Below are 57,671 nucleotides of genomic sequence, written 5' to 3'. Positions count from 1 at the left end.
GGTTGCTGATGCTGTTCTGGCTGTCGAGCGTCAGGCTGTTTTTCGCCAGCAGCGAGCTGCCGCTGTTGGTGATGTCGCCGCCCTTCAGGGTGACGTTGTTGCCCGCGATTACGCTGCCGTTATTGACGGTGACGTCCTTCGGCGACAGGTAGAGTTTCGGCACCATCACGGTTTCGCCGTTGACGGTGGCTTTCTCCCACCACAGCAGGCTGTGGTCGAGCGCGGCAATCTGATCGGCGGTCAGCGAGACGCCAAACTGCAGGCCGAGCGACTGCTGCGCCGCCGCGGCGTTGTCCATCAGATAGCGCATCTGATCCAGATCGGAACCGATGCCGTTCAGGTAGCGGTTACCGGTCTGGTTGAGCATCACATTGGAGACATAACGGGTATCGAACGCCGCATCACCGAGGAAGCGGTAATCGTAATCCGGGTTCAGGTTGAGACGGCCGAGCATGTAAGACGAGCCGAGGAACTGCTTCTCGTCGGTAAACGCCAGCCGCGTCTCCTGCGGCGCCGTGGACGACGGTTTGACCCCGAGCATTGCGTTCAGATCGGCAAACAGGGCGGGATCAAGCTGTCCGAGACCGTTCAGTTTCGGGTTGATGCTGATCAGGTACGGGCTTTTCGGGTTATCGGAGAAGACGAAATAGCCGTTGTTGCCCGACGGCAGCGGGTAAGCGCTGGTATCGACGCGCTGGCCCTGATAATGCCCGACGGCGCCGCCCTGAGCGGTTCGGAGATCGGCCGTGGTGACCCCGGCGTTCGCCAGCGCGCCCAGCTGGCCGAGGTTCGCGTTGCCTTTCTGCCTGGTGCCAATGTTGCTGAGAGGCGTGCCGGACGCGCCGCCGTTTTCCAGCGCGCCGCCGCCGTTAAGCTGCTGCAGCGCACCCTGCAGCTGATCGTTCCACTGCGGCGAGTTCACCGCCACGGTGCCGGTCGTGTTCAGCCCCTGTTTTTGCACGCCGCTACCGACGCTCTGGTTGCTGAGGGTGTTCAGCGACGGCGTGGAGATAACGTTGCTGACGCCACCTGCATTGGCGGTGGTATTAGTGTTGCTGATGTTGCTGGTGAAGTTTGCGGTAACGTTGCCGCCCGCCTGGATCACTGCGCGGAATGGTGTTCCCTGTGATACGTCTTCGCGAACCCCCGTTGCCTTATAATGCAGTTCAACAGAGTTATAGCTGTCGTCGTATTCGTAGGTCTGGTAGCGGGTGGTCGACTGTGGAAACCATGAACGGTTGTTCAGCGTCGATCCGCTCATCACCAGTTGTCCGGAAGCCAGAAGCAGACTGGCATCGTTATCCAGCCCGTCTGCTGTGATATAACCTGAGCCCCCGGCACTGATGCGCGCTGCAGGACCGTTCGCGGTAACCGACAGCGAGGTGCGTGAAATCGCAAACTCCAGGGTCCTGAATGCATCTTTTGGGTACGGCACCATGATTGCACCATCCAGGACCTTATAATTTGGGTTACACCAGACCCCCAGACTGTTTGACGGGCAGGGAGAAAACTTGATACGCGCTTTATTTCCCATCCACTCAAGCGGAATATCAGCATCACGCGGTGTCAGCCAGGCGTACTGGGCGGGAAGATCTTCCTGAGCCCCCTGAGTCACCGCCAGCCCGTCCCGTGTGTTAAGCAGATGCTCGGTTTTAATGAATATATCCCCATTCTGCGTCTCAATATTCCCCGACGTGTTCACCACCTGGCTGTTCGCATTTCCCGCCGCATCCCGCTGCATCCACAGGTTGTTCCCCGCCATGATGTCGCCGCGCTGGTTGGTGATGCTGTCGGCAAATAGCGCCAGGTTATTCGCCGCGTACAACAGCGCGGTGTTGACGATGGCGCCCGGCGCGCTCAGGGTCAGCGAGCCGCGTGTGCCGGTGAAGCCGTCCACGGTAATATTGCTCCGGCTGGCCACGGTGATGTCACCTCCGCCCTGCACCGAGCCCGCGCCGTTCAGCGCCACGCTGCTGCCGGAGAGCGTGCTCGAGCCGCCGCCAGTGGTGATTTGTCCGTTGTTGCTGAGCTGCCCGCCCGCATTCAGGTTGACCGCCTGCCCCTGCAGCACGCTGCGGTTATCGATGTCGCCGCCGCTGTTGATGGTGAGGGTTCTGCCTGCCGCCACAGCGGTTCTGCTGGTAAACGCGTTCGTCAGCTGCAGCGTTAAGTCCCCCAGGGACACCAGCTGGCCGGTAAGGTCCAGCCCACGGCTTTGCAGCCACAGGTTGCCGCCGCTCAGCAGCTTGCCGCCCGCGCTCTGGGTTACCTGGTCCGCGCCAATATTCAGCTGCGTGTTGCCGAGCAGCGTGCCGCTGTTGTTCAGCTGGCTGTAGTTAACCGTCAGCTGTCCCGCCTGGGTGGTGCCCTGGCTGGAGAAATTGGTGCCGGTCAGGGTGGCGCGATCGGCCACCCACGTGCCGCCGTTGGTGGCGTTTGCCGCATTCAGGATCAGGTCGGTGGCCTGCAGCCAGCCGGTGCCGGTGAACTGCGGCGTGCCGAGCGTCAGGCGCGCGCCGGAGAGGAGTTTGCCGTCGTTACGCGCCTGCGAGGAGGCGGTCACGCGCGTCTCGCCGCCGCCCTGGATCAGGCCGTAGTTAAACAGCGCGGGCGTGGTCAGCGTCAGCGCATCGCGGCTGACGATTTCGCCTCCGCTGTTGTTGGTCAGCGTCCCGCTGAGGGCCAGCGTCGCGCCGTTATCGCCCTGCAGACGTCCGTTGTTGGTGAGCGCCCCGGTGGTGATGCCGAGCGTGCCCCCCTGCATTTTGCCGTCGCTGGTGACGGAGGCCGCCGTGATGTTCAGCGCCCCGCCGGACAGCAGGGTGCCGCCAGACTGCTGGCTGACAGTGCCGGTCTGGCTGAGTGTCAGGCCATTCACGCCGCTGATGGCGCCGCTGTTGCTGAGCGTGCCGCCTGTCAGCGTCAGGTTTTTCGCCGCCCACTGGCCCTGGTTCGCCAGCGTCGCGGCCTGCAGCGTCGCCGCACCCAGCGCGGTGATCCTGCTGCCTGCGGTTCCGGTGAGCGTATCGGCCAGCGTCATCTGCAGCGCGTCGGCGCTCTGCACCGCGCCGCTGTTATTGAGCGACCGGGCGTTAAGCAGAATATTCTGTGCCTGCCAGCTGCCGGCGTTGGTCACCGCGCCGGACGCAATCGTCAGAGTACCCTGGGTGAGAAGCTTACCGCCTGCGCCGTTGATCAGCTCCTGCTGAGGCGCGGCCATCGCCATGCGCGCCATCAGCCGCTGCTGTCCCTGAACGGTCAGGCTCTGCAGACCGGTTAAGGTGCCCTGGTTGTTAATGCTGTTCTGATGCAGCGCGAGGGTGTTCCCCTGCACGGTGCCGCTGTTTTTAAGCGTGCTGCCGCCGAGCGTCACATCGCCCTCGCTGAGGAGCTGCCCGCGGTTATCCAGCGTCTGTGCGGTGATATCCGTCCTACCCTGGCTCATCAGCGAGCCGGTTGAGGTCAGCGTGCCGCCGGTCGTGGCCGTCAGCGTTCCCTGGCTGAGCAGAGACCCGCCGTGCGCCCAGTCGCTGGCGCGGATGTCCGCGCCGTTCCCCTGCAGCGTGCCCTGCGTGGTCAGCTGGCCTGCATCCAGCGTCAACATGCCGCCGGAGAGGGTGCGCGAGGTCGCGCCCGTGGTCAACGTGGTCCCGGTGAGCGCCAGGCCATTCGTTCCCTGCATCAGCCCGCCGTTGTTCATATCGCGGGCAGTGAGGGACAGCGTACCGCCGGTGATGCGCCCCGGGTTCGCCAGGGTATCCGCGGTGAAGGCGGTCGTGCCGCCACTCTGCAGCAGCCCGGTATTCGTTAACGCCCCGCTGAGCGTGCCGCTGAGTCCCGTCTGCCCGTTCACCGTGCCGCTGTTGGTGAGGGTGGTGCCGGTCATGCCCAGTGTGGCGCCCTGCAGCGAACCGGCGTTGGTCAGCTGTCCGCCCGTCAGCGTGAAGCCGCCGCCGGAGAGCCATTTACCGTTCAGCTCGTTGATAAAGCGGTCGGCGGTGGCGTTAACCGCGTTGCTGCCCTGCATCAGGCCGCTGTTGCGCAGCTCAGTACCGCCTGCTGTCAGCGTTTTGCCCGCCACCGTGCCGCTGCTGGTCAGCGTCGTCGCGTTAAGCACGGCATCGTCGGTGGCAACGATGTTCCCCGTGTTGGTCAGGGCATTGCTCAGGCCCAAATCCAGGCTCTGCGCCTGAATATCGCCCCGGTTCGTCAGGTCGCTGCCCCGCAGGGTGAACCCGCCCTTCACCAGCAACAGGCCAGCGTTATCGAGCGTGTCGAGGGATAAGTTCAGAGGACTGCCGCTCACCAGCTGCCCGGTGGCGCCGTTGCTCAGCGCGCGGGTGGTCAGCGTCAGCGTGTCGTTGCCCTGAAGAATCCCGGTGTTGTTCAGCTGCGCAGCCTTCACCGCGAGGGCTTTCCCGGCCAGCTGGCCGTCGTTGAACAGCTGCGCCGCCGTCAGCGTGAACAGATTCTGGCTGAGCAGGGCACCCGTGTTATCCAGCCTGCCGGTTGCGGAAAGCGTCAGGGCGTCCAGCGTCTGAACGCTGCCCTGGTTATTCAGGCTCCCGGCGTCAAGCGTCGCACTGCGCCCCTGAAGGCTGCCCGCGTTGCTGAGGGTTTGTCCGCTCAGCGTCAGGGTCTCGCCGCCCGTCACCTGGCCCTGAGGCTGGTTCGTGAAGGTGTTCCCGGACCAGGCCAGCGTGCTGCTGCCCTGAAGCAGGCCGCTGTTCTGCAGGTCGCCCCGCAGGGTCAGCACTTTCGCCAGCAACTGGCCACGGTTATCGGTCCTGTCGGCCTGGACATCCAGCACCTGCTGGCTGAGCACCTTACCGCTGTTGGTCAGCGTGCCGGTTACCGCCGCCGTCACGCCCGTTTCCCCCAGCGCGTTACCGGTGTTCATCCACTCACCGGTGGCGAGATTCAGGGTGTTGCCCTGCAGCAGCCCGGCGTTGTTCAGGGTGGTGTGGTGCAGGGCGAGCGCGCCGCCGGAGAGCAGCATGCCCGCCTGCTGGTTGCTGAGCTGTGCCCCGGTCGCCGTGAGGGAGTGTGTCCCCTGCAGCGTGCCGCCGTTGGTCACCGACGCGCTGTTAAACTGCGCGTCGGTACCGGCCATCAGCCCGCTGTTCGTCAGGCTGGCGGTGGTCAGCGTCAGGCCGTTCCGGGCAATCACCCGCCCACCGGCATCGTTGCTGGCCTGTCGGGTCAGGTTCAGCAGCAGCGCGGTAGCGCTGAGCTCGCCGCTGTTGGCCAGCGTGTCGCCGCCGAGCGTCAGCGTTCCGCTGCTGCGCAGCGCGCCACGGTTAGTGAGGTCTGCCACGCCGAGCGTCAGCGCCGAGTCCCCCTCGACGGTGCCCTGGTTTTGCAGGCTGTCCGCCGTGACGTGCAGGTCGCTGGCCGCAATATTGCCCGCGTTAGCAAACGCAGTGCCGTTCAGGGTGAGCCGGTCGTCCGCCAGCAGGCGTCCGGTATCGGTGTTGGTCAGGCTGAGGTAGTCGCTGCTCAGGCTGACGCCGTTGATTTCCCCCTGGTTTGTCAGCGTGTCGCCCCGGAGGCGCAGCGTGCCGTCGGTGGTGATAAGCCCGCTGTTAGACAGCACCGGAACGTTCAGCGTTAAATCCTGCGTGCTGTAGACCGATCCGCCCGCAAGGTTTGTGAGTGACCCGGTCTTCAGGCCGAGCAGGGTGGTCCCCTGCAGCAGTCCGCTGTTCTCCACCGAGGCAGCGTCCAGCGCCAGCGTACCGGCAACCAGCGTACCGCTGTTGGTGATGCGATCAGGAGCCGTCAGGGTCATGCGATCCGCTTTTGCGACGCCGGACTGGAGGATGTTCTGTCCGCTGAGCGCGATGGCGCTGGCGGTAAGCTCTCCGCCGCTGGTCAGGTCGCCGGTCGCGTTAAAACTCAGCACGTTACCGGTGGATTTCCCGGCGTGCGTAATTGTGCCCGCCGTCACCGACAGCGCACCCTTCGCCGCCTGCGTGCCATTCAGCGCGGCATTCTGCGCCTGCAGGGTAAGCCCCTGCCCGCTCTGCAGATGCGCATCCTGGCCGGTGGTCAGGTCGCCGGTACTGACGGTTAATGCCCCCGCCGCGTCCGTCTGCCCGTTCAGGCTGGCGCTGCGGGTCGCGGTAATCTGAACATTGCCCTGACTGGTGGTACGGGACGCCTGACCGCTGGTCAGGGTGCCGGTCTGCGCCGTCAGCGCCGTCGCGCCGGACAGGGTGCCATTCTGTTCAAGCGCGTCTGCCTTCACGCTCATCGCCCCGTCAGCCAGCAGGCTGCCGCTGTTACGCAGGGTCTGCTGCGCCGTGACGTTTGCATTGCCTTTCGCGCTCAGCGTGCCCCGCTGCTCCAGGGTACCGGCGCTTAGCGCCAGGTTGCCGGCGCTCTGCAGGGTACCGCTGTTAGTGACCGTCTGCCCCTTCAGGGTGACGTCGTTACCCTGCACCGTGCCGCCGTTTGTCAGCTCTCCTGCGTTCACGTCAAGGTGGCCTTTCGCTGCCAGCTGGCCGCTGTTGGACACCCTGTTGCCGGAGAGGGCAATGTCGCGCCCCGCATTCACCTGCCCCTGATTACTGACGGCGCTGCCCGTCAGGCGGACATCGCCCGTGGCATCGGCCCGGCTCTGGCCGTCCATTACCAGCTGTCCGCCGCTCAGGGCCAGATTCTCTCCTGCCGAGACCGCACTGGCCGTGGATGACAGCGTGCCGCCGCTGCTGAGGGTCGCGCGGGTATCGCTACCGCTGCGGGTATTCGTCAGCGTGATATCTTTCCCGGCCGCCACGCTGAGCGCGCCTTTGCTGGTGACGCTGCCGCCGCGCTGCGTCAGGCTGCCGTCGGTGGACAGCGTGGTGTCGGCCTGACCCGTCAGCGTCGCATCCGCAAGCGCTGTACCCTGTTTGCTCGTGACGGTTAGCGCCCCGCCCTGTGCCGACACGCCGCCGCCGTTTACGGTCAGGGTATCTTTACTGTCCAGCGTCGCCGCGCCGCGGGAGACCAGGGAGGTATTGCTGAGCGTCATCCCCTGCCCGCTGCTCACCGACAGCGCGCCCGCGCTGTTTGTCCCGCCGCCCATCGTCTGCACTTTCCCCGCAGCGGAAAGGCGCATATCGCCCTGGCTGGCGAGCGTGCTGTTATTGAGTTCCACATCCTGCGAGCTGGTCACATTCAGCGCGCCCCCGGCCTGATGGCTGCCGTTGAGGACTACTCCCGCGCCATTCGCGGTAATCGAGCCGCTGGCCAGGCTGTTCGTGACCGTCAGTTTCCCGCCCGCATCCAGCTGAATATCGCCCTGGCGCGCGGTGAGGTTGCCGAGGTTCACCCCCACGCCCGTCTCGCTGGAGACCAGGCGGATACGGTTGGCATACATCCCGCCGAGCGCGCCGGTATCCACGGCCACCACGGGCGCGGCGCCCTCACCGGCAATCGGTTTGACGCTGCCGTCTGCGCCCACGCGGTTCGCCCCTGCCGTTACCGTCAGGTCGTTCGCATGTATCGCGGCGTTCACTTCCGTCGCGCGCGCAATGATCGACAGCGCGTCGCTCTTGCTGGCATCCAGCCCCTGGCCTTCAACCGTGATGGCGCCTTTCGTCACCTCCAGCGCCTGCAGGTTACCGCTGGCGTCGAACTGCGGTTTCCCCGTGGTCAGGGTGACGTTCGGGGTGTTGATAAATCCGCACCCGTTACAAGTAATGCCGTACGGGTTGGCCACCATAACGTTTGCTGCTTTACCGGCGACTTCCGTGTAGCCCTGTAACTGCGAGCGGCTGGCGCCCGTGACTTCGTTGATAATGCCTTTCGCTTCCCGCCCGGCCTGCAGGTTGGGGTTGTTCTGGATAAGCCCGCCCAGCTGGGTCTGGGTTAAACGGTCCGTGCCGTTATTGAGGATAAGCCCCTCTTTGCCGACGTTATACTCACCGAACTGGTTATGCGAGATACCCGCCCCATTGGGCGTGGCGATGTTGACGACCGGCACCCCGTTCCCCGCCCGATCGACCGTGGTCTGCCCGGTCGGCGTAAGCGCCGCCGCGACGGCAGGAGCCATCGGCTGCCAGACCATTAAGCCGCAGACAATCCAGCTGATCAGACGCTGCGAGAAACGAACGGGTGGGTGACGGGTATCCATAGTCGTAGAGTCTCTTAAAGCATGAAGGCAATGCGCCAGTTAACGCTCACATGATCCGGGCCGAGCCAGTCGGGATAGTGCAGGGGCGTGCCGACCGAAATCTGGCTGCTGTACCAGCGCCCTGCGCTGCTCAGCCCCACCGAGCCTCCCCATAACGTGCCGGAGGCAAAGCGGTCCTGACGGTCTTTTTCCAGCCAGCCGCCGTCAACGGCGACCGTTGCGCTCACCGCGCCAATCACCGGAAGGGTGAAGAGGGAATACCCCAGCTCGTTACGCCAGTAGCCGCCGTTATCCCCGGACAGGTACTGCTCTTTAAAACCGCGCACGGAGCTTTCGCCGCCGAGCGTCAGGCGCTCGGAACCGTACAGCCGATCGGGCGACCACTGGCCGTAGGCGCTGGTCAGCCACCAGGCATTACGGGTAATCGGCCGCTGGAAGCTGGCGTTCAGACTCCATTTGCGGAATTCCGCGCGCGGCACATCCCCGGACTTATCTTCGTCGGTTTCGGCATTGAACCACGGCATGCCGTGGCTCCAGGTCGGGTTGAAGGTCGCCACGCCGCCCAGCATTTTTTGCGTGTGCGTGATCCCAAGAATCAGGCTGGAGAGGTTGCGCGTGCTGCTCTGAAGCGGCGCGTCGTTGAGCCAGTTGCGGCTGGAGCGCTGAACCACGCCAGCCGCAATGCCGGTTTTCACCTCCCCGTTGCGGAAAACCACCCATGACGCGTTAACGCGATGGGTTTTGGTATCGCCCGTGGAGAGCCAGTTGAATCCCTGGTTATTGATGGTGGTCCGGTAGTTACTCCAGGCGTAGCTGTAGTCCAGTAATCCGTAGCCAAACGGCACGCTGACGCCCGCCTGGAAATTCTGCGCATCGTACGCGCTGGCAAAATCGCTGCTGCGCCCGCCGCTGACAAACCATTTATCCGCCAGCCCCAGCATATTATTGGCGGTGAGCACGCCACTCAGCTGATCTTCGCCGGTACTCTTCTGCCCGCTATTATCCAGGCTTACGGATACACTTAAGGGAAATTCCGGTTTTGCCGTGAGATTAACGATGGAATATCCGGCCTGTGTTCCCGGAAGAATTTCAATCTGAACCGGGTCAGTACGCAAACGGTTAATTTGCTCCATGCCCTGTTCGATGTCGCGTAAATTAAGGATGCCGCCCACCCGTCCCGGAAACGCCATTTTCAGCATACGCGGCGTTTCGCCTTCCAGACGGATCGCTTCCAGTCTGCCTTCCAGCACAACAATATTCAGCTGGCCGCCGGAGAGATCCTGCTCGGTAAGAAAAGCGCGGCTGGTGATATATCCCCGGCTGATATACCAGTCAGAAATATGGGCGAGAAGCTCCGTTATTTTCGCCATATCCAGACAGCGGCCCTGCCACGGCGCGACAAGGGCCTGCCGATTTTTCGGGGAGATTAAGGTCGCACCGGAAAGGGTAATGGTATGAATAGTAAAACAGGGCCCGGAGCCGGTAACCGGCAGCGGTCTGGCGGGCGCAGGGCGAGGAATACTGCGCTCCAGTTCCTCACGCTGTTGCTGGTTCTGTAATAAAAGCTGCTGCTGTTGCTGTTGAATGGAATCGCGATCGGCCGGCGATAGCGGCGCAGCATTGGCGCGCGCTAAAAAAAAGACGGCCAATAAGATAGCAGCAGCATAATTTACTAATGAAATTATTCTATTTTTTATTTTGGAGCTATTCATCCATGCCACAAAAATGTCCGCAATGATTATTTGCGTAATATAAGAGCATTCTTAAAGCGAGTATATCTAATTTGCGTTAGGGCATCTGAAATAAATTTTTCTTTCAGAAAAATGAGAAGGGTATTAAGAAAAAATACGAACTAATTTAACTAAACCTTAAATCTTGAGTTAGCCCGAATACACTAGCTGTGAAGACGGAAAGTTTTTCGCCACTCTGCGGGACTCACCCCAAAACGCGCTTTAAACTGCTGTCGCCAGGTGACGGCGGAATTAAATCCCACCAGCTCAGCCACGCGTTCAATCGGCATATTTCCGGCTTCCAGTAAGATCTGGCTGCGCCGCAGGCGTTCGGCGGTCAGCCAGTCGGTGACGCTCATCCCCGTAGCGTTAACAAAATGACGGGTCAGGGTGCGGCGGCTCATCGAGACCACGTCCGCCAGCGAGTCCAGACTATGCGGTTCGGTGATGTGCTGCTGCAGGTAGTCGATCAGACAGTTAATGCGTCCGTCGCGGGTATCTTTAGGCACCGGCTGGGCGATGAACTGCGCCTGCCCGCCCTCGCGGTGGGGCGGAACAATCATCCGGCGGGCAATCTGGTTAGCAACCAGGCTGCCAAAGCGCTGGCGAATGATATACAGGCAGCAGTCGAGGGCTGCGGCAGTACCGGCGGAGGTGATGATATTGCCGTCATCCACGTAAAGGGCATTAATATCCAGCTGAACGTTAGGGAAGAGCGACTGAAATTGACGTTCGAACTCCCAGTGGGTGGCCGCACGTTTGCCGTCGAGGATCCCCGCCCAGGCCAGCACAAACGCCCCCAGACACAGCCCGACGATTTCCGCACCGTGGTCTCTCGCCTGTACCAGGCTGTCGAGCAGCGACTGCGGCGGGCGTTCAAGAACGTGCTGCCAGTAAGGAACGACAACAATATCGGCCTGCCCAATGGCGGTAAAATCCTGCGTGGCGTTGAGAGCAAATCCGTCTTTTGAGGTGAGAAACCCTGGCGTTTCGGCGCAGATCGTCACGTTAAAGCGCTTTTCTCCGGAGACCGAGTCGCCAAACAGAATGCAGGGAACGGAGTAGTGGAACGGGCTGAACCCGTCTACCGCGACAATCGCGACGTTGATTAGCGACATCTGTCTCTCCTTTCCCTTTCTTACACTCAGAATATAACGGTTTCGCCATCCTGGGGAATGCTCACTGCGTCACTCACCTGGTTGGCTTCAACGTACTCCCGCAGCGCGCTGCGGGTTAACAGACAGTGGTTAATGGCTTCCATATGGATCGCCACAATTTTAGCCTGCGGCAGCAGGAAATGGACGTTGAGCACATCCTCCTGCCCCATAATAATGGGCCCAAAACCAATGACGTGGGCATAGCCGGCGTTCAGTATCACCACGTCCGGCTGGTGCTTTTGCAGATCGGCCGCCACCTCGTCACGCCAGACGGTATCCCCGGCAATATAGAGCGTCTTCTCATCAGGATGACGCAGCACCACGCCACAGGCCTCGCCCAGCCGCTCCGCCAGTTCGGGCACGGCGTATGCGCGATCGGTACCGTGCTGGCCGCCGTGGGTCTTCGCAATTCGAATCTCGCCAAAGGTGGTCTCGTCGGTCATGACCGTCAGGTTGCTAAACCCCTGGCTGCGCAGCAGCGCGGCGTCGCGGTCATTTTGTACGTAAATGGGTTTGTCTTTGGCGATCAGTTCCGCCGCGGCGCGATCCCAGTGATCGTCATGGGTATGGGTGACGATCACCGCGTCGGCGTCCAGCAGCGCGTTGACGTCAACGGGGAGTTCGACCGTCGGGTTGCGGCGTTCGGCATGAGCCGTGCCAGGGAAGCCCGGATAAGCGCCCTGTGGGGCCAGCATCGGGTCGACTAAAAGACGTTTTCCGGCATAGGTAATCAGCTGGGTGGCGTTGCGAATGTGGGTGATGTTCATGGGCTATCCTCCGGTTGGTGTGATAAGGAGGATAGCCAGCCGTCGCGCGTCACGCTGTGGGTTAAAGAGCGATTACCGATGAAATCGGGCCAATTTACGTCACCGTGCTTTATGCAGGTGCTTTTACCAGCCCGGCACCGCCCCGCCGTTAAAGATCGTCTCCGCTGCTTTCGCTACTTCAGGGGACTGATACGACTGGATAAATTCCTTCACGTTCTCCGCGTCTTTGTTGTCTTCGCGCGTCACCACGATGTTCACGTACGGCGAATTTTTGTCTTCGATAAAGACGCTGTCATGCACCGGCGAAAGCCCGGTTTGCTGAATATAGGTGGTGCTGATGATGGCGACATCCACTTTCGGGTCGTCCAGCACGCGCGGCAGCTGCGCCCCTTCCAGCTCCATGATTTTCAGCTGCTTAGGGTTGGCGGTAATATCCAGCGCCGTCGGCAGCAACCCGGTATCTGGCTTCAGGGTGATGAGCTTCTCTTTTTGCAGCAGCAACAGCGCGCGTCCCAGGTTGGTCGGGTCGTTTGGAATGGCAATGGTTGCGCCGTCCTTCAGGTCAGACACGGATTTGATTTTGCGGGAATAGCCAGCCATCGGGAAAACAAAGGTGTTCGCCACGGCCACCAGCTTGTAGCCATGCGCCTTGTTATCCTCTGCAAGGAACGGGCGATGCTGGAAGACGTTGGCATCCAGTTCCCCCTGGTTGGTGGCATCGTTAGGCAACAGCGAGCCGCTGAAGCCCACCAGCTCCACGTTCAGGCCATATTTCTCTTTTGCCACCTTTTTGGCGACTTCCGCCACGTCCTGTTCGGCGCCGTTGATGACGCCGACTTTAATGTGTTTGGCATCGCTGCCACTTTGATCGCACCCTGCCAGCAGCAGGCCAGCCAGTACCAGAGCACCCAATCGACGTTTCACAAGACAGTTCCTTTTGCTGAATGTTGTAGTGACTATATCGACAACGAGGCGGGGAAATAAAAACCGAAAAAGAATCAATAAGAAGGATCGGTTATATGCGGGTATGGCCGGGTGACGCTTCACCACCGGGCATCAGGGATCACAACGTTGTCGTCCAGTCCTCGACGGCAAGCTCCTGCACCATTCTGAATGCACGATCGTTAGTAACAATCGTTGTTCCCCGACTGATAGCATGTGCAGCGATCAGTTGATCGAGATCCCCCATCACTTTCCCTTTCTTTTCCAGGGTTGCACGGAGTTCACCGTACGTTGCTGCGGCGTCGCTGTCCCAGTCGCAAATCGTGATGGTATTGAGAAACTCCCGGATTGTTTCTTTCAATCTACTGCTTTTCTTCTTGTCAGCACCATACAGCAATTCCGCTTCGGTAATGCTTGAGATACAAACGTCACCCGGCGCCAGACATGTCATTCTGCTTACAACCTCCGGGTGTCGTTTAAACAAGTGACTCACAATATTCGTATCCAGCATATGTCTCATGAGCATGCTCCATCCAGAGGGTCTCTTGTCGTAACACTCTGATTGCGTTCCTCCTTGCTCAAAAACGTATCTGGTACGTCCGTTTCTGCCAGCATGCGGAGAAAATTATCCCAGCTCTTTATTAGAACTGGTTTTGCCGCCAAAACGACATTCCCCTCCTCATCCCGTCGGATGTAGACGCTCTCCGCATCAAACGCGAATTCAGCAGGCAGCATAACGGCCTGATTCTGACCCTTTCTGAATAGTTTTGCTGTGCGTTCCATTGCTATCTCCATGGATGACTTGACCAGGCCAAAGCATGCGCCAGGGCCCGAAAAGAAGACAAGCAACACGTTTTAAATTAGGAAAGCGGCTCGCAATAAATAGCAGAATGCATAATGACAGAAACGGGCTTAAAGGGCTTTCGCCAGGTAATGTCGCTGCATGCCCGAGTACGGATAATCCTGCAAAGACATCTGCAGCTGGTACCCCTGCTTTTCATAGAACGGACGCGCCTGGAAGCTGGCGGTATCGACCAGCGCGTGCTTGCAGCCTTTGCGCCTGGCTTCTTCTTCGGCCGTTCTGATGAGCTGACTGCCCACGCCGGTTCCGCGTACGGTATCGCTCACCCAGAGATAATCAATATTCAGCCAGTCGCCTTTGCGCACGCCGATTAACCCGCCTAGCATCACGCCATTTTCGTCCCGCACGTAAACGCCAACATCGCCGCTAAAATTTGTCAGATCGAGAAACTTTCCGTTAAAAGCCCTCAGCCCCGTCAGTAACTCCTCTTTCTCTTGCGTCGTAACATTATCAGTAATGCTCAGGTGCATATTTTTTCTCCTTGTTATCTGTGCCGTTTCACTATCTCACACACGCATCGTGGAGAAAATTCATACTTTCGGCTGGCGTCGCTACACTGAATGTAACGATATATTTCATGGGAAGCCTGTGACTTCTAATGGGGGTTGTTGATGAAAGCTGCGCATCTGGTCTGCCTGCTGGTTTGTCTGCTCTTCGCCGCGTTTGTCCATGCTCAGGAAAAGGAGGATCCGGCGAAAGAGGCGCAGATTAAGCAGCAGGTCATGAAAGATATAAAGAAAACCTGTACGCCACAGAAAAAGCAGAGCGATAAGGCCTGGCAGGCGATGATTTTGTCGTCAGAGGCCAATCAGCTGCTGATCAAAAATGCCGTTACCGCCGTGAAGCGCGACAACCTGGACGCCTACTGGGCGGCGATTGGCCAGGTGGATTGTATGGAAGATTATTGAATGCTGCTTGCCGGGTGGCGGCTGCGCCTTACCCGGCCTACACAATATTTTTAACGCTTACGCACGTCTGGAATAATTAAATCCCCGCGCAGCACATACGAGCCGAGCATCTGCGTTTTCTCCGTCAGCCAGCTCACGATACGCGCCGCCATGGCATCCATTGAATATTCAATCGCCGGGATCACCGGAATACCCGGCAGGTGCAGCGATCCGGCCAGGCTGAAGACCATAATGTCGTCTGGCACGGATTTATTAAACGCCTGCAGCTGCGGGATCACCCGCTGGGCTTCCTGCTCGTCCGCCACCAGCAGTGCGTTGAAGTTCAGCGTGCTGGCGTTATTCAGCAGCTCCTGTAGCGCAACGGACGAGGAGGTCGCGTCCATGAACACAAGGTTGCGATTAAAGGGCAGGAAATTTTTCTCCAGCGCGTGCTTGTAGCCAAGCAGAACCTGGTCGGCAAACCCGCTGCCGTGCGGGTGGATCAGGGCAATCTGGCGTCGACCCTGGCTGGTCAGGTAGTTACAGGCGGTTTCGGCGGCAAAGGCGTGATCGAACTGAATGCTGTTGGAATTATCAGACTCCATGCAGTCGACCAGGATGACGTTGTCCATATCGACGTCCAGTGGGAAACGCGCGCCAATCACCAGGATGTCATCGCAAAGCCCGCGAGAGAGTTCTTCAAGGGCGTGCATTACTTCCGCTTTACTGTGCGCGAAGCGCAGCAGCAGGTGTTTTTGATGCTGGCTGAGCTGTTTTTCCAGCGCGTAGAGATAACCGGTGGTCTGGTTAATATTTTCCTGCGCGCAAATGACCCCGATACAGCCCGTCGACTGGCTCAGCAGCGACTGGGCAATCACGTTAGGCCGGTAGTTCAGCTCATCCACCGCTTTCAGTACGGCCTGACGGCTGGCTTCCTTTACGCCACGCGACCCACTCAACACTCGCGATACCGTGGCTTTAGACACCCCGGCAAGACGTGATACATCATTGATTGTCGACATCTCTTTCCCCTGGCAGGCTTACCTCGCGCCTGCAAATTCCATGACCGCTTCGGCTCACATTATAGCCAGAACGGAGTATATCCGTTTCCGTTTTCCATGGAAAACGATTTTCCGTTTCCACTCAAAATGATGTCAAAACAGCCAAATTATGTGACCTGCATCCGGTTAGTTAGCCTCATAAGTATTGGATCTTGATGGTTGTCACAGTTCTGTCTTTTATGAATGGAAACCGGTTTCCGTATCATGTCCAATCATCCTCGCAATAACTTTTTACATTTAGAGGAGGGTTGTCGATGTTCAAGATTATGCTGTGCTGCTCTGCCGGGATGTCCACCAGCCTGTTGGTCAGCAAAATGGTCGATGTCGCGAAAGAACGTGGTTTGCCGGTGAAGATTGATGCGTACGGTGTTTCCGAATTTGATACGCAGTTTCCGCAATACCAGGTGGTACTTCTCGGACCGCAAGTGAAATACATGTTACAGACACTCTCAGACAAGGCGGCGACGCATGGCATTCCGGTGCAGCCCATCGACATGATGGACTACGGCATGCAGCGTGGCGATAAAGTACTGGACTTTGCTCTGTCGCTCATCGAAGCGGCACACTAAAAGGTGTTCACATGAGTTCGTTATATCAATCCATGGTCGCGGTGATTGAGCAGTCAATTACCCCGCTGGCCGCGAAGCTCGGTCAGCAAAAGTATGTGATTGCCATCCGCGACGGCTTTACCGCCGCGCTGCCGTTTATGATCATCGGCTCGTTTATGCTGGTGTTCATCTTCCCGCCGTTTTCGGCGGATACCACCAACAGCTTCGCCCGCGGCTGGCTGGATTTCTCCCAAACCTACCGCGAACAGCTGATGCTGCCGTTTAACCTCAGCATGGGCGTGATGACCTTCTTCATCTCGGTAGGGATTGGGGCGAGCCTGGGGCGTCAGTTTAACCTCGACCCGGTGATGTCCGGCCTGCTGGCCTTTATGGCCTTCCTGCTGGTCGCCGCGCCGTATGCCGACGGCAAAATCTCGACCCAGTATCTCTCCGGCCAGGGCATCTTCACCGCGCTGATTACCGCGATCTACGCCACCCGCGTCTACGCCTGGCTGAAGCAGAACAACGTCACCATCCGCCTGCCGAAGGAAGTGCCCACCGGCGTGGCGCGTTCGTTTGAGATCCTGATCCCGGTGATGGTGGTGATCGGCACGCTGCATCCGCTGAACCTGTTCATTGAAGCGCAGACCGGGATGATTATCCCGCAGGCGATCATGCACCTGCTGGAGCCGCTGGTGTCCGCGTCTGACTCCCTGCCCGCCATTCTGCTCTCCGTGCTGCTGTGCCAGATCTTCTGGTTTGCCGGTATCCACGGCTCGCTGATTGTTACCGGCATCATGAACCCGTTCTGGATGGCCAACCTCTCGGCAAACCAGGCGGCACTGGCCGCAGGCGCGGCGCTGCCGCACGTTTACCTGCAGGGCTTCTGGGATCACTATCTGCTGATTGGCGGCGTCGGTTCCACCCTGCCGCTGGCGTTCCTGCTGCTGCGCAGCCGCGTTACGCACCTGCGCACCATCGGCAAAATGGGCGTGGTGCCGAGCTTCTTTAACATCAACGAACCGATTCTGTTCGGTGCGCCGATCATCATGAACCCGATGCTGTTTATCCCGTTCGTGTGCGTTCCGCTGGTCAACGCCTGCCTGGCGTACGGTGCAACCAAGCTCGGCTGGCTGGCGCAGGTCGTCTCGTTAACCCCGTGGACTACCCCTGCACCGATTGGCGCCTCGTGGGCGGCGAACTGGGCGCTGAGCCCGGTGGTAATGTGCCTGGTCTGCATGGTGATGTCGGCGCTGATGTACCTGCCGTTCCTGCGCGCCTACGAGCGTACGCTGATTAAAAACGAAGAGCAGAAAGCCCAGGCTGCAACCGTGGGTGCCGCTGAAGCTACAAGCAATTAAGTCAAAGAGGAAGGGTCATGAAATACGCATTTCCCGATAACTTCTGGTGGGGCAGCGCAAGCTCCGCTCTCCAGACGGAAGGGGCAAGAGAGGGTGACACCACGTGGGATTACTGGTTTGCCCGCGAGCCGAACCGTTTTCACAACGGCGTGGGGCCGCAGCAGACCTCCACGTTTTATCAGCACTGGAAAACGGACATTCAGCTGTTGAAACAGCTGAACCACAACAGCTTTCGCACCTCGATTAGCTGGGCGCGCCTGATCCCCGACGGTATCGGTGAAGTGAACCCGGACGCGGTCGATTTTTATCATCAGGTCATTGATGAGCTGAATGAACAGGGCATCACGCCGTTCATCACCCTGTTCCATTTCGACATGCCGATGGCGATGCAGGAAATCGGCGGCTGGGAAAACCGTGACGTGGTGGACGCGTACGCCCGCTATGCGCAGATTTGCTTCGAGCTGTTCGGCGACCGCGTGCTGCACTGGTTTACCTTCAACGAGCCGATCGTGCCGGTGGAAGGCGGTTATCTGTACGACTTCCACTATCCGAACGTGGTGGATTTCCGCCGGGCGGCCACCGTGGCGTATCACACGGTGCTGGCGCATGCGAAGGCAGTTCAGGCCTACCGCGCCGGGCATTACGCGGGAGAGATCGGCATCGTGCTGAACCTGACGCCGTCGTATCCGCGCTCGCAAAACCCGGCGGACGTGAAGGCGGCGCACGTTGCGGATCTGATGTTTAACCGCAGCTTCCTCGACCCGGTCCTGCGCGGCGAATACCCAGCGGATCTGGTGGCGCTGCTGAAATCTTACGACCAACTGCCCGCCTGCAAGCCGGAAGACGGTTTCCTGATTGCGGAAGGGAAAATCGACCTGCTCGGCATTAACTACTATCAGCCGCGTCGCGTGAAGTGCCGCGACAGCGCGGTGAACCCGCAGGCGCCGTTTATGCCGGAATGGTTCTTTGATAGCTACGAGATGCCGGGCCGCAAGATGAACCCCTACCGCGGCTGGGAAATCTACGCGCCAGGTATCTACGATATTCTGATTAACCTGCGCGACAATTACGGTAACCCCCGCTGCTTTATTTCTGAAAACGGGATGGGCGTCGAAAACGAGCAGCGCTTTATTGAAAATGGCCAGATTAACGATCAATACCGCATTGAGTTTATCTCTGAGCATTTAACCTGGCTGCATAAAGGCATTAGCGAAGGGTGTAATTGTCTTGGCTACCATATGTGGACATTTATCGATAACTGGTCGTGGTGCAATGCCTATAAAAATCGCTACGGATTTATCCAGCTCGATCTGGAGACGCAGCAGCGCACCATTAAGAAAAGCGGAGAGTGGTTTGCCGCCACCGCCTTAAATAATAGTTTTGAAAAAGAGTAATGATAATGATTGTATTAGAAGAAGCCGTTATGGAAATTATCGTCAATGCTGGCCAGTCACGCAGCCTGTGCTTTGAGGCGCTGCACGCGGCGCGCCAGGGCAACATTGACGAAGCCAAAAGCCTGCTGCGCGAAGCCGACGGCTATGCGCGCCAGGCGCACAAGATGCAGACCAAACTGATCGAGCAGGACGCGGGTGAAGCCCGCCAGCCGATGACCTTAATTATGGTGCACGCGCAGGATCATTTAATGAATTCGTTATTAGCGCGTGAATTGTCTGAAGAAATTATTCATTTATATCAGAGATAGTCTATGGCGAAATAAATTAATGTAATACCTCTGTACCTAAAACTAGAAATCCACTTGTTCTGATGATAGCGACATATTCTGTCAGATCGGAGCGGGATGGTTATTTTCTGAATAAAATTAAACTATATTGAGATAACCATGAATACGATTAAAAAACTTCCATTAACCATGGCGGTTATCGCCGCGCTTTGCCCAATTTCCGTGCTCGCACAAGAATTCACCCAGGAGCAAATCGACGCCATTGTGGCGAAAGCGGTGGATAAAGCCCTGGCCGAGCGCCAGGCCAAAATGGATGCGGCGGTCGCGAAAAAAGCGGACGTGGTGACCGAGCCGCAAAGCGCGGCGCAATCCCCGGACATGGCGATTCCGTTCGGGATTAAATTTACCGGCTACGCCCGCTACGGCGCGCACTTCCAGGCCGCCGATCAGAAATACGTGGCTGTCGATGGCTCCTACAATGGCGCGTCCGCGATTGGTCGTCTGGGTAACGAAGGCAACGGCGGCGAGTTCCAGCTCTCTAAAGCCTTCAAGAGCGAAAACGGCGCCATCTGGGACATCAACGTGATGATCGACCACTGGGGCGACGAAGTTAACCTGAAAAAGGCCTACGCCGGGGTGACCAATATTATGGCCTCCAACCCGAACGCCTACTTCTGGGCCGGTCGTGACTTCCACCAGCGTCCGCAGCAGGGCATCAACGATTACTTCTGGATGAACCACGACGGCCAGGGCGCCGGGGTGAAGAACTTCGACATCGGCGGCGTGCAGTTTGACGTCGCCGCCGTGGCGGCGGTGGAATCCTGTAGCCCGGAAGTGATGGAAGACGAAGCGAACCCGTCGCGCATCACCTGTACCGGCGGTTCCGGTACGGGCGACAAAGGCAACTACGCCGCGACGTCTAAAATCCACGGCATGAAGCTCGGTCCGCTGGATCTGGAGCTGTACGCCAACTACGGCTTTGACTCGAAAGCGGTGGAGAGCGACGAGCGTCTGAACGCCTAGCAGGGCGGCGTGGTGCTGAGCCACACCAACGACAGCGGCGTGAACAAGGTGATCGCCCGTTACTCCGATAACGCGGACAACAGCGTGTTCAACAAAACCGAGGATCTGACCACGGTCTACGCCAGCTTCGAAGGGCTGTATAAATTCACCCAGGCCACGCAGGTGGAGTACATCCTCGCCTTCCACGACTATGACAACAGCCGCGATAAGACCGACAACCGTAAGAACTACAATGCCATCGTGCGCCCGATGCACTGGTGGAACGACGTTCACTCCACCTGGCTGGAAGCAGGCTGGCAGCACGTTGACTATGATAACGGCGGCGACAACAAGGGCTGGAAGCTGACCCTGTCGCAGAACATGTCTATCGCCATGGGGCCAGAGTTCCGTCCGATGCTGCGCTTCTACGTGACCGGCGGCAAAGTGGATAACGCACGCACCGCGCGCGTGAACAACACCAAAGACGAGACGCTCGACGACTTCAACGTCGGCGCGATGTGGGAGGCGTGGTTCTAGTAGAGCTTCGTTTGTTTCGCCCGGCGGCGCTGCGCTTGCACGGGCCTACAAGGTTTTGTAGGCCGGGTAAGCGTAGCGCCACCCGGCAAGATCCCATGTTATGCTAGAAAAAAATCAACATAGCAGGGGAGAAAATGGGTTCCACACGTAAAGGGATGCTGAACGTCCTGATCGCCGCCGTTTTATGGGGCAGTTCCGGCGTTTGCGCGCAGTACATCATGGAGAAAAGCCACATTTCTTCGCCTTACCTGACCATGGTTCGCCTGCTGTTTACCGGCGTGATCCTCCTGACGCTCTCCTTCGTTCACGGCGACAAGATTTTCTCGGTCATCAAGCATCGCAAAGACGCCCTCAGCCTGCTGTTTTTCTCGCTGGTCGGCGCGCTCACCGTGCAGCTCACCTTCCTGCTGACGATTGAAAAATCCAACGCCGCTACCGCCACCGTGCTGCAGTTTCTGTCGCCAACGATTATCGTGGCGTGGTTCGCGCTGGCGCGGAAAACGCGCCCCGGCGTGTTTGTTCTGTCCGCAATTGTGACCTCGCTTGTCGGGACGTTCCTGCTGGTGACCCACGGCGATCCAACCTCGCTCTCCATCTCGCCAGCCGCGCTGTTCTTTGGCATCGCCTCGGCGTTTGCCGCGGCGTTTTACACCACCTATCCGTCAACGCTGATTGCCCGCTACGGCACATTGCCGATTGTCGGCTGGAGTATGTTGATTGCCGGGTTAATGCTGACGCCGTTCTACGCCGGGCGCGGGACGACCTTCGTCATTGACGGCAGCCTGCTGCTGGCGTTTTTCTATCTGGTGGTGATCGGCACCGCGCTGACGTTCAGCCTGTATCTGAAAGGCGCGCAGATGATCGGCGGGCCAAAGGCGAGCATTCTGAGTTGCGCCGAGCCGCTGAGCAGCGCGTTGCTGTCGGTGATGTTGCTGGGCGTGGCGTTTACCCTGCCGGACTGGCTGGGGACGCTGCTAATCGTGTCGTCGGTGGTGCTGATTTCGATGGATTCAAGAAGACGGGTGAGGACATCGGCGTAGCCTGATGTCCCCTCATCCCGGACTGTACACCCCAAAGGGGCGAGGGGGAAAAGACCGCCCCGAGCAGTCCCCTCTCCCCTGTGGGGAGAGGGTTAGGGTGAGGGGAAAATTGACTACTTAGCTTTAACCTTCCCCGCCACCAGCAGCGCGGTCAACAGCATCAGCGTGCCGGAAATCACCAGCGGTGACGTCAGCCCCAGGTGGTCGAGCGCCACGCCGCCAATCGCCGCGCCGCAGGTGTTTGCCAGCTGGATCACCGCCACCTGAATCGACCCGGCTTTTTCCGCCTGATCGGCGAGTGAGCGGGTGATCCACGTCGACCAGCCCACCGGCACCAGCGCAAAGGCAAAGCCCCAGATAATCGCAATGGCAGACGCGACCCACTTATCGCTGCCCCACAGCACCAGCACCGTGGCGCTCACTGCCAGCACCAGCGGCGCCCCCGCCAGCGCCACCTTCAGGGAGCGCTTCAGGAACTGGGACGACAGCGACGTGCCGACAAAGCTGGCAATACCGAAGCTCAGGAGCACCAGCGTCAGGCCGTCGACGTCAAACCCCGCCATGGTCATATACACCGGGCGGATATAGGTAAAGAAGGCAAACTGCCCGGCAAAGGACATAAAGATCGCGGTCATCCCCGCCAGCACGCCGGGGCGCTTCAGCAGGCTGAACATGTTCTGCTTGTGGTGCGCCGCTTCGCCCGGCAGGGACGGCAGCGCCTTCCACACCCAGATAACGCAGAGCAGGCCCATCACTGCCGCCGCGTTGAAGACGTTACGCCAGCCGATAATCCCGCCGAGGAAGCTGCCCAGCGGCGCGGCAATCACCAGCGCGATAGAGACCGCGCCAAATATGACGGACAGCGCTTTCGGCACGGTGCGCGCAGGCACCAGGCGCATGGTCAGCGAGGCGGACATCGCCCAGAAGCCGCCGAGCCCCAGCCCCAGACAGGCGCGCCCCAGCAGCAGCAGGGTAAAGCTTTCCGCCAAGGAGACCAGCAGGCAGGAGAGCGTCAGCAGCACGCTGAACAGAATGACCACTTTGCGGCGGTCGATGGTGCCAATCACCTGGGTGATAAACAGGCTGGCAAACATCGCTACAAAGGCGGTGACGGTAACGGACTGCCCCGCCACGCCTTCGGAAATGCCCAGATCCTGCGCCATCGGCGTCAGCAGGCTCACCGGCAGAAACTCAACGGTAATCAGGCAGGCGACGCAGAATGCCACGGCGAAAACGGCCGACCAGTTGGGGCGTGAAACCTCGCTGGTCTGCGGTCTGGTCGAGGGCTGGATATGTTCTGTCATGGCGTCACCTGAAGATAAAAACGTGCGGAAAAGTCGCGCAGTTTATCATCAAAAGTGTGACGAATTTAACGTTTAGACAACTTTTGTGGTTTTTAGAGGAGATCAGTGCAGGTAAAACACGCCCTCTTCCGGCAGGAAGAGCTGGTTATAGCGCAGCTGGAAGGCGTTCAGCTCCTGCGGATCGGGCTCCATCTCGCGCATAAAGCCGAGCGCCAGACGAATTTGCGCATCGGTGATCGGCGCGGCCAGGCGGGCTTTACGCAGCAGGCGGTGCCACGTGTGCAGGTTCTCTTCACTGCCGTCGACAATGCAGACCTGCCAGATCAACAGCACCTGTGCGGCGTTTTGCAGATGCGCCTCGTCGGGGCGCTCAAGGTAGCGGATAAACTCATTGCCCGGCGTTTTACCGAACTGATCGATCATCGACTCGACCGGCATCGGGGTGATGCCCAGACGCTCGCTTAAACGTTTGATGGCGCGGCGGGAATCTGAGGTCAGGACGCGAAATCCCACCACAAACACCACGGCAAGCGTTGCCAGCATTATCCAGACCATGCGTTCTCCTTTGACTAGCCGCTCATCATAGCGGGAAACGCACCGCGTCGACAGCAGGCAGAACCAGAATAGTGCACTGAAAAGACGTTGCAGAACGGGGGATAAGGTATTAATGCCGTCGGCGGAAATAAAAAAGCCCGGCATCACACACCGGGCAAAGAAGTTACCTGCACACTCAGGCTGTTTTTAATTTCTGCGCACGATTCTCACGGCGAATTTTACGTTCTTCCAGTACGGCAACCATCGCCATCAGGACGATACAGCCGATCGCTGCTGCATCCAGCGCCGCGAAGGTGCCCGCCCAGCCGGTGAGGCCGAAAATTGGCGTGCCGTCGGCGATCATCCCCAGACCCAGCTTGGCAAAGCTGTCGCCGATCAGGTAGGCGAAGGTACCCTTGATCCCGTCGGCGGCGCCGATCGCTTTTTTCGGGACGAAGCCCACTGCCGCCACGCCGATCAGCAGCTGCGGACCAAACACCAGGAAACCGAGCGCAAACAGGGATGCGAGGTAAACGTACTGGTTGCTGGCGTGCTGGTAAACGCCCAGCGTGGCGATAATCAGCGCCAGCGCGATGCAGGCCACCAGCGCGCGACGGCCGTTGGCGAGGTCGGAGAGCCAGCCCCACAGCAGCGTGCCGACCAGCGCGCCCACTTCGAACAGGGTGAAGCCCTGAATCGCCACCTCTTTAGAGAGCTTCAGCTCCTGGAAGGCGTACACGGTTGACCACTGGTCGATGCCGATGCGCACCACGTAGAGGAAGATGTTCGAGAAGCAGAGCAGCCAGATCACTTTGTTTTTCAGCACGTACTCAACAAAGATCTGCCATTTGGTCATCTCGTTCTCTTCGGTCTCTTTGTCCTCTTCGCTGATCTCCTCGCCGAACAGCTCTTCGGCTTTGCCGAGGCCGTAGGATTCGGGGGAGTCGCTGCCGAAGCGCAGGCCGATAAAGCCGACAATCAGGGCGATAATCGACGGGAAGATAAACATACCGATGACGTGGCCGTCGAACAGGTAGTTTGCGCCAAACAGCGCCACGCCTGCCGCACCCGCCCCGCCGAGGTTATGGGAAATGTTCCACATGCCGAGGTACGACCCTCGCTTGCGGCGCGGCGTCCATTTGGTGATGGTGGAGTAGCTGCACGATCCGCCGGTACTCTGGAAGAAACCGCTCAGGGCGTAGAAGGCGATCATCAGGAACAGGCTAACGGACCCTGCGCCCATGCTGGCGCTGAAGCCGAGCATACAGATGGCGGAGAGGATCAGCATAAACGGCAGGAACTGCTTGGTGTTTTTGCCGTCCGCGTAGTAGGAAACGACAGTTTTCCCCACGCCGTAGGTGATGGAGAAGCCCAGGCCAATCATCCCCAGCTGCGTCATGCTCAGCCCGTAGGTGGAGATCATGTCGTTCTGCGCGATATTAAAGTTTTTGCGGATCAGGTACATGGTCAGGTAGCCGATGAAGACCACCAGATAGGACTGCATGAACGGTTTGAACCACATTTTGCGCCGCACATCGAGCGGCAGATCCAGGGTCGGCTTGCGCACCTGATTTAAGAAGGCCAGCATGGTTGGTTTACTCCTGAGCTGATTTTTGCAGCATTGTAAAAATCAGCCGGGAGAGATGCCTGAGACAGCGTCCAGGTAAAACCGGGAAAATTTCTTAGTTTTGCGCCACTCGGGGTGAAAAGGTGAGGCGCATCACATCACACTGGCTTCACGCGGAGCCTGGGCATGTAAAAACGGCAGCAGCAGCAGGGCGGAAATTCCCGCCGCGATGGCAATCACTGCGAAGAAGCCGCTCCAGTGCCAGATGTCGATGACCCGCGCCAGCGGCCAGCCGGAGAGCGATGCGCCGAGGTAGGCAAACAGCCCGACAAAGCCCGTCGCCGCGCCTGCCGCCTCTTTGTGGGAGCACTCTGCCGCCGCCATGCCGATGAGCATTTGCGGGCCAAAGACGAAAAAGCCGGTGGTGAAGAAGCACGCCGCCTGCATGACGTAGCTGGCGAACGGCATCAGCCACAGCGAGCCAACAGAGAGCAAAATCCCGGCGGCAAAAATCAGGTTCATCGGGCCGCGGTTGCCGTTGAACAGCTTATCCGAGCCCCAGCCCGCCACCAGCGCGCCGATAAACCCACCCAGTTCGAACATCGTGACCGCCGAGTTAGCAGTGACCAGGTCCACGCCGAGCGTCTCGGACATGTACAGATTGCCCCAGTCGTTGATGGCCGCGCGCACCACGTAGACCAGCACGTAGCAGAGCGAGAGGAGCCAGATGTAGGGGTTTTTCAGCACATATTTGGTGAGGATCTCCTTGCGGGTCAGCCCCGCGCCCTCCTGCTGTTGGGCAATCTCCATCTCGTCGTGCCGCCAGTCGCCCACCGCAGGCAGGCCCACGGTTTGCGGCCTGTCGCGCAGGCGCCAGCAGAGGAACAGCCCGGCGACAATCGCCAGGCCACCCGCAATCATCATCCCCGCGCGCCAGCCGTAGTGCAGCGCCGCGGCACCCACCACCATCGGGATCAGCGCCCCGCCGACGTTGTGCGCGGTGTTCCAGACGGCCCACCAGCCGCCGCGCTCGTTGCGCGAGTACCACGCCGTGAGCAGGCGGGCGCAGACCGGCGCGCCCCAGCCCTGGAAGAAGGCGTTAAGCGCCCACAGCAGGGCAAAGGCCCACAGCGAGGTAGAGAAACCAAACAGGATGTTCACCACGCCGGTGGCGATCAGCCCTACGCCCATGAAATAGCGCGCGTTGGAGCGATCGCTGACGATGCCGGAGAAGAACTTCGACAGGCCGTAGGTGATGTAAAACAGCGTCGCCAGCAGGCCGATGTCGGTGCGCGTCATCACGCCGCTGGCGAGAATTTCCGGCGCGGCGGCGTTGAAGCTTTTGCGGGTGAAGTAGAACAGCGCGTAGCCGAGCCAGATGGCGATCAGAATATGGCGACGCCAGTAGCGGTAGCGGGTGTCGATTTCCGCTTTGTCGCCAATCGGCGCGGCGCTGGCAGGGGTTTTAAACATGATAACTCCGTAGCGGCAGGCTGACGCTGACGCGCGTCCCGTGGGTGCAGGAGAGGTTCAGCGTGCCGCCCAGCGCCTTTACGCGCTCGCGCATGCCCGCCAGGCCAAAGCCCTGGTGGCCGGAGCCCGGCGGCAGGCCGCAGCCATCGTCTTCAATTATCAGCATCAGGCGTTCGTCCTGCTGCCAGCCCTGTATCGTGACCGCGCTGGCATTGGCGTGTTTAACAATATTGTTCAGCCCTTCCTGACAGACGCGGAAAAGGGTCACGCGCTGGCCTTCGCTCAGCGCAGATTCGTTAATTCGCCAGTCGAGATGGCTGACAATGCCGCGGCTTTCCAGCTCCATCTCGCGCATCAGGGAACGCACCGCCTGCTCCAGCGACAGGTCGTCGAGCTGGCGCGGACGCAGCCTGCCGAGCAGGCGTCGCACCGAGTCATACACGCCCAGTGAAAGCTGCTCGATATGCGCTCCGCCCTGCTTCACGCCCGCGTTTTCCGCCGCCAGACGCTGGACAATGCCCGCCTGGGTGCGGATGGCGGTGATCGTCTGGCCGATGTCATCATGCAACTCGCGGGCGACCTCCTGCCGCACGCTCTCTTCGGTCTCCAGCAGGCGTTCAGCCAGACGCCGGTTGCGCGCCAGCTCGGTTTGCAGGGACTGGTTCAGCTCGCGCAGGCGCTGAATGCCCGCCCCGAGCAGCAGCCCGGTCAGGCTCTGGGCCAGCAGCGAGAGTAGCAGATCCACCGGATGGTCGTGCCAGGTCTGGCTGGCAATCAGCGCGATAGCGTTCATCAGGGTCGCGATCAGCGCCCCCTGCCAGCCGTAGTGCCAGGCCAGGGCGATAATCGGCAGCGCCAGGCAAAACGGGGTAAAGCGTGAAAGCTCGGCAGGTAAACCCAGCTGAAGCCAGAGGCTCACCACGAACAGCAGCAGATACCAGATGAGATGCCGGGCGCGCCAGTTCACCGGTTGGGACACCAACCCCGGACCAAGCGGCTGCCAGACGGTGCTGGAGAGGTAGTGCCAGATAACGAGGCAGGTCGGCGCGAGCGTCAGGCCGCCGGTGAGGGTGAGCAGCAGCGCGTTGAGCATCTCCCTGTCGCCGACCCACGGCAGGGACTGCAGCAGCGCGGCGGCAATCAGCGCCGCCCCCTGACGCAGCAGCGTGCGCCAGTCGCGCTGGTGACGGTAGCGGGAAATGAGCGCAACCGGGAGAAGCGTAAGCAGGCTTCCGGTCATCAATAATGGCAGATGCGCCAGAGCGACTTCCTGCGCCAGCCAGACCAGCAGCAGCCACTCTGCGCCCAGCAAAACGGGCCAGTAGCCGCGCGGGCACTGGAGCATTAGCCCCAGTCGCAGGCCGAAGGGAAACAGCAGTACAGCCAGCTCCGGGCGTTCCACCAGGTGCAGGCTGATGCTCCACAGGCAGAACCACGCGGCAGAGAAGATAAAAAAGCTCGCAACGACGGCGATCAGCCGCGAAAACACGGGACTCATTGCCAGCTGTCGAACATGCGGCGCGCCAGCTCGACGTCGTTGCTGACGTTGAGTTTTTCCATCAGGTTGGCGCGATGGACGTGCACGGTCTTCGGCGACAGATCCAGCTCGGCGGCAATCTCTTTTACCGACATCCCCTGCGCGAGCTTCTCAGCCACCTGACGCTCACGTCTGGTGAGCGGATCCTGTCGTCCGGCCGCCAGCTTGATGGCGATATCCGGCGTCAGGTAGCAGCCGCCGGTGGAGACGGTGCGCACGGCGGCAATCAGCTCGTCCGGGCTACAGCGTTTGGAGAGGAACCCGCGCGCGCCCGCGTTGAGCGCCTGCTCGACCAGCGCCGGGCTGTCGTGGACCGAGAGCATAATGGTCGCCATTCCTTTCGGCAGCTGGCTTAACAGCTCCAGCCCGGAGAGATCTGGCATCGAAATGTCGCAGATACAGACCTGCACCCCGCGCCCCGGCAGGCCCGCCAGCGCTTCGCGACCGGAGCCAAACTCGGCCACGACCTGGAAATCCGGTTCGAGGTTGAGAAGCTGGGCAAAGCCAGAGCGGACGATAAGGTGGTCGTCGATAAGGGCGATGGTGGTCATGTGTGTTCCTGCGGTCTGAAAAAGCCGGATGGCTCTGCGCTTATCCGGCCTACAAGAGCGAAAGACGCCTACCTTAAGCGATCTATTCGAAGAACACCGCAATTTTGTTAAACATGGTGGGATCGGACTGGTTGCGCGCCACGTTGGTGACGTCCTCCAGCTTGTCGATCTGCGCCATCATCTGCTCCAGACGCTGGTCATCGTTGACCAGTAGCCAGATGCGGCTGTGCTCGCTGCCCTGAATCGGCAAACAGAGAATGCCTTCCACGTTAAACGCCCGGCGGGCAAACAGCCCGCAGACGTGAGTCATGACGCCAGGGTGGTTGCGGACGGTGAGTTCCAGAATGACGTTATCATGTTGTTTCTGCATGGCTTATTCTCCCACCATCTCAGTATTTGCCGCACCCGGCGGCACCATCGGATACACTTTTTGTTCAGGGTCGATACGGACGTGGATCAGCGCCGGGCCCGGACGCGAGATCGCCGCCTGCAGCGCCGCGTGGGCATCCTCTTCCGCGTTCAGATCGCAGGTGTGCAGGCCAAAGCCGGCGGCAATCTGCATAAAGTTAATCATCCCCGGATAGGTTGCCGCAAACACGCCCTGCTTGTAGAACAAGCTCTGCTGCTGGTGCACCAGGCCCAGCGCCTCGTTGTTCATCAGGATGATTTTTACGTCTAACTGGTTTTCGGCTGCGGTCGCCATCTCCTGAATGTTCATCATCAGGCTGCCGTCGCCGGAGAAGCAGATGACCTTGCGGTCCGGATTCGCCAGCGCCGCACCAACTGCTGCAGGCAGACCGAAGCCCATGGTTCCCAGACCGCCAGAGGTCAGCCACTGGCGTGGACGGTTCAGCGGGTAGGCCTGGGCGGTCCACATCTGATGCTGTCCCACGTCGGTGGTGATAATCGCGCTGTCGTCCACGCAGGCGGCCACGGCGTTGATCAGGCCGTAATGGCTCAGCGGGTCGCCTTCAGTTGGGATCGCGCCCGGGAACTCGCGCTGCAGATCGGCCACCAGCTGGCGCCAGTCGGCGCGATCGGTCGCGTCGGTTTGCGGGATCAGCTGCGCCAGCACTTCGGCTACGTCCCCCTGAATCGCCACGTGCGGCTGCTTGATTTTACCCAGCTCGGCGCGATCGATATCCACGTGAATGATTTTGGCATTCGGGCAGAACTGCTCGGTTTTGCCAATCGCCCGGTCATCAAAACGTGCGCCCATAACAATCAGCAAATCCGCCTCTTGCAGGATGTAGTTGGTGCTGCGCGCGCCGTGCATGCCCAGCATCCCCAGGGACAGCGGGTGCGCTTTTGGCAGCATGCCGAGCGCCATCAGGGTCATGGTGGTCGGCAGGTTGGCTTTTTCCGCAAACTGGCGGATTTCATCCGCGGCGTTGATCGCCCCGCCGCCCAGATAGAGCACCGGACGTTTGGCGGCGTTAATCATGGCGGCGGCGTCGCGCACGCTCTCAGCGCTGAACTCCGGCGCAGGGGCACGTTCACCCGGCTCCGGCAGAATGTCGATCTCAATTTCTGCGGTCTGGACATCCTTAGGAATGTCTATCCACACCGGGCCCGGGCGGCCGGACTGCGCAATGCGGAACGCATCGCTGATAACCTGAGGAAGCTCGGCGATGTCGCGAACTAAATAGTTATGTTTGGTGATGGGGATAGAGATGCCGTAGGTATCCACTTCCTGGAACGCATCGGTACCGATCATCGAGGACGGCACCTGGCCGGTAATGCAGATCAGCGGAATGGAGTCGAGACGCGCGTCGGCGATGGCGGTGACCAGGTTGGTTGCGCCCGGGCCGCTGCAGGCCATACAGACCGCCGGTTTACCCTGCGTGCGCGCCATGCCCTGAGCGATAAAGCCTGCCCCCTGCTCGTGGCGTGCCAGCACGTGACGGATCTGCGTGCTTTGGCTTAACGCATCGTACAGCGGCAGCACCGTGCCGCCGGGGATGCCCGCAACCGTGGTAATGCCCTGTCGCTCCAGCAGATGAACGATCAGCTGCGCGCCGGTAAAACGCGTCTTGGTGGATGTTGTGCCCGAACTTGCCATGCTCCAGTCCTTTTCTTCTGAGCCGACTTTCCGGGGAGGGTCCTAAACGAAAAACCCCGCCCGGTTTGCGCCGGCGGGGTTTTGGATTCGTGTGTTGATCCAGTCCCTACGGCGCATTGCCGACGACCACCACCACACGCACGACGACCACTGCGGCTGGTTGCGCAGTTTTTAGTAGGGTCGAAGTGAAGATGGATGAAGTCATTGGGGACCTGTGTTTGGAATCATTGATTGAATTTATACAAACACAGGTTTTCGGGCGTGACAATGGAAAAATTTTCATCTGCGCAAAAATGCGTCAGGGATCACGTTTCGTTTGTTGGATGATGAAAACAAAAAACCCCGCCTAAGCGAGGTTTTTATCAGGGTTTTGCGGTTGGTCGCCGCAGAACACACTGTGTTACGTCAACGCAAAAAAGTATACGCGATCGAAGACGAACGCGCAATTCCGGCACGGATTTTGACGTTTTTGAGTATGGATCGCCTTTCGATTTTTGTCCAAAAAATACTGTTCATGCATACAGTATTTATCTATACTGAGGGTGTTCGCAGTGAGCGAGGGGGCCGCAGTTCTACCGGCGCAACGAAGTCCTGGCTGAAACGGGTGGTGCCGTCAGTGCCTTAACCCCTGAAGTGAGCACACTGTGTTACGTCAATCCAGGTGCTGGCAACAGGCGGCGGAAAGGTACGCCAGCATCGTGCTCCTTTTAACCAAAAGGAGACGCGTATGAGCGTAGTGGATATGGTGATACTTATCCTCAAACTCATTGTTGCAGTACTGCAACTGCTTGATGCTGTCCTGAAATTCGTTCGGTAATTCAGGTTCAAGTCGCACCTGAGAGGGGCGGGCAACCGCCCCTCTTTAATAACGAGGGAATGCTATGTCGCGTCTGTTAATTGAGCCTGTCACACCGGATGAGCCCGGGTATATCGCCCTGAAGGCGGAAAGTATTGCACTGAATTTTAACATGCTGCGCAGGCTTGAAGAGAGCTGGCAGCGGGGTGAGAACCGCTTTAACGCGCCGGGTGAAAAGCTGTTAGGTGCGTTTCTTAACGGCAAGCTGGTGGGCGTGTGCGGCCTCAACCGCGATCCGTTCAGCCAGCAGCCGCGCGCTGGACGTATTCGCCATCTCTACGTCAGCGAGAAGTGCCGCGGGCTGGGGATTGGCAAGCAGCTTTTAACCGTCGTGATGGCCGATGCCAGCATCTGGTTTGATTTCCTCAATACCCATGCGCCGGACGCTGCCTACGGGTTTTATCGCCGGGCAGGTTTTACGCTGGTCTCGGACGAACCGCGGGTGACGCACCGCCTTTTTTGTGCGGTGTAACCGGCTGGCAGCTTCAGGACGTGAATGTTACAGTTGAGTGACAATTCATCACCCGATACGCCATGACCATCACCGTATTCTGCATTTTGCTGTTCGCCGCCCTGCTGCATGCCAGCTGGAATGCCATTGTCAAAGCCGGAACGGACAAGCTCTATTCCGCGATTAGCGTCAGCGGCTCCGCCACGCTGATTGCCCTGGTGCTGCTCCCCTTCTCTCCACAGCCCTCTGCCGCAAGCTGGCCGTTTTTGTTAGTCTCCTGCGCCTTACAGGTGGTGTACACCGTGCTGGTGGCAAAGACCTATCAGGTCTCCGATATGAGCCAGACCTATCCGCTGATGCGCGGCACCGCACCGCTGCTGGTGGCGCTGATCAGCGTGCTGGCGCTTGGCGATCGTCTCTCCTGGCTCGCCTGGTCCGGCATTGGGGTAATTTGCCTGTCGATTCTGGCGATGGCGATGAACGGGCGCATGCAGTCGCGCAAGGGGATCTGGCTGGCGCTGCTGAATGCCTGCTTTATCGCCGGGTATACGCTGGTGGACGGCACCGGCGTGCGGCTGTCGGACACCGCGCTGGGCTATACGCTGTGGACCTTCTTTATGAACGGCTTCTGCCTGCTCGGCTGGGCGATGGTCGCGCGTCGACGCGAGGCATCCGGCTATCTGCGTCTGCACTGGAAAAAGGGGCTGCTCGGCGGCGTTGGCACCATGGGCTCGTACGGTCTGGCGCTGTGGGCAATGACGCAGGCACCGCTGGCGGTGGTCGCGGCGCTGCGGGAAACTTCCATACTCTTTGGCGCGCTGATCGCATTTTTGCTTTTAAAAGAAAAGGTTGCGGGCCTGCGCATCGCGGCGGCGCTGGGCATAGCTGGCGGCGCCATTCTGCTGCGCCTGGCGTAAAGCACTGGCAACATTAGTTGCCGTTCTTGTTTACAAATCCTGCCTTTACCGGTTTTTTCATTCATCACAACAATGCTTAAATTGTCATCTCTCTGTGGTAGATTCCTCGCGCATTTATGGGAACTCTCAGTCACTTATTCTTCATTTTTCTCTTTTGGCAAAAGTATTCAGCGACATGAAAAAGCAACGGAACGTTAACTTATTGTTGATGCTGGTGTTACTGGTGGCCGTCGGTCAGATGGCGCAAACCATCTACATTCCGGCGATTGCCGACATGGCAAAGGAATTAAACGTCCGCGAGGGCGCAGTACAGAGCGTAATGGCAGCTTACCTGCTGACCTATGGCGTTTCGCAGCTCTTCTACGGCCCGCTCTCCGACCGCGTCGGGCGTCGCCCGGTGATCCTGGTGGGCATGAGCATTTTCATGGTGGCGACCGTCATTGCGATGACCACCCATAACCTGACCGTATTGATTGCCGCCAGCGCCCTGCAGGGCGTCGGGACCGGCGTCGGCGGGGTGATGGCGCGAACCTTACCGCGCGATATGTATCAGGGTACCCAGCTGCGCCATGCCAACAGCCTGTTGAATATGGGCATTCTGGTCAGCCCGCTGCTGGCCCCGCTGATCGGCGGCCTGCTGGACACCATGTGGTCCTGGCGCGCCTGTTACGCCTTCCTGCTGGTGCTCTGCATGATTGTCACCTTCAGCATGGCGCGCTGGATGCCCGAAACGCGCCCGCAGGACGCGCCGCGCACGAAGCTTATCGCCAGCTATAAAACGCTGTTCGGCAACGGCGCGTTCACCTGCTACCTGCTGATGCTGATTGGCGGCCTGGCGGGTATCGCGGTGTTTGAAGCCTGCTCCGGCGTGCTGCTGGGCGCGGGGCTTGGCCTGAGCAGTATGGTGGTGAGCATTCTGTTTATTCTGCCGATCCCGGCGGCGTTCTTCGGCGCGTGGTTTGCCGGGCGACCAAACAAACGCTTCTCCACCCTGATGTGGCAGTCGGTGATCAGCTGTCTGCTGGCGGGTCTGATGATGTGGATCCCTGGGCTGTTTGGCGTGATGACCGTCTGGACGCTGCTCATCCCGGCGGCGCTATTCTTCTTCGGCGCGGGGATGCTGTTCCCGCTCGCCACCAGCGGCGCGATGGAGCCGTTCCCGTTCCTCGCAGGTACGGCGGGCGCGCTGGTGGGCGGTTTGCAGAACATCGGTTCCGGCGCGCTGGCCTGGCTCTCGGCGATGATGCCGCAGACCGGGCAGGCTAGTCTGGGGTTGCTGATGACGCTGATGGGGCTGCTGATTTTACTGTGCTGGCTGCCGCTGGCGTCGCGTGTCCCGCATCACGAGCAGCCGGTTTAACCGCATGATGGCCCGGCTTCTCGCCGGGCTTTTCACAGACAGGGGCGATCATCGCCTGCAACAACGGCTCTGGCGCAGGCCGCCAGGCGCCCTCTTCCCCGTCGTAAAACTGGAAATCCGCGTTAAGCGCATACGGGATTTTCGCCTTTTGCAGCTCGCAGGCCATAAAGGTAGCGAACGCTATTTGCGAGGCGGTTGGCGTAAAGCGGCTTGATTCTCCCACGCCCCAGCCCCCGACCCAGCTAACGTGCCCGGTTTTTTGCTGCCAGTGCAGCGCGGCATTGATGCGGTTACGGATTGCCGCTTTCTCCGCCGCCGTGCCGGACGTCCACGGGTATTTGCCGCCATTCTTCAGCGGCCCCCACGGGAAAATATGCCACTCCGCCAGCAGATAGTTTTGGCTGTGCGCGGGCAGCTTCAGGCTGGATAACTCCTCCGGCGCGGCACGCAGGCGTGGCGCGATGAAGATCATGCGCTGTGGGTCGATGTCGTGGATCGCTTTGATGGTTTTTTCATAGACGCGGTTTAACGACGCCAGATTGTGGTTAAGCTTGTCGGCGGGCTCATAAATGAGATCAAAACCCAGCAGCGGGTAGCTCTGACCGAAATAGTGCGCCACGGCAATCCACCAGTTGACCGTCTCTTTCTCGTTATCGGCTTTCGGGTCGTTTTTATATTCATCAGCCTGATACGCGACTATCGGGATCACGCCATACTGCTCGCAGGCTTCCACCAGCTTGCGCAGGTGGATCAGCCGCGCTTCCGTCGGCTCATCGGCGACGCGGATGCGCACGTGGGTAATGCCTTCAGCCCGAAAATCGCGTACCACCAGCGGGTCGAATTCACGTATGCCGCGCTCGGTGCGCGCCCAGTCCACATCCATCCCGACGCCCAGCTGCTGCGCATAATGGGCGGCCGTCAGCGGCGGCTCAGCGGCAATGGCCCAGCCGGAAGAGATCAGTAATGCACAGGCAATAAAAGGCTTTAACACGGTTTACCCTGGATAAATCGAAAGCATTACCTGTATTTAGCACGCTTTTTCACATTTGGTGTAGCGCGAAAGCGTAATAATTCTTCAACCTGCCAGTTCTCTCAGCCAGCCGATAAAGGCGTCAATTTTCGGCCACTGACGGCCAGAAAGCGTCGAAATATAGTAGTGCTGATGACATTTCAGGGTCTTGTCACCAAACGGAGCGATCAGTTCGCCCCGTTCAAGCCGTTTTTGCACCAGCCGCTTTCTGCCCATCGCGACGCCGACGTGATTAATGGCCGCAATGATCGCCAAATCGGAACGATCGAAACCAATGCCCGATGATGGCGGCATGTTCACCGCAAAGTGCTGCGCCCAGCTCAGCCACTCATCCGTACCGGAATCATTACTCCAGGCCTGACGGTCATGCAGCAGCGTACAGTGGTTGAGGTTATCGGGGTTTTTCAGCAGCTCATGCTCGCGGGCATACTGCGGCGAGCAGACGGGCAAAATCTCTTCGTCCATCAGGAAGTGGTGAGACAGATGATTTGGCGGCGTATCGTCGAAATAGAGCGCCAGATCGACACCCGTTCGCTGCATATTGACGTAATCATTACCGGTCAGGATGGTGAGCGAAATTGACGGATAGCGGCGGGTAAAGTCGCCCAGCGTGGGCACCAGCCAGCACTGGGCGATCGACGGCCGGGAGTAGACCGTCAGCGTGCCGGACAGCGCCTGGTTTTTGATGTCCAGGATCTCCTGATTCAGGGTGTCGAGGGACGATTTTAGCGTCCAGTAAACGCGCTTTCCCTCCTGCGTCAGCTCAACTTTACGGTGCGAACGGACAAACAGCTGAATACCCAGCTCCTCTTCCAGCAGATTAATGCGGTGGCTCACCGCGCTGGGGCTAAGCGACAGTTCCTCCGCCGCCAGCGCGAAGGATTCATGCCGGGCCGCCACTTCAAAGGTGTACATTTTCGACAGTTGCCAGCCGTTGAGCAGCCGGTTTCTGGCTTCATTTGTATCGGTCATCACAATTCTCACGCGTGGTTTCTGCGCTCAGCATACCGTTTAAGGGTGAATTTATGTGAACCTAATGCGAGTTAAGTGCGTTTTTTAGAGCGTAGTCACTCAGTTGATTCAATCTGGCTCACCTGAACGCCAATTTATATCGTTTGTCAGCCCACGCCGCTTTTTCGTCCAATACCCCCAGATGACATAAGGGTGAGGTGAGATATGGGATCTCAGGTCTGGGTTGTGGCAACGCTGCTGGTCAGCATTGTGTTGATTGTTTTAACCATCGTAAAACTGAAGTTTCACCCGTTCCTCGCGCTGCTGCTGGCGAGCTTTTTCGTCGGCGCAATGATGGGAATGAGCCCGCTGGATATGGTAAACGCCATTGAGAGCGGGATTGGCGGCACGCTGGGCTTCCTGGCGGCCGTGATTGGTCTTGGGACCATTCTCGGCAAGATGATGGAGGTTTCCGGCGCGGCAGAGCGCATCGGGATCGCCCTGCAGCGCTGTCGCTGGCTGTCAGCAGACGTGATTATGGTGCTGGTCGGCCTGATCTGCGGCATTACGCTGTTCGTGGAAGTGGGCGTGGTCCTGCTGATCCCACTGGCGTTTTCCATCGCCAAAAAGACCCACACGTCGCTGCTTAAGCTGGCCATTCCGCTCTGTACCGCGCTGATGGCGGTGCACTGCGTGGTGCCGCCGCATCCGGCCGCGCTGTTTGTGACCAATAAATTAGGGGCGGACGTCGGGACGGTAATCGTCTACGGCCTGCTGGTGGGCCTGATGGCCTCTCTGGTCGGCGGCCCGCTGTTCCTGAAACTGCTCGGCAATCGTCTGCCGTTTAAACCGGTTCCGGCGGAATTTTCAGACCTGAAGGTGCGGGAGGAGCATACCCTGCCGTCGCTGGGCGCCACGCTGTTCACGGTGCTGCTGCCGATTGCCCTGATGCTGGTGAAGACCATCGCCGAACTGAATATGGCAAAAGACGGCACGCTGTATACGCTGCTGGAGTTTATCGGCAACCCGATCACCGCGATGTTTATCGCCGTGTTTGTCGCCTACTACCTGCTGGGCATCCGCCAGCATATGGGCATGGGCGCGATGCTGACCCATACGGAGCACGGCTTTGGCTCTATCGCCAACATTTTGCTGATTATCGGCGCGGGCGGCGCGTTCAACGCCATCCTGAAAACCAGCGGACTGGCGGACTCGCTGGCGCATATTCTCTCGAACCTGCACATGCACCCTATTCTGCTGGCCTGGCTGGTGGCGCTGGTGCTGCATGCCGCCGTTGGCTCCGCCACGGTCGCGATGATGGGCGCCACGGCCATCGTCGCGCCGATGCTGCCGCTCTACCCGAACGTCAGTCCGGAGATCATCACCATTGCCATCGGTTCCGGCGCAATTGGCTGCACGATCGTCACCGACTCCCTCTTCTGGCTGGTGAAGCAGTACTGCGGCGCGACCCTGAATGAGACCTTCAAATACTATACGACGGCGACGTTTATCGCCTCGGTGCTTGCACTTGGCGGCACATTCCTGCTTTCTTTCATTATCTGAGCGCGAAGAGACGTATTATGGAAAACGCAACTATCACCACTTTAACCGCACAGTTTCCTCTGGTTGAGGATCTGATTGCCCTTAAAGAAACCACCTGGCTTAACCCGCGCACCACCACGCTGGCGGAAGGGCTGCCCTATGTCGGGCTGACCAAAGCCGACGTGGACGACGCCCATGCGCGACTCAACCGCTTCGCGCCGTATCTGGCGAAAGCCTTCCCGGAGACGGCGGCAACGGGTGGGATTATTGAATCCGAACTGGTCGCGATCCCGGCAATGCAGGCGCGGCTGGAGAAAGAATCTGCTAAGTCTATTCCCGGCACGCTGCTGCTGAAAAAAGACAGCCATCTGCCGATTTCCGGCTCGATTAAAGCGCGCGGCGGTATCTATGAGGTGCTGACCCACGCGGAAAAACTGGTTCTGGACGCCGGGTTGCTGAGCGTTGAGGATGACTACAGCGTCCTGCTGGAGCCGCGCTTTAAGGACTTCTTCAGCCAGTACAGCATTGCGGTAGGCTCAACCGGCAACCTGGGGATGTCCATCGGTATCATGAGCGCCCGCATCGGCTTTAAGGTGACGGTGCATATGTCCGCCGACGCCCGCGAGTGGAAGAAAGCCAAACTGCGCAGCCACGGCGTCATCGTCGTGGAATATGAGCAGGATTACGGCGTGGCGGTGGAGCAGGGACGCAAAGCGGCAGAAAGCGATCCGAACTGTTTCTTCATTGACGATGAAAACTCCCGCACCCTGTTCCTGGGCTACGCGGTGGCAGGCGAGCGGCTAAAGGCGCAGTTTGCCGCACAGGGCCGCGTGGTGGATGCCGATCATCCGCTGTACGTCTATCTGCCGTGCGGCGTCGGCGGCGGCCCTGGCGGCGTGGCGTTTGGCCTGAAGCTGGCCTTTGGTGACAACGTCCACTGCTTCTTCGCGGAGCCCACGCACTCCCCGTGCATGCTGCTGGGCGTCTACACCGGCCTGCACGACGAGATTGCCGTACAGGACCTGGGCATTGATAACGTAACGGCAGCGGACGGACTGGCGGTAGGACGCGCGTCTGGCTTCGTGGGCCGCGCCATGGAGCGCCTGCTTGACGGGTTCTATACGCTTTCCGATCAGAGCATGTACGACATGCTCGGCTGGCTGGCGCAGGAGGAAGGCATTCGGCTGGAACCGTCCGCGCTGGCGGGCATGGCCGGACCGCTGCGCGTGCCTTCAGATGCCAGCGTTACCCACCTGGTGTGGGCGACCGGCGGCGGCATGGTGCCGGAAGACGAGATGGCGAAGTATCTGGCGAAAGGGAAGTAATTATGCCGGGTGGCGGCTGCGCCTTACCCGGCCTACGGTTCGCGGCAGTTGTAGGCCCGGTAAGGCGTAGCCGCCACCGGGCTTTATAAGCTCACAATTTGCTGAATGTGAGTCACTGCGAAGAGTAAAGACAGAGACAGCACGGCCAGGGCGATCAGGAACTTATCCCGCACCGCCTTCGGCTGCACAACATCCTCTTTTGCCACGTCCATCAGGTTACGACTGCGGGTATAGCGCCATAAAACGATCGCCACCAGCGCCAGCACAACAAGCGAGATCCAGAACGGCACCCCGGTGCGGTGCCAGTTGTGCTTAATCGCCAGGGCAATCAGCGCACCATACCCCAGCAGCGTGCGCAGCCAGGCGAGTGACGTCCGCTCCGGCTGCAGGCCGGGGTCCGCTTCGCGTCGCGCTTTGCGGCTATCCGCCATAGAACACCAGCACCATCACCACGCCCGCCACCGCCAGCAAAATCGCGCTGATGATGAATAACCCACGCGTATAGGGCAGATCCTGCTTCAAACGCATCGCCTTCTCATTGCGCAGCCAGCGCAGGTAGCCGTAAATTGCCAGCACGCCCGCGAACAGGCACAGCAGCAGCGCCAGCACCTCGCGAATCAGCGGGGTGGCGAAATCAGGCGCGAGCTGGTCGAGCCCCACCCCGGCGGCAAGGAATCCCAGCGCGGTGCGGATCCACGCTAAAAACGTGCGTTCATTAGCCAGCGAGAAGCGGTAGTCCGGCGCTTCGCCGAGGCGGGAAATTTTCATGAAGGTTCCTTGTCGTGCAACGGGCAGGCTTCAGCATAGCGTAAATCGACAAGGACAAGGAGACCGGCATCGGGCGATGCCGGTCGGGACGATCAGTGCAGCTCCGGCCAGAACCCCTTATTGGCCTCGATCAAGTCATCCAGAATCGCTTTCGCGACCGACGCGCTCGGCACGGTTTTCGACAGGGTAATCGCCTGCCAGAGTTTCTGGTACGAGCGCTGCTCCCAGGCATCCACCACCAGTTTTTCCACCGCCACCTGCTGGCTCATCAGCCCTTTCTGGAAGTGCGGAATATCGCCCACCGTGAGCGGCTCCGGTCCGTTATGGCCTACCAGGCACGGGATCTCCACCATCGCGTCGGCATCAAAGTTATGGATGGCCCCGTTGTTTGGCACAATCAGCAGCATCCGCTCCTGGGTGTTAAAGGCAATGGCGGTCGCCAGATCGACGATGTACGACGCATGTTCGTCGATTTCCAGCTCACCGGCGGAGGATTTTCCTGCCTCGATAATCGCCCGGCAGGAACTGAACACGTGCTTCTCACGGTGATCCATGACCTCATTTGCGCGAGTGCGTTCCGGGTTGGAATGCGCGACCACGTAGTCCGGGAACAGATAATACTTCAGGTAGGTGTTCGGCATGGTGTCCGGATCCAGCGCCTGCACGTCTTTTGCTTTAGCGAACGTATCGTTCCAGCTCGCCTCGGTGTGAGCGTTGTCAGAAGGCGGGACATAACCGTTTTTCGCCACGTATTCGCGCAGCTTCGGCATCAGATCGTTGCCGTTCAGGTCTTCAATTGACGTCCACCAGCCGAAATGGTTCAGGCCGTAGTAGCGCACGCGCATCTCTTTGCGGTCTTTCAGGCCGACAATCTGTGCCATGCGCCCTTCGATGCCGATCGGCATATCGCAGATGTTGAGGATTTTGGCGTTCGGACGCAGGCGGCGCGTGGCTTCCGCGACAATCGCCGCCGGGTTGGAGTAGTTCAGCATCCACGCGTTTGGGGAGTACTGCTCCATGTAATCCACCAGCTCCAGCACGCCGCCGATAGAGCGCATGCCGTAGGCAATCCCGCCCGGGCCGCAGGTTTCCTGGCCCAGCACGCCGTGGCGCAGCGGGATTTTTTCATCTTTTTCGCGCATCGGGTATTTGCCCACGCGGATATGCGCCATCACGAAATCGACATCGCTAAAGGCCGCTTTCGGATCGGTGGTGTAGCTGAATTCAATCTCCGGCGCCTGCTCCTTAAGGATGATTTTGCACGCTTCGGCGATGGTCTCCTGACGCGCGCCGTCGTTGTCATAGAACTTCAGCGCGCGCAGCGGGAAACGGTCACGGTTGGCTAACAGCATCAGGACGATACCAGGCGTAAAGGTGCTGCCGCCGCCTGCAATGACAACTGAGAATTTTTTCATGATATAGCCTCTGTCAGGGTGGTTTGTTCATTCGTTAAGGGGGTTTTCATCAGCGATTCCAGCTGGTCGCGCACCTGAGGAACGTGCAGGCCGACAATCACCTGAATGCCGTTGCCGCGTCGCACCACGCCGTGGGCGCCGAGGGCTTTGAAGACGTCATCGCTTTGCGTTTTCGCCATATCGACCAGGGCGATGCGCAGGCGGGTGGCGCAGTTGTTGATGCTTTCGATGTTCGCCGCGCCGCCGAGCGCCTGCAGGAATCCGGCGGCCTGCCCGACCTGCTGGCTGGCCGCGGCCGGGGCAGTGGTTTGCCCGCGCGCCGCCTTATAGTCGGCCTTGCTGTAGAGCTTGATTTCGCTCTCCTCCCGGCCCGGGGTTTTCAGGTTCAGACGTGCAATCAGCGTTTTGAAGACCACGAAGTAAATTCCGGTGAAGCAGACGCCAATGCCGATCTGGGTGAAGACCGTCGCGGCGTGGTTATGGAACATCGGGATCCAGTTTTGCGGCAGGAACTGGTCCAGCAGGCCTCCGCCCATGTTCCCGACCACGCCGAAGGTGTACATCACCGTCGCCATGGTCGCCGCCAGCACGGCGTGAACGGCAAACAGCAGCGGCGAGATAAACAGGAAGGTGAATTCGAGCGGTTCGGTAATGCCCACCAGCACCGCGGTAAGCGTGGCCGGGACCAGCAGCCCCGCGACCTTGACGCGGTTTTCCGGCGACGCGGTGTACCAGATCGCCAGCGCAATCCCGACCGAGCCGAACACTTTTGAGTTACCGTGCAGGGCGAAGCCGCCTTCCGGGAAGAGGGTTTTCAGCGGCAGGGTGCTCTGGCTGAATTCCTGCAGATGCTGCGCCCAGTAGACCTGAATCCCACCTTCCACCGCCGCCGGGCCGAAGATGAACGGACCGTAGACGAAGTGGTGCAATCCGGTTGGGATCAGAATGCGTTCCAGGAAGGTATAGACCCACACGCCCAGCGCCCCGGCAGAGCGCAGGAACGCCTGCAGGGACTCAATGCCCATCTGCACTTTCGGCCAGCCCAGCAGCGTCAGCCAGGCGCAGGGGATCATGACGAAGAACGCGAGGATAACGACAAACGAGCTGCCCTGGAAAATCCCCAGAAACACCGGCAGCGGCTTGTCAAAATAGCGGTTATGGATGGCGGTGACGATGCCTGAAATCACGATTGCACCGATGATGCTGGTATCGAGCGTTTTGATGCCGGCAATCATCGCCAGCCCGCTACCGGCCGTCGGTTCGGCGGAGAAGTCGACGCCAAAGAAGTGGCCCCAGGTCATCCCCATCGCGTTGATGAAGTAGTTCCAGGTCAGGAAGCTAATCAGCACCGCCAGACAGGCACGGCCCTGGGCCTGCTTCGCCAGGCCAATCGGCAGGCCGACGGCAAAAATCAGCGGCATATTGCGGAACACCGCCCAGCCGCCCTCTTCAATGATGTGAACAATCTGCGCGAAAAGATGATCGGGGGCCGTTAAGGCTTCGCCGACAAACAGCGGGTTGCGAAGCATGATGGCGATTCCCACCACGATCCCGGCGAACGGAAACAGCAACACCGGGGTAAACATGGCACCGCCAAAACGTTGTATTTGACTGAGCATTTTTAAATCCTCATGAAACAACCTGTAGGGGTAGAGGCCTTTATGGTTTTTTGCTGGCCTGAGGTGAGCATAAGAACTTACTGATGCGCGAACATGGCGTGCCGCTGCGATTCGTGATCGCATTCATGGTTTTATTTTGACCAATCAGGTCTACTTTTTGCGGTAAATATGGACATGTCAGGACGCCATCCACGCCCTGATAAGGGCAGAGAGGTCTACTGGTGATCTACAAATCCATTGCTGACAGATTGCGGCTGCGGCTGAATTCGTCGGACTACAACATCGGCAGTCCGCTGCCGGGCGAGAAAGCGCTGGCGCAGGAGTTCGGCGTGGCGCGAATGACCATCCGCAAGGCGCTGGATCTGCTGGTGAGCTGGGGGCTGGTTGAACGGCGGCACGGCAGCGGCACGTTTGTGTCACGCAAAGACGTTCACCACGAAACCACCAACCTGACCGGGCTGGTGGAGGTGTTGCGTCAGCAGGGAAAAGAAGTGCAGAGCAAGGTGCTGCAGTTCGAAGTGATGCCCGCCCCGCCCGCCATCGCCAGCCAGCTGCGAATTCAGGTGGATGAGCGGATCTACTTTTCCCGACGGGTGCGCTACGTGGACGGAAAGCCGCTGATGCTGGAGGACAGTTTTATGCCGGTGAAGCTGTTTCGCAATCTGTCGCTGGCGCATCTTGAAGGGTCAAAGTTTGATTACATAGAGAAGGAGTGCGGGATCACCATCAGCGGCAACTACGAGAGCCTGACGCCGGTGCTGGCCGATAAGCAGCTGGCGGGTTATATGAACCTGCCGGAACAGACGCCGCTGCTGCGTATCACCTCCCTTTCCTACAGCGATAGCGGCGAGTTCCTCAATTATTCCGTGATGTTCCGCAATACCAGTGATTACCAGGTGGACTACCATCTGCGGCGCATCCACCCGGACGACCTGCTAGCCCATCCCCCAGAACAGCACCGCCAGTAGCTGCGGGGTGATGATGCGCAGGAACATCACCAGCGGGTAGACGGTGGCATAGGAGAGCGCTGCCGCGCCGCTGGTGGTGTGCAGGTTGTTGGCAAAGGCCAGCGCGGGCGGATCGGTCATGGAGCCCGCCAGCATGCCGCACAGCGTCAGGTAGTTCATTTTGGCGAACATCCGCGCCAGTATGCCCACCGTCAGCAACGGAATCGCCGTGATAAAGATGCCGTAGCCGACCCAGCTCATCCCTTCGCCTTTGATCAGCGTATCGACGAAATCCCCGCCGGACTTCAGCCCGACCACCGCCAGGAACAGCACGATGCCCAGCTCGCGCAGCGCCAGGTTGGCGCTCGGCGGCATAAACCAGTAGAGCTTACCGATGCAGCCGATACGCCCGAGGATCAGCGCCATAATCAACGGCCCGCCCGCCAGGCCCAGCTTGAGCGCCACCGGGAAACCCGGCACGTACAGCGGGATGGAGCCAAGGAGTACGCCAAGTCCAATACCGATGAACACCGGCAACATCTGCACCTGCTGCAGCTTCTGCTGGGCGTTACCCACCATATCCGCCACGGCGTCGATGGACGAGGGGCGACCGACCAGGTTGAGGATATCCCCGAACTGCAGGCTGGCCTCGGGGCTAGCGACCAGCTCGACACCCGCACGGTTGAGGCGGGAGATCACCACGTCATAGCGCTCTTTTACCTGCAGATCGCGTATTTTTTTGCCAAGGACGTGCTCGTTAGTCACCACAACGCGCTCCACCCGCATATCGGTGCCGCGCGTGGAGAGCGAGGTATCCACTTCCTGACCAATCACCAGACGGGCGTTGTTCAAATCGCCGGGCTGGCCAACCAGGTGCAACAGATCGCCTTGCTGAATGATGGTGCCGGGCGCGGGCACCATCAGCATATCGTCGCGCTTAAGGCGGGAGCAGATAATATTGGCGCTGTTCAGGATAGGCACGTCCTGAATCGCCATATTGTTCAGGTTGGGGTTATCAACCCGAATGTTGATGGTTTTGATCGGCATATGGCCGTTGGTAAGCGTGGTTTCGTGGTCCTTTGCCTCTTTATCGACGTTAATGCGAAACAGGACGCGGACCAACCACATGGAGAGCAGAATGCCGCAAATGCCAAACGGATAGGCCATGGCGTAGCTCATCCCCATCTGGTCGACGATGCCGGGTTCGATGCCCAAATCGCGCAGGATTTGCTGCCCGGCACCGAGCGCGGGCGTGTTGGTGACCGCCCCGGAGAAAATGCCCAGCACTACGGGCAGCGGGATAGCAAAGATTTTATGCAGAATGGCGGTGACCAGCCCGCCCATCACCACAATGCCGAGGGCAAACAGGTTGAGCCGTAAGCCGGAAACACGAAGAGAGGCGAAAAAACCCGGCCCCACCTGAATCCCGATGGTATAAACGAACAGGATCAGGCCGAACTCCTGAGTAAAGTGGAGCATTTCGGCGCTCAGCACCAGCCCGAGCTGGTCGGCAAAGTGGCCGACAAAAATGCCGCCAAACAGCACCCCGCCTATCCCAAACCCGACGCCGCGGATTTTGATATTCCCTATCCACAGGCCAACAACAGCGACCAGGGCCAACACGCTGACGGTTAACGCGATATCACTCATGATCCACTTCCTTGGCATAACCTTAGTTATGCTAAGGATTCTCTCAGAGCCGTGGGCGGTTGTATGGGCGATGGCGCACAAAAAAGCCCTGCCGGGGCAGGGCCTTGTGCGGTCTGTGAGCGATGTCGGGTGGCGGCTGCGCCTTACCCGACCTACAGGTTCGGCGGGCTTGTTAACTGTTTAACGCCGGCCGGTCGCTAATGGCGATACGCTGTGGCGCGATGGCTTCCGGCACGTTACGGGTCAGGTCAATATGCAGCAGCCCGTTGGTAAACATTGCGCCGGAGACGTCCATATGGTCTGCCAGGGTAAAGCTCAGGCTAAACGGCTGATTAACCAGCCCCTGATGCAGCCATTTGGTCTCGGTCTCTTGTTTCTCCGGCGTACCTTTCACGGTCAGACGCGTGCCTTCGAGCTGGATATCCAGATCCTCCTGACGGAAGCCGGCCAGCGCCAGGGTGATGCGATAGTGGTTATCGTCGCTTTTTTCGATGTTGTACGGCGGAAACGTCTGTTGCTCAGCGGTGTTTTGCAGGGCATTAGCCAGTTTGTCAAAACCAATCCACTGACGAAGTAAGGGGGATAAATCATAGTTACGCATACTAAATCTCCTTCTGAGAAGCGAGTTCGGCACAGTTTAATTTTGTGCGCAGTTGTTCCTGCAAATCCGGATGGATTCGCATATGCTCCCGTTACGGCAAGCAAGTCTGGGTGGGCCGCTCGCGCGACCCGCATAATTAGTTAATTTCGATACGACGCGGTTTTTTCTCTTCCGGAATCACACGTTCCAGTTCGATAAACAGCAGGCCGTTGACCAGGTTCGCGCCTTTCACGTGAATGTTCTCGGCTAACTGGAACTTGCGTTCAAAGTTGCGCTCAGCGATGCCCTGGTAAAGGTAGGTACGTTCTTTCTGCTCGGCCGTATGGGAACCTTTCACCACCAGCAGGTTGTCCTGTGCGGTGATCTCCAGTTCGTTTTCTGCAAAACCAGCGACGGCAATGGCGATGCGGTAGTGGTTTTCATCAACCAGCTCAACATTGTATGGAGGGTAGCCGTTGCTCTGGCTTTGGTTATTTTCTAAATGGTTAAACAGGCGGTCAAAACCAATTGCAGAACGGTATAGCGGAGAAAGATCGAAGTTACGCATAAATAAAACTCCTGAAATCAGCGAGAAAATTAAGCCTTCCACCATGGACAGGCCTTTGCGCCCCCGAACACCCATCAGGCGAGTTCGTTATCGGGTCGTATTCTTAAAATGGGTCTGCAACCGCGCTTTTCAAGCGCGACGACTGCACTTTTTTTTGCACTTTCCTGCATCTCGCTTAGACTGGGACAACAGCACAAAGGGTTAAATTGCGATGGCTGCCACAGTGCGGGGTTATCGGGCTATCCATTTTGGTTAAGGCTCGTTATAACCCTGAGTTGCAGGTCTATGCAGTGCCATTAACGATGACTGAGTGATGATGAAAAATGTTCTGATAAAGCTGACGACGTTCAGCGGGGTTGTTTTACTTTGCGGGTGTTCGAGCGTGATGTCTCACACCGGCGGTAAAGAAGGAACATATCCGGGGACGCGTGCCAGTGCGGCGATGATCTCCGATGACGATACAAACTGGGGCACCAAATCCCTGGTTATCCTGGATATGCCGTTTACGGCTGTGGCGGATACGCTTTTGCTGCCGTGGGATATGTTTCGTAAGGACAACTCCGTGCGCTCACGGGTAGAAAAAAGCGAGCAGGAGAATCTGGCGACAAACGCCGTTATCCCGCCCGCTGACATGCCTCCACGCTAGTTCTGCGCGGTTTCCGTTAACCAAAGTTGACGGAAACCCCCTGTCTCTTCCATCCACGCGATAAAGCGCCCGTCCGGGGAAAACACGACGGCATCAGCAGACGGCGGATTGCCGTGATCGGACGTCAAAAACGTCACCTCTCCAGTCTGCGCGTCACAGCAGGCGATCCGGTTTTCGAGCACAAACCCCAGTCGGTCACCCGCCGGATGCCAGTTAAACGCAGACTGAATACCGCTCGCGGTCTGCGTCAGCTGGCGCGGCTCGCCGCCCTCAGGCGAGATCAGCCACAGCTGCACAATGCCGTTATCGTCGCGCATCAGAAACGCGATCTGCGTTCCCTGCGGGTTGCTGCGAACCCAGTGACGCGGCACGTTCGCCAGACCCGGATAAGCCCTCTGATGCGTAAAGGTCAAACGACGCTGCTTCACCCCAGCAGGCGGAGCTGGCAGGGTCTCTGCCGTGCCCTGCAGCGGCGCATCGCCCGCACGCTTCCAGCCCTGCTCGTCTTCCGGCAGGTCGACGATAAACAGTTCCGGGACTTTTTCGCCCTGCGCAGAGAGGGTATCGCCGATAAACGCCAGCCTGGTGTTGCCCACCCAGCCCTCTTCATAGGCGCGGTTAATCTCGTCGCTGCCCGGCTGCGGGTTGGGCGTCGTGCGGCTGACCAGCACGCTCCAGTAAGTCCCCGGGTATTCACGAGGATGGTTTCCCGGCGGATTCACCGGGCCATAAGGCGCCGCCACGCCGACGTTGCGTAAATCAAGCTTCGCATCGCGCACGTGCAGCACGTGGTCGTTATAGGTAAAGCTGACGAGCTGGCCGTTCGGGCTGAAGACATGGACGTGGCTGCCGCCGCGCAGCGCGCCAGGGGTGTACGGCGAAGTGATATCCATCGCGTCCAGGTTGCTCACCTGACCGTGATGCGCAATCACCCCCTGACGATGATGAAAATCGTAGTGCCAGTCTGCATCCGGGTTTTTCGGACCGTGGATGAAGACGTATTTCTCCTCCGCGGGATGAACGGTCACCACGCCAACGTGCGCGCCGTCAGTGGCGCGATAAACCACGTCTACCTCGCCCGTGCCGACATTGACCCGCTCGATGGTTTCTCCGGTGAACGATGCACCTGACGGGCGTACGTCATAGACCAGCCACTGGCTGTCCGGCGTCCAGGTGTTGATGTTGGTCAGCTGGTGGTTGCGGGAAGCGAAGGTGATTTGTTTCATGAGGATACCCTGATGCGCAGTTATCGCATCAGGGTATAGCAAGCGGGTGTTTAGTTCAGCACAAACTTCTCAATGGCGTAAGCCACGCCGTCTTCGAGGTTAGATTTGGTGACAAAATTAGCCACTTCTTTCACCGACGGAATGGCGTTATCCATCGCCACGCCCATGCCCGCAAATTCAATCATCGCGATGTCGTTTTCCTGGTCGCCCAGCGCCATGATTTCGTCCGGCTTGATGCCCAGCGCGTCGGCCAGCGATTTCACGCCGGTGCCTTTATTGACGCGTTTATCGAGGATTTCAAGGAAGTACGGCGCACTTTTCAGCACGGTGTATTTCTCTTTCACCTCGGCCGGAATGCGCGCAATCGCTTTATCCAGGATCTCCGGCTCGTCGATCATCATCACTTTCAGGAACTGGGTTGCCGGATCCATTTTCTCGGCTTCACAGAACACCAGCGGAATGGTCGCCACGTAGGATTCATGTACCGTGTAGTAGCTGATATCACGGTTGGCGGTATAAAGCGTATTGCGATCGAGGGCGTGGAAGTGGGAGCCCACTTCACGGGACAGTTTTTCCAGGAACCGGTAGTCATCGTAGCTCAGCGCGGTTTGCGCAACCGTACTGCCATCCGCGGCTTTCTGTACCAGCGCGCCGTTATAGGTGATGCAGTAGTCGCCAGGCTGATTCATATGCAGCTCTTTCAGGTAGCTGTGCACGCCCGCATACGGACGCCCCGTAGTGAGGACCACATTCACACCCTTGGCGCGTGCCGCGGCGATCGCGTTCTTAACGGCTGGAGAGATAGTGTGGTCTGGCAGCAACAGCGTGCCGTCCATATCGATTGCAATAAGTTTGATAGCCATGAGTTCCCCGGGATAAATGAGTGCTGCCTCATGCTAACGCGATTAAGCACACAAAAATAGAGCTATATTGCGCAACAAAAGCCCCCTTTTACGCTTCTCCCGGGGAATAAAGACCTACTCGCGGGTGAGAACGATTTTACCAAATGCACCGCGATCCAGATGCTCAAGTGCCTGTTCAAGCTCATTAAAACGGTAGCGATGCTCAATCACGGGTTTCAGTCCGGTGACATCAACAGCGCGGACGAAATCTTCCAGCGCCCTGCGGTGTCCTACACCGATCCCCTGAATGACGGGAGATTTCAGCAACAGTTCGCCAGCAGAGAGCGAAATGTCAGTGCCGGCCAGCACGCCAATGACCGAGATACGTCCATGAACGGCAACGGCGCGCAGGGAGTGCTTCAGGTTCTCCCCGCCCACGGTTTCAATAATATGGTCGATACCGCGATCCTGCGTCAGTGCCAGCGTATTTTCAGCCCAGTCGCCTTTCAGGCGGTTGATGCCCTGGCTGGCCCCCAGTTTTTTGGCCAACGCCAGCTTTTCATCGCTCCCCGAGGTGACAAATACCTCTGCGCCGTGCGCTTTGGCAATTTGCAGGGCGAAAATCGCCACGCCGCCCGTCCCCTGTACCAGCACCGATTGCCCGGCGCGCAGCTGGCCGCGTTCCACCAGCGCGAACCAGGCGGTAAGCCCTGCACAGGGTAAGGTGCTGGCCTCTGCGTCATCCAGGGTTTCCGGCGATGCCGCCAGCGCGTCTTCCTTCACAATCACATACTCGGCCAGCATTCCCTGGAAGTATCCGCCGGACGTTCTATAGGGCAAATTGCGCGCGTCCGCCTGCGGTTTACCGTCGATCCACTCCGGGAAGAAGGTTGAGATAACGCGAGCGCCGGGCTGGAAACGCGTGACGCCTTCACCAACGCTGTCTACGACGCCCGCCATGTCAGACGCCGGGGTAAACGGGAAGGAGAGCGGAATCGGCATCGTGCCTTCAATCACCATTTTATCGCGATAGTTGAGCGCAACGGCATTCACCCGCACGCGTACTTCACCCGGGCCTGGCTGTGGAATGGGCTCCTGAGTGAGTGTGAGGCTCTCGCGCCCGAGGGCGTTCATCGTCCAGCGTTGCATTGTCTGTGTCATTTCTCTCTCCTGCGATCAAATAAGCTTCAGTACCGACAGTCTAGCGTTGACTCTTCGTCACCAGTGGCGATAAGTTTTCTCTTTATTGATGCCTGAATGGATACAATCCATGACCGATACGCTGAAAGATATTCCTGTTTTTGTCGCTGCCGTGGAGGCAGGAAGCTTTGCACAGGCCGCAGTTCGCCTGCACCTGTCGCGCTCGGCGGTGGGAAAAAGCATTGCTCGCCTTGAGGAACGCCTCGGAGTACGGCTCTTTCAACGCACCACACGCAGCCAGCGGCTGACCGATAACGGCGCCCTGTTCTACGAGCGCTGCCTGCGCGCGCTGGAGGAGATTCGGGGCGCAGAGTCGCTGCTTGAAACAGGGAAACAGCAGGTCAGTGGCCGCCTGCGTGTTGCCATGCCGGTGCTCTTTGGTCGCCAGTGCGTCGCGCCGCTGCTGATTGAACTGGCGCAGGAACACCCTGGGCTTGAGCTTGAAATGTCGTTCAGCGACCGCGTGGTGGATCTGGTGGAGGAAGGGTTTGATATGGCGGTGCGTAACGGCACGCTGCAGGACAGCAGCGTGCTGGTCGCCAGAAAGCTGGGGGAACACCGCATGGTGCTATGTGCCGCGCCGGATTATCTGCAGAAGAAAGGCCAGCCGCAAAGCGTGGCTGACTTACCCCATCATACGGCCATTAACTATCTGCGCGCAGGCAGAGTCCTCTCCTGGCAACTGATGGATAATGAGGGGACCTCGCACAGTTTTACTCCCCGTTCATCACTCAATATGGATGATTTGCAGGCCATCTGCGACGCGGCGCTGACCGGGCACGGCATTGCCTGGCTCCCCTGCTGGATGGCCGTTAAAGAAATCCATCAGGGAAAACTCGTCCCGCTCCTGAAGCAGGCGCCGGATGTCCATTTTGACGTCCATGCGGTCTGGCAGCAGACGCCGCACCTGCCGCTGAGGGTAAGAATGGCCATAGACACGCTGGCGAGCCGTTTACCGTCCGTGATGTCGCTGGATATGCCTACGCCCATAAAAAAGCCGCGCTAAAAGCGCGGCCAGTTATCGTGCGGTATCACATCGATTAAATATCGATATTTGCCGCTTTCAGGGCGTTCTCTTCGATGAAGGCACGACGTGGTTCAACCGCATCGCCCATCAGGGTGGTGAACAGCTGGTCTGCAGCAATCGCGTCTTTAACGGTAACGCGCAGCATGCGACGGCTTTCCGGATCCATGGTGGTTTCCCACAGCTGCTCCGGGTTCATTTCGCCCAGACCTTTATAGCGCTGGATCGCGAGGCCGCGACGGGACTCTTTCACCAGCCAGTCCAGCGCCTGCTCGAAGCTGGCTACCGGCTGACGACGTTCGCCACGTTCGATGAACGCATCGTCTTCGATCAGGCCGCGCAGCTTCTCGCCGAGTGTGCAGATGCGACGGTATTCCGGACCGGTCACAAATTCGTGCTCCAGCGGGTAGTCGGTGTCGACGCCGTGGGTACGCACGCGAACGATCGGCTCGAACTGATGATCGGCGTTCTGCTGAACATCGCATTTCCACTGGCTGCCGTGCTGCTCTTTCTCGTTCAGATCGGTCACCAGGGCGTTCACCCAGCGGGTGACGGTCTGCTCGTCGCTCAGATCGGCTTCGGTCAGGGTTGGCTGATAAACCAGCTCCTTCAGCAGCGTTTTCGGATAACGGCGTTCCATACGCGTAATCATTTTCTGCGTGGCGTTGAACTCGGACACCAGCCGCTCCAGCGGCTCACCGGCCAGTGCAGGAGCGTGCGAGTTCGCGTGCAGGGTCGCGCCATCAAGTGCGATCGCGATTTGGTACTGATCCATCGCTTCGTCATCTTTGATGTACTGTTCCTGCTTGCCTTTCTTCACTTTGTACAGCGGCGGCTGGGCAATATAGACGTGGCCACGTTCAACGATTTCAGGCATCTGACGATAGAAGAAGGTCAACAGCAGCGTACGAATGTGCGAGCCGTCGACATCCGCATCGGTCATGATGATGATGCTGTGGTAGCGCAGTTTGTCCGGGTTGTACTCGTCACGGCCGATGCCGCAGCCCAGCGCGGTGATGAGCGTCGCCACTTCCTGAGAAGAGAGCATCTTGTCGAAGCGCGCCTTCTCAACGTTGAGAATTTTACCCTTCAGCGGCAGAATCGCCTGGTTCTTACGGTTACGGCCCTGCTTCGCAGAACCGCCCGCGGAGTCCCCTTCCACAAGGTACAGTTCGGACAGCGCCGGGTCGCGTTCCTGGCAGTCAGCCAGCTTGCCCGGCAGGCCGGCTAAGTCCAGCGCGCCTTTACGACGGGTCATTTCACGGGCTTTACGCGCCGCTTCACGGGCACGCGCCGCATCGATAATTTTGCCCACCACGATTTTCGCGTCGGACGGGTTTTCCAGCAGGTATTCGCTCAGCAGTTCGTTCATCTGCTGCTCAACCGCCGATTTCACCTCAGAAGAGACCAGCTTGTCTTTGGTCTGTGAGGAGAACTTCGGATCCGGCACCTTCACGGAGACAACGGCAATCAGGCCTTCACGGGCATCGTCACCGGTGGCGCTGACTTTCGCTTTCTTGCTGTAGCCTTCTTTGTCCATGTAGGCGTTCAGGGTACGGGTCATCGCCGCACGGAAGCCTGCAAGGTGAGTACCACCGTCACGCTGTGGAATGTTGTTGGTGAAGCAGTAGATGTTTTCCTGGAAACCGTCGTTCCACTGCAGCGCCACTTCCACGCCGATACCGTCTTTTTCGGTGGAGAAGTAGAAGATATTCGGGTGAATAGGCGTTTTGTTCTTGTTCAGATACTCAACGAACGCCTTGATACCGCCTTCGTAGTGGAAGTGGTCTTCTTTGTTGTCACGCTTGTCGCGCAAGCGAATCGAGACGCCGGAGTTCAGGAACGACAGTTCACGCAGGCGTTTCGCCAGGATGTCGTACTCGAACTCGGTGACGTTGGTGAAGGTTTCGAGGCTCGGCCAGAAACGCACCATGGTACCGGTTTTGTCGGTGTCGCCCGTAACGGCCAGCGGTGCCTGCGGCACGCCGTGCGTATAGAGCTGACGGTGGATTTTGCCTTCGCGCTGGATAACCAGCTCCAGCTTCTGCGACAGGGCGTTTACTACCGAAACACCCACGCCGTGCAGGCCGCCGGAAACTTTATAGGAGTTATCGTCGAACTTACCGCCTGCGTGCAGGACGGTCATGATCACTTCCGCCGCAGAGACGCCCTCTTCCGGGTGAATACCGGTTGGGATGCCACGACCGTCATCGGTGACGGAGACGGAGTTATCCGCATGGATGGTGACCACGATGTCTTTACAGTGACCCGCGAGCGCTTCGTCGATAGCGTTATCTACCACCTCGAATACCATGTGGTGCAGACCGGTGCCGTCATCCGTGTCGCCGATATACATACCCGGGCGCTTACGCACCGCATCCAGCCCTTTCAGGACTTTGATACTGGAGGAGTCATAAGAATTCGACATCAACGTTTCTCGCTCATTTCAACTTGGGTTAATCCGTTATTTTACCCTTTTCCACGGTAAACATCTTCGAATTTTCGTCCGACATGTCTATAACGTGTTCAGCGCTTATCGCGCTGACGAAAACCTGCGACTGCGTGGCTTTTAAGCGGCTGGCAAGCAGCCCGCGCCGCGCGTCGTCAAGTTCCGAGGCAAAATCATCTATCAGGTACAGGCAGCGTCGCCCGCTCTCGCGGGTAAGAAACTCCCCCTGTGCCAGGCGTAGCGCACACATCAGGAGCTTGAGCTGCCCGCGCGACAGCGTGTCTTCCACCGGCGCACCGTCAGCACGAATGCGGAAATCCGCCTTGTGCGGGCCGTGCGCGGTGTAGGTCAACATGCGGTCGCGCTCGAAGCTTCTCTCTAACACCTCGGCATAGTCCGTCTCTTTCTCCCAGCCGCGCTGGAAGGAGAAGGTGAGAGAGAACTCGGGTAAAAACTGTTTGCAGGTGTCGGCCATGTCTTCGGCGATACCTGCGCTGTATTCGGCACGCCAGCGGCTGATCTGTTCCGCGAGAGGGATTAACTCCATGTCCCACGGACGCAGCTGGGCGTAGCGCGTCACCTGACGCAGTGCGGCGTTACGCTGCTTGAGCAGACGCTTCAGGTTGCTCCAGGCGTTAAAGAATCCGGCTTCGTTGTGAAAGCATCCCCAGTCGAGGAACGCTCTTCTGTATTTGGGGCCGCCGTTGAGTAAAGTAAACCCCTCGGGCGTGATCAGCTGCATCGGCATCAGCAGCGCCAGCTCGGCCACCTTGTGACCGTCGGTACCGTCGATGCGCACCTTGCTGTCGCCCTGCTTGTCTTTGGTCAGGCCGATGGCGGTCTCCCGCTCCTCGCCCTGTAAACGCCCGTGCAGAACAAAGGATTCCTGCTCGTGGCGAATGACGCGACCAATCTGCAAACTGCGAAACGCCCGGCCGTGGCCGAGCGTATAGATGGCTTCCAGCACGCTGGTTTTGCCGCTGCCGTTCGCGCCAACCAGGAAGTTAAAGCCAGGGGATAAAGCGAGATCCGCGCTCTCGATGTTGCGAAAGTCGCGGATCAACAGACGGGTGAGCGACATTACAGTCTCATTGGCATGACAACATAGGCAGCCGACTGTGATGCGGCATCTTCAATCTGTACGCTCGAAACGGAGTCGGTCAGCAGGATGCGCACGTTCTCGCATTTCAGCGCATTCAGCACATCCAGCACGTAGCTAACGTTGAAGCCGATTTCCATCTCAGCCCCGGCGTAGGTGACGTCCAGAATCTCTTCTGCCTCTTCCTGCTCCGGGTTGTTGGCGGTGATTTTGATCTGGTTTTCACTCACATACAGACGCACGCCGCGGAATTTCTCGTTAGAGAGAATGGCCGCACGTGCAAACGCCTGCTTGAGGCTATCGCAACCGGCTTCCAGCGTTTTGTCCGGGTTCTTCGGCAATACGCGGCGATAATCCGGGAAACGGCCGTCAACCAGCTTCGATGTGAAGACAAAGTCGCCCACGTGGGCGCGGATGTTATTGCTGCCGATCTGCACGCGCAGCGGCGTGTCGCCACCGTCGAGCATACGCATCAGCTCAATCACCCCTTTACGCGGCACGATCACCGAATGGTTTGGCAGTGAGTCGCCAATCGGCATGGAACAGACCGCCAGACGGTGGCCGTCGGTCGCCACGGTACGCAGCTCTTCACCTTCGGTTTCGAACAGCATGCCGTTTAAGTAGTAACGAACGTCCTGATGCGCCATGGAGAACTGCGTGGCTTCAATCAGACGCTTCATCGTCGCCTGCGGCAGGGTAAATTCCACTTCGCTCTGCCAGTCGTCCAGGTTCGGGAAGTCCGCAGCAGGCAGCGTGGAGAGCGAGAAACGGCTGCGGCCAGAGCGTACCAGCATACGGTCGCCTTCCAGCTGCACGGCGATTTCAGCGCCTTCCGGCAGCCCGCGGCAGATATCAAAGAATTTACGTGCCGGAACCGTGGTCGCGCCCGCGTCGTGCGGCTGCGTCAGCGTAACGCGCGCGATCATTTCCATTTCCAGATCTGTACCGGTCAGCGACAGCGTACCGTCCGCGACCTGAAGCAGCAGGTTTCCGAGAATAGGCAGCGTTGGGCGGCCGCCTAATGGGCCACTCACCTGTTGCAGCGGTTTTAATAAATGTTCACGTTCAACGGTAAATTTCATAGCGTCACGATGATAATGTTCTGATTAGATTGGAAAAATCTTCTTTTATGTCGTGGCTTTCTTCGCGTAACTGCTCAATCTTGCGACAAGCGTGCAGCACGGTCGTATGGTCACGGCCACCAAACGCATCCCCGATTTCCGGCAGACTGTGGTTGGTTAACTCCTTTGCCAGCGCCATCGCCATCTGACGCGGACGCGCCACCGAGCGGGAACGACGTTTAGACAGTAAATCTGCCACTTTGATCTTGTAGTACTCAGCCACCGTCTTTTGAATATTGTCGATAGTGACCAGTTTTTCCTGCAATGCCAGCAAATCGCGCAGCGCTTCACGCACAAAATCGATGGTGATCGCACGACCGGTGAAGTTGGCATTGGCGATAACGCGGTTCAGTGCCCCCTCCAGCTCGCGCACGTTGGAGCGCAGACGCTTGGCAATGAAGAACGCCACTTCACCCGGCAGGCGAATGTCGTTTTCATCGGCTTTCTTCATCAGGATCGCGACGCGGGTTTCCAGCTCCGGTGGCTCGATCGCCACGGTCAGGCCCCAGCCGAAGCGGGATTTCAGACGATCTTCAACGCCGTTGATCTCTTTTGGATAACGATCCGAGGTCAAAATGATCTGCTGATTACCTTCCAGCAGGGCGTTGAAGGTGTGGAAAAATTCTTCCTGCGATCGTTCTTTGTTGGCAAAGAACTGAATGTCATCGATCAGCAGCGCGTCAACGGAACGATAGTAGCGTTTAAACTCTTCGATCGCATTGTTTTGCAGGGCTTTTACCATGTCCTGAACGAAGCGCTCGGAGTGCATATACACCACTTTGGCATTGGGCTTGCGCGCCATAATGCCGTTGCCTACCGCATGAAGAAGGTGCGTTTTACCCAGACCCGTGCCGCCATACAGAAACAGCGGGTTGTAGGCCCCACCAGGGTTATCAGCAACCTGGCGAGCCGCCGCGCGCGCCAGCTGGTTCGACTTACCTTCAACGAAGTTATCGAACGTGTGTTTCACGTTTACGTTAGAGCGGTAGGTTGGCTCAGCCGGTGCGGGAACATTATCCCAGCCCTGACGAGCGGGTGCGACGCGAGGGGCCGGAACAGGAGCGGCCTGAGCAGGCGCTGCGACGTTCACGGTTTCACGAACGGTTTGGGTGACCGGCTTTGTACCCACTTCAAAGCGCAGCTGTGGGGCATCTGACCCGCAGAAATCGTTCAGCAGTCCATTGATGTTATTAAGGTATTTGTCCCTTACCCAATCGAGCACAAAACGGTTTGGCGCATACAAAGCCAGCGTGTTATCGCTCAGTTCCGCCTGCAACGGGCGGATCCACATACTGAATTCTGTGGCTGGTAACTCATCCTGCAATCGGGCAAGACACTGCTGCCAAAGCGAAAGTGACAC

General features: G+C 58.9%; 49 protein-coding genes, 1 pseudogene and 1 other annotated feature (1 of these 51 running past the window's edge). Of the genes and pseudogenes, 16 read left to right on the top strand and 34 right to left on the bottom strand.

From position 1 onward, the window contains the following. The 8 genes from KGP25_RS00250 to KGP25_RS00215 all read right to left on the bottom strand — a co-directional run. Positions 1–8,122 carry the 5' portion of a hemagglutinin repeat-containing protein gene (locus KGP25_RS00250; RefSeq protein ID WP_223539746.1) on the bottom strand. Its footprint begins 4,142 nt before the window's first position, so 8,122 of the gene's 12,264 nt are visible here — the first part of the coding sequence; its start codon is at positions 8,120–8,122; the stop codon falls past the left edge of the window. A 14-nt stretch (positions 8,123–8,136) separates the two neighbouring features. Then, entirely contained in the window at positions 8,137–9,834 is a 1,698-nt protein-coding gene (locus KGP25_RS00245) for a ShlB/FhaC/HecB family hemolysin secretion/activation protein (RefSeq protein ID WP_223540610.1), read from the bottom strand. A 182-nt stretch (positions 9,835–10,016) separates the two neighbouring features. Next, complete coding sequence (locus KGP25_RS00240) at positions 10,017–10,970, bottom strand: helix-turn-helix domain-containing protein (RefSeq protein ID WP_223539745.1); 954 nt, start codon at positions 10,968–10,970, stop codon at positions 10,017–10,019. A 26-nt stretch (positions 10,971–10,996) separates the two neighbouring features. Further along, a complete protein-coding gene (locus KGP25_RS00235; protein ID WP_223539744.1) occupies positions 10,997–11,776 on the bottom strand; it encodes an MBL fold metallo-hydrolase in 780 nt (259 codons plus the stop codon). Between the two features lie 123 nt (positions 11,777–11,899). Then, positions 11,900–12,700, bottom strand: coding sequence for a lipoprotein NlpA (gene nlpA / locus KGP25_RS00230; protein ID WP_223539742.1), 801 nt, complete (start codon positions 12,698–12,700; stop codon positions 11,900–11,902). A 139-nt stretch (positions 12,701–12,839) separates the two neighbouring features. Then, complete coding sequence (locus tag KGP25_RS00225) at positions 12,840–13,238, bottom strand: type II toxin-antitoxin system VapC family toxin (RefSeq protein ID WP_023293716.1); 399 nt, start codon at positions 13,236–13,238, stop codon at positions 12,840–12,842. Continuing rightward, positions 13,235–13,501 carry an AbrB/MazE/SpoVT family DNA-binding domain-containing protein gene (locus tag KGP25_RS00220; protein WP_111967631.1) on the bottom strand — a complete coding sequence of 89 codons (267 nt, stop codon included), beginning with the start codon at positions 13,499–13,501 and terminating at the stop codon, positions 13,235–13,237. The genes KGP25_RS00225 and KGP25_RS00220 overlap by 4 nt, the downstream gene beginning before the upstream one ends. 129 nt (positions 13,502–13,630) lie before the next feature. Next, positions 13,631–14,050: a GNAT family N-acetyltransferase gene (locus KGP25_RS00215; protein ID WP_223539741.1), complete on the bottom strand. Its 420-nt coding sequence runs from the start codon at positions 14,048–14,050 to the stop codon at positions 13,631–13,633. Positions 14,051–14,191: 141 nt separating this feature from the next. Between KGP25_RS00215 and KGP25_RS00210 the strand changes: the two genes are divergently transcribed. Continuing rightward, positions 14,192–14,488 carry a YicS family protein gene (locus KGP25_RS00210; RefSeq protein ID WP_044597403.1) on the top strand — a complete coding sequence of 99 codons (297 nt, stop codon included), beginning with the start codon at positions 14,192–14,194 and terminating at the stop codon, positions 14,486–14,488. A gap of 50 nt (positions 14,489–14,538) precedes the next feature. On the opposite strand, the gene KGP25_RS00205 is transcribed toward KGP25_RS00210, so the two are convergent. After that, positions 14,539–15,489: a LacI family DNA-binding transcriptional regulator gene (locus KGP25_RS00205; protein ID WP_008500131.1), complete on the bottom strand. Its 951-nt coding sequence runs from the start codon at positions 15,487–15,489 to the stop codon at positions 14,539–14,541. 293 nt (positions 15,490–15,782) lie between these two features. Between KGP25_RS00205 and KGP25_RS00200 the strand changes: the two genes are divergently transcribed. From KGP25_RS00200 to KGP25_RS00175, 6 genes and pseudogenes are all read left to right on the top strand, one after another. Continuing rightward, the gene (locus tag KGP25_RS00200; RefSeq protein WP_008500132.1) at positions 15,783–16,097 is read left to right on the top strand and encodes a PTS sugar transporter subunit IIB; all 315 of its coding nucleotides are present in this window, start codon (positions 15,783–15,785) and stop codon (positions 16,095–16,097) included. Between the two features lie 11 nt (positions 16,098–16,108). After that, a complete protein-coding gene (locus tag KGP25_RS00195) occupies positions 16,109–17,437 on the top strand; it encodes a PTS cellobiose transporter subunit IIC (protein ID WP_008500133.1) in 1,329 nt (442 codons plus the stop codon). Positions 17,438–17,454: 17 nt separating this feature from the next. After that, entirely contained in the window at positions 17,455–18,831 is a 1,377-nt protein-coding gene (locus KGP25_RS00190) for a glycoside hydrolase family 1 protein (RefSeq protein WP_196365581.1), read from the top strand. 5 nt (positions 18,832–18,836) lie between these two features. Beyond that, positions 18,837–19,139, top strand: a complete 303-nt coding sequence (locus KGP25_RS00185; RefSeq protein WP_028015653.1) for a PTS lactose/cellobiose transporter subunit IIA — start codon at positions 18,837–18,839, stop codon at positions 19,137–19,139. Between the two features lie 138 nt (positions 19,140–19,277). Continuing rightward, positions 19,278–20,657: pseudogene (locus KGP25_RS00180) on the top strand (carbohydrate porin). Between the two features lie 134 nt (positions 20,658–20,791). Continuing rightward, the gene (locus KGP25_RS00175; RefSeq protein WP_008500138.1) at positions 20,792–21,697 is read left to right on the top strand and encodes an EamA family transporter; all 906 of its coding nucleotides are present in this window, start codon (positions 20,792–20,794) and stop codon (positions 21,695–21,697) included. 113 nt (positions 21,698–21,810) lie between these two features. Here the strand turns inward: KGP25_RS00175 and nepI are convergent, their stop codons facing one another. From nepI to ivbL, 9 genes are all read right to left on the bottom strand, one after another. Next, entirely contained in the window at positions 21,811–23,001 is a 1,191-nt protein-coding gene (gene nepI, locus KGP25_RS00170) for a purine ribonucleoside efflux pump NepI (RefSeq protein ID WP_223539740.1), read from the bottom strand. A 102-nt stretch (positions 23,002–23,103) separates the two neighbouring features. Then, positions 23,104–23,556 (bottom strand): DUF1198 domain-containing protein, encoded by a 453-nt coding sequence (locus tag KGP25_RS00165; protein WP_008500140.1) that lies wholly within the window; start codon positions 23,554–23,556, stop codon positions 23,104–23,106. Between the two features lie 175 nt (positions 23,557–23,731). Further along, positions 23,732–25,123, bottom strand: a complete 1,392-nt coding sequence (gene uhpT, locus KGP25_RS00160; protein WP_039024528.1) for a hexose-6-phosphate:phosphate antiporter — start codon at positions 25,121–25,123, stop codon at positions 23,732–23,734. A gap of 132 nt (positions 25,124–25,255) precedes the next feature. Continuing rightward, the gene (locus KGP25_RS00155) at positions 25,256–26,575 is read right to left on the bottom strand and encodes an MFS transporter (protein ID WP_045907946.1); all 1,320 of its coding nucleotides are present in this window, start codon (positions 26,573–26,575) and stop codon (positions 25,256–25,258) included. Further along, positions 26,568–28,073, bottom strand: coding sequence for a signal transduction histidine-protein kinase/phosphatase UhpB (gene uhpB / locus KGP25_RS00150; protein ID WP_196352878.1), 1,506 nt, complete (start codon positions 28,071–28,073; stop codon positions 26,568–26,570). Before uhpB ends, KGP25_RS00155 begins: the two co-directional genes overlap by 8 nt. Continuing rightward, the gene (gene uhpA, locus KGP25_RS00145) at positions 28,070–28,663 is read right to left on the bottom strand and encodes a transcriptional regulator UhpA (protein WP_022646555.1); all 594 of its coding nucleotides are present in this window, start codon (positions 28,661–28,663) and stop codon (positions 28,070–28,072) included. The genes uhpB and uhpA overlap by 4 nt, the downstream gene beginning before the upstream one ends. Positions 28,664–28,745: 82 nt before the next feature. Then, a complete protein-coding gene (gene ilvN, locus KGP25_RS00140; protein WP_008500144.1) occupies positions 28,746–29,033 on the bottom strand; it encodes an acetolactate synthase small subunit in 288 nt (95 codons plus the stop codon). 3 nt (positions 29,034–29,036) lie between these two features. Next, entirely contained in the window at positions 29,037–30,725 is a 1,689-nt protein-coding gene (gene ilvB / locus KGP25_RS00135; RefSeq protein WP_223539739.1) for an acetolactate synthase large subunit, read from the bottom strand. A 106-nt stretch (positions 30,726–30,831) separates the two neighbouring features. Then, complete coding sequence (gene ivbL, locus KGP25_RS00130) at positions 30,832–30,930, bottom strand: ilvB operon leader peptide IvbL (RefSeq protein ID WP_057979964.1); 99 nt, start codon at positions 30,928–30,930, stop codon at positions 30,832–30,834. A 522-nt stretch (positions 30,931–31,452) separates the two neighbouring features. On the opposite strand from ivbL, the gene tisB reads away from it, so the two are divergent. The 4 genes from tisB (at position 31,453) to emrD (ending at position 34,309) form a co-directional block, all read left to right on the top strand. After that, positions 31,453–31,542: a type I toxin-antitoxin system toxin TisB gene (gene tisB / locus KGP25_RS26775; protein ID WP_008500146.1), complete on the top strand. Its 90-nt coding sequence runs from the start codon at positions 31,453–31,455 to the stop codon at positions 31,540–31,542. Positions 31,543–31,606: 64 nt separating this feature from the next. After that, the gene (locus tag KGP25_RS00120) at positions 31,607–32,053 is read left to right on the top strand and encodes a GNAT family N-acetyltransferase (RefSeq protein WP_025910712.1); all 447 of its coding nucleotides are present in this window, start codon (positions 31,607–31,609) and stop codon (positions 32,051–32,053) included. A 62-nt stretch (positions 32,054–32,115) separates the two neighbouring features. Then, positions 32,116–32,949 (top strand): EamA family transporter, encoded by an 834-nt coding sequence (locus tag KGP25_RS00115; RefSeq protein WP_045909373.1) that lies wholly within the window; start codon positions 32,116–32,118, stop codon positions 32,947–32,949. A gap of 175 nt (positions 32,950–33,124) precedes the next feature. Then, positions 33,125–34,309: a multidrug efflux MFS transporter EmrD gene (gene emrD / locus KGP25_RS00110; protein WP_032676063.1), complete on the top strand. Its 1,185-nt coding sequence runs from the start codon at positions 33,125–33,127 to the stop codon at positions 34,307–34,309. Here emrD and KGP25_RS00105 read toward each other — a convergent pair. Further along, positions 34,212–35,300, bottom strand: coding sequence for a cellulase family glycosylhydrolase (locus tag KGP25_RS00105; RefSeq protein ID WP_223539738.1), 1,089 nt, complete (start codon positions 35,298–35,300; stop codon positions 34,212–34,214). The genes emrD and KGP25_RS00105 overlap by 98 nt on opposite strands. Before the next feature lie 84 nt (positions 35,301–35,384). Next, on the bottom strand, positions 35,385–36,311 hold the full coding sequence (dsdC, locus tag KGP25_RS00100) for a DNA-binding transcriptional regulator DsdC (RefSeq protein ID WP_223539737.1): 927 nt from the start codon (positions 36,309–36,311) through the stop codon (positions 35,385–35,387). A gap of 204 nt (positions 36,312–36,515) precedes the next feature. Between dsdC and dsdX the strand changes: the two genes are divergently transcribed. Together dsdX and dsdA are read left to right on the top strand one after the other, a co-directional pair. Beyond that, positions 36,516–37,853 (top strand): D-serine transporter DsdX, encoded by a 1,338-nt coding sequence (gene dsdX / locus KGP25_RS00095; protein WP_024907381.1) that lies wholly within the window; start codon positions 36,516–36,518, stop codon positions 37,851–37,853. 17 nt (positions 37,854–37,870) lie between these two features. Beyond that, positions 37,871–39,157 (top strand): D-serine ammonia-lyase, encoded by a 1,287-nt coding sequence (dsdA, locus tag KGP25_RS00090; protein WP_223539736.1) that lies wholly within the window; start codon positions 37,871–37,873, stop codon positions 39,155–39,157. 83 nt (positions 39,158–39,240) lie between these two features. On the opposite strand, the gene KGP25_RS00085 is transcribed toward dsdA, so the two are convergent. From KGP25_RS00085 to KGP25_RS00070, 4 genes are all read right to left on the bottom strand, one after another. Further along, positions 39,241–39,588 (bottom strand): DUF202 domain-containing protein, encoded by a 348-nt coding sequence (locus KGP25_RS00085; protein WP_048030328.1) that lies wholly within the window; start codon positions 39,586–39,588, stop codon positions 39,241–39,243. Next, positions 39,578–39,925 (bottom strand): YidH family protein, encoded by a 348-nt coding sequence (locus tag KGP25_RS00080; protein ID WP_023618305.1) that lies wholly within the window; start codon positions 39,923–39,925, stop codon positions 39,578–39,580. The genes KGP25_RS00085 and KGP25_RS00080 overlap by 11 nt, the downstream gene beginning before the upstream one ends. Positions 39,926–40,017: 92 nt before the next feature. Further along, entirely contained in the window at positions 40,018–41,340 is a 1,323-nt protein-coding gene (locus KGP25_RS00075; protein ID WP_045909367.1) for a 6-phospho-alpha-glucosidase, read from the bottom strand. After that, positions 41,337–42,959 carry an alpha-glucoside-specific PTS transporter subunit IIBC gene (locus KGP25_RS00070; RefSeq protein ID WP_024907386.1) on the bottom strand — a complete coding sequence of 541 codons (1,623 nt, stop codon included), beginning with the start codon at positions 42,957–42,959 and terminating at the stop codon, positions 41,337–41,339. The genes KGP25_RS00075 and KGP25_RS00070 overlap by 4 nt, the downstream gene beginning before the upstream one ends. Positions 42,960–43,180: 221 nt before the next feature. On the opposite strand from KGP25_RS00070, the gene KGP25_RS00065 reads away from it, so the two are divergent. Further along, positions 43,181–43,927 (top strand): GntR family transcriptional regulator, encoded by a 747-nt coding sequence (locus tag KGP25_RS00065; RefSeq protein ID WP_023618235.1) that lies wholly within the window; start codon positions 43,181–43,183, stop codon positions 43,925–43,927. Here the strand turns inward: KGP25_RS00065 and KGP25_RS00060 are convergent. The 3 genes from KGP25_RS00060 to ibpA form a co-directional block, all read right to left on the bottom strand. Then, positions 43,895–45,556, bottom strand: coding sequence for a putative transporter (locus KGP25_RS00060; protein ID WP_111967621.1), 1,662 nt, complete (start codon positions 45,554–45,556; stop codon positions 43,895–43,897). The two genes, KGP25_RS00065 and KGP25_RS00060, sit on opposite strands and share 33 nt — an antisense overlap. A 172-nt stretch (positions 45,557–45,728) precedes the next feature. After that, positions 45,729–46,157 (bottom strand): small heat shock chaperone IbpB, encoded by a 429-nt coding sequence (gene ibpB / locus KGP25_RS00055; protein ID WP_223539735.1) that lies wholly within the window; start codon positions 46,155–46,157, stop codon positions 45,729–45,731. 136 nt (positions 46,158–46,293) lie between these two features. After that, positions 46,294–46,704 (bottom strand): small heat shock chaperone IbpA, encoded by a 411-nt coding sequence (gene ibpA, locus KGP25_RS00050; RefSeq protein ID WP_008500162.1) that lies wholly within the window; start codon positions 46,702–46,704, stop codon positions 46,294–46,296. Next, positions 46,698–46,769, bottom strand: a sequence feature (ROSE (Repression Of Heat Shock gene Expression) occurs in the 5'-region of heat shock genes and acts as an RNA thermometer to modulate expression.). It overlaps the preceding gene by 7 nt. Before the next feature lie 248 nt (positions 46,770–47,017). On the opposite strand from ibpA, the gene KGP25_RS00045 reads away from it, so the two are divergent. Then, a complete protein-coding gene (locus KGP25_RS00045) occupies positions 47,018–47,350 on the top strand; it encodes a YceK/YidQ family lipoprotein (RefSeq protein ID WP_032662055.1) in 333 nt (110 codons plus the stop codon). Here KGP25_RS00045 and KGP25_RS00040 read toward each other — a convergent pair. From KGP25_RS00040 to KGP25_RS00030, 3 genes are all read right to left on the bottom strand, one after another. Next, positions 47,347–48,576, bottom strand: a complete 1,230-nt coding sequence (locus KGP25_RS00040) for a DUF3748 domain-containing protein (RefSeq protein WP_223539734.1) — start codon at positions 48,574–48,576, stop codon at positions 47,347–47,349. The two genes, KGP25_RS00045 and KGP25_RS00040, sit on opposite strands and share 4 nt — an antisense overlap. Positions 48,577–48,626: 50 nt before the next feature. Further along, the gene (gene yidA / locus KGP25_RS00035) at positions 48,627–49,439 is read right to left on the bottom strand and encodes a sugar-phosphatase (RefSeq protein ID WP_008500165.1); all 813 of its coding nucleotides are present in this window, start codon (positions 49,437–49,439) and stop codon (positions 48,627–48,629) included. 114 nt (positions 49,440–49,553) lie between these two features. Then, complete coding sequence (locus KGP25_RS00030) at positions 49,554–50,579, bottom strand: NAD(P)-dependent alcohol dehydrogenase (protein WP_167214814.1); 1,026 nt, start codon at positions 50,577–50,579, stop codon at positions 49,554–49,556. Positions 50,580–50,688: 109 nt separating this feature from the next. On the opposite strand from KGP25_RS00030, the gene KGP25_RS00025 reads away from it, so the two are divergent. Beyond that, positions 50,689–51,624 (top strand): LysR family transcriptional regulator, encoded by a 936-nt coding sequence (locus KGP25_RS00025; protein WP_223539733.1) that lies wholly within the window; start codon positions 50,689–50,691, stop codon positions 51,622–51,624. Between the two features lie 34 nt (positions 51,625–51,658). Here KGP25_RS00025 and gyrB read toward each other — a convergent pair whose 3' ends face one another. From gyrB to dnaA, 4 genes are read right to left on the bottom strand one after another with little or no spacing between them, the layout of a single operon-like run. Next, complete coding sequence (gyrB, locus tag KGP25_RS00020; protein ID WP_048030320.1) at positions 51,659–54,070, bottom strand: DNA topoisomerase (ATP-hydrolyzing) subunit B; 2,412 nt, start codon at positions 54,068–54,070, stop codon at positions 51,659–51,661. 28 nt (positions 54,071–54,098) lie between these two features. Continuing rightward, complete coding sequence (gene recF / locus KGP25_RS00015) at positions 54,099–55,172, bottom strand: DNA replication/repair protein RecF (protein WP_048030318.1); 1,074 nt, start codon at positions 55,170–55,172, stop codon at positions 54,099–54,101. Continuing rightward, the gene (dnaN, locus tag KGP25_RS00010; protein ID WP_008500170.1) at positions 55,172–56,272 is read right to left on the bottom strand and encodes a DNA polymerase III subunit beta; all 1,101 of its coding nucleotides are present in this window, start codon (positions 56,270–56,272) and stop codon (positions 55,172–55,174) included. Before dnaN ends, recF begins: the two co-directional genes overlap by 1 nt. A gap of 4 nt (positions 56,273–56,276) precedes the next feature. Next, positions 56,277–57,671, bottom strand: a complete 1,395-nt coding sequence (dnaA, locus tag KGP25_RS00005; RefSeq protein WP_039267117.1) for a chromosomal replication initiator protein DnaA — start codon at positions 57,669–57,671, stop codon at positions 56,277–56,279.

The sequence above is a fragment of the Enterobacter sp. JBIWA003 genome (assembly GCF_019968825.1).
GTDB classification, from domain to species: domain Bacteria; phylum Pseudomonadota; class Gammaproteobacteria; order Enterobacterales; family Enterobacteriaceae; genus Enterobacter; species Enterobacter quasiroggenkampii.
This window is presented reverse-complemented; position numbering and strand designations above follow the sequence as displayed.

What these genes read in the sequence shown, in the direction of transcription:
- KGP25_RS00080 (WP_023618305.1), bottom strand. Translation starts at nt 39,925, where the DNA reads ATGAAAATTTCCCGCCTCGGCGAAGCGCCGGACTACCGCTTCTCGCTG.
- gyrB (WP_048030320.1), bottom strand. Translation starts at nt 54,070, where the DNA reads ATGTCGAATTCTTATGACTCCTCCAGTATCAAAGTCCTGAAAGGGCTG.
- KGP25_RS00245 (WP_223540610.1), bottom strand. Translation starts at nt 9,834, where the DNA reads ATGAATAGCTCCAAAATAAAAAATAGAATAATTTCATTAGTAAATTAT.
- KGP25_RS00115 (WP_045909373.1), top strand. Translation starts at nt 32,116, where the DNA reads ATGACCATCACCGTATTCTGCATTTTGCTGTTCGCCGCCCTGCTGCAT.
- yidA (WP_008500165.1), bottom strand. Translation starts at nt 49,439, where the DNA reads ATGGCTATCAAACTTATTGCAATCGATATGGACGGCACGCTGTTGCTG.
- KGP25_RS00235 (WP_223539744.1), bottom strand. Translation starts at nt 11,776, where the DNA reads ATGAACATCACCCACATTCGCAACGCCACCCAGCTGATTACCTATGCC.
- KGP25_RS00045 (WP_032662055.1), top strand. Translation starts at nt 47,018, where the DNA reads ATGATGAAAAATGTTCTGATAAAGCTGACGACGTTCAGCGGGGTTGTT.
- KGP25_RS00155 (WP_045907946.1), bottom strand. Translation starts at nt 26,575, where the DNA reads ATGTTTAAAACCCCTGCCAGCGCCGCGCCGATTGGCGACAAAGCGGAA.
- KGP25_RS00040 (WP_223539734.1), bottom strand. Translation starts at nt 48,576, where the DNA reads ATGAAACAAATCACCTTCGCTTCCCGCAACCACCAGCTGACCAACATC.
- tisB (WP_008500146.1), top strand. Translation starts at nt 31,453, where the DNA reads ATGAGCGTAGTGGATATGGTGATACTTATCCTCAAACTCATTGTTGCA.
- dsdC (WP_223539737.1), bottom strand. Translation starts at nt 36,311, where the DNA reads ATGACCGATACAAATGAAGCCAGAAACCGGCTGCTCAACGGCTGGCAA.
- ibpB (WP_223539735.1), bottom strand. Translation starts at nt 46,157, where the DNA reads ATGCGTAACTATGATTTATCCCCCTTACTTCGTCAGTGGATTGGTTTT.
- KGP25_RS00085 (WP_048030328.1), bottom strand. Translation starts at nt 39,588, where the DNA reads ATGGCGGATAGCCGCAAAGCGCGACGCGAAGCGGACCCCGGCCTGCAG.
- KGP25_RS00195 (WP_008500133.1), top strand. Translation starts at nt 16,109, where the DNA reads ATGAGTTCGTTATATCAATCCATGGTCGCGGTGATTGAGCAGTCAATT.
- KGP25_RS00210 (WP_044597403.1), top strand. Translation starts at nt 14,192, where the DNA reads ATGAAAGCTGCGCATCTGGTCTGCCTGCTGGTTTGTCTGCTCTTCGCC.
- emrD (WP_032676063.1), top strand. Translation starts at nt 33,125, where the DNA reads ATGAAAAAGCAACGGAACGTTAACTTATTGTTGATGCTGGTGTTACTG.
- ilvN (WP_008500144.1), bottom strand. Translation starts at nt 29,033, where the DNA reads ATGCAGAAACAACATGATAACGTCATTCTGGAACTCACCGTCCGCAAC.
- KGP25_RS00215 (WP_223539741.1), bottom strand. Translation starts at nt 14,050, where the DNA reads ATGCACCTGAGCATTACTGATAATGTTACGACGCAAGAGAAAGAGGAG.
- uhpB (WP_196352878.1), bottom strand. Translation starts at nt 28,073, where the DNA reads ATGAGTCCCGTGTTTTCGCGGCTGATCGCCGTCGTTGCGAGCTTTTTT.
- ibpA (WP_008500162.1), bottom strand. Translation starts at nt 46,704, where the DNA reads ATGCGTAACTTCGATCTTTCTCCGCTATACCGTTCTGCAATTGGTTTT.
- KGP25_RS00060 (WP_111967621.1), bottom strand. Translation starts at nt 45,556, where the DNA reads ATGAGTGATATCGCGTTAACCGTCAGCGTGTTGGCCCTGGTCGCTGTT.
- dsdA (WP_223539736.1), top strand. Translation starts at nt 37,871, where the DNA reads ATGGAAAACGCAACTATCACCACTTTAACCGCACAGTTTCCTCTGGTT.
- KGP25_RS00205 (WP_008500131.1), bottom strand. Translation starts at nt 15,489, where the DNA reads ATGTCGACAATCAATGATGTATCACGTCTTGCCGGGGTGTCTAAAGCC.
- uhpA (WP_022646555.1), bottom strand. Translation starts at nt 28,663, where the DNA reads ATGACCACCATCGCCCTTATCGACGACCACCTTATCGTCCGCTCTGGC.
- KGP25_RS00220 (WP_111967631.1), bottom strand. Translation starts at nt 13,501, where the DNA reads ATGGAACGCACAGCAAAACTATTCAGAAAGGGTCAGAATCAGGCCGTT.
- KGP25_RS00070 (WP_024907386.1), bottom strand. Translation starts at nt 42,959, where the DNA reads ATGCTCAGTCAAATACAACGTTTTGGCGGTGCCATGTTTACCCCGGTG.
- KGP25_RS00025 (WP_223539733.1), top strand. Translation starts at nt 50,689, where the DNA reads ATGACCGATACGCTGAAAGATATTCCTGTTTTTGTCGCTGCCGTGGAG.
- KGP25_RS00225 (WP_023293716.1), bottom strand. Translation starts at nt 13,238, where the DNA reads ATGAGACATATGCTGGATACGAATATTGTGAGTCACTTGTTTAAACGA.
- KGP25_RS00185 (WP_028015653.1), top strand. Translation starts at nt 18,837, where the DNA reads ATGATTGTATTAGAAGAAGCCGTTATGGAAATTATCGTCAATGCTGGC.
- KGP25_RS00120 (WP_025910712.1), top strand. Translation starts at nt 31,607, where the DNA reads ATGTCGCGTCTGTTAATTGAGCCTGTCACACCGGATGAGCCCGGGTAT.
- KGP25_RS00030 (WP_167214814.1), bottom strand. Translation starts at nt 50,579, where the DNA reads ATGACACAGACAATGCAACGCTGGACGATGAACGCCCTCGGGCGCGAG.
- ilvB (WP_223539739.1), bottom strand. Translation starts at nt 30,725, where the DNA reads ATGGCAAGTTCGGGCACAACATCCACCAAGACGCGTTTTACCGGCGCG.
- uhpT (WP_039024528.1), bottom strand. Translation starts at nt 25,123, where the DNA reads ATGCTGGCCTTCTTAAATCAGGTGCGCAAGCCGACCCTGGATCTGCCG.
- recF (WP_048030318.1), bottom strand. Translation starts at nt 55,172, where the DNA reads ATGTCGCTCACCCGTCTGTTGATCCGCGACTTTCGCAACATCGAGAGC.
- KGP25_RS00240 (WP_223539745.1), bottom strand. Translation starts at nt 10,970, where the DNA reads ATGTCGCTAATCAACGTCGCGATTGTCGCGGTAGACGGGTTCAGCCCG.
- nepI (WP_223539740.1), bottom strand. Translation starts at nt 23,001, where the DNA reads ATGACAGAACATATCCAGCCCTCGACCAGACCGCAGACCAGCGAGGTT.
- KGP25_RS00190 (WP_196365581.1), top strand. Translation starts at nt 17,455, where the DNA reads ATGAAATACGCATTTCCCGATAACTTCTGGTGGGGCAGCGCAAGCTCC.
- KGP25_RS00165 (WP_008500140.1), bottom strand. Translation starts at nt 23,556, where the DNA reads ATGGTCTGGATAATGCTGGCAACGCTTGCCGTGGTGTTTGTGGTGGGA.
- ivbL (WP_057979964.1), bottom strand. Translation starts at nt 30,930, where the DNA reads ATGACTTCATCCATCTTCACTTCGACCCTACTAAAAACTGCGCAACCA.
- KGP25_RS00175 (WP_008500138.1), top strand. Translation starts at nt 20,792, where the DNA reads ATGGGTTCCACACGTAAAGGGATGCTGAACGTCCTGATCGCCGCCGTT.
- dnaN (WP_008500170.1), bottom strand. Translation starts at nt 56,272, where the DNA reads ATGAAATTTACCGTTGAACGTGAACATTTATTAAAACCGCTGCAACAG.
- dsdX (WP_024907381.1), top strand. Translation starts at nt 36,516, where the DNA reads ATGGGATCTCAGGTCTGGGTTGTGGCAACGCTGCTGGTCAGCATTGTG.
- KGP25_RS00075 (WP_045909367.1), bottom strand. Translation starts at nt 41,340, where the DNA reads ATGAAAAAATTCTCAGTTGTCATTGCAGGCGGCGGCAGCACCTTTACG.
- KGP25_RS00200 (WP_008500132.1), top strand. Translation starts at nt 15,783, where the DNA reads ATGTTCAAGATTATGCTGTGCTGCTCTGCCGGGATGTCCACCAGCCTG.